At 42.0% G+C, this 40,458-nt stretch carries 36 protein-coding genes, 1 tRNA gene, 1 other RNA gene and 2 pseudogenes (1 of these 40 cut by a window edge); 35 read left to right on the forward strand and 5 right to left on the reverse strand.

Annotated features, from left to right (window positions below):
* The 4 genes from uvrA to whiA form a co-directional block, all read left to right on the forward strand.
* Nucleotides 1–1,252, forward strand: the final stretch of a protein-coding gene (uvrA, locus tag FD27_RS01705; RefSeq protein ID WP_057748569.1) for an excinuclease ABC subunit UvrA. Its footprint begins 1,604 nt before the window's first position; the window shows 1,252 of its 2,856 coding nt (coding positions 1,605–2,856); the start codon falls outside the window, past its left edge; the stop codon is at nt 1,250–1,252.
* A 123-nt stretch (nt 1,253–1,375) separates the two neighbouring features.
* A complete protein-coding gene (gene rapZ, locus FD27_RS01710; protein ID WP_057748572.1) occupies nt 1,376–2,245 on the forward strand; it encodes an RNase adapter RapZ in 870 nt (289 codons plus the stop codon).
* A 15-nt stretch (nt 2,246–2,260) separates the two neighbouring features.
* Entirely contained in the window at nt 2,261–3,247 is a 987-nt protein-coding gene (locus tag FD27_RS01715; RefSeq protein WP_057748575.1) for a gluconeogenesis factor YvcK family protein, read from the forward strand.
* 12 nt (nt 3,248–3,259) lie between these two features.
* Entirely contained in the window at nt 3,260–4,198 is a 939-nt protein-coding gene (gene whiA / locus FD27_RS01720) for a DNA-binding protein WhiA (protein WP_057748578.1), read from the forward strand.
* A gap of 54 nt (nt 4,199–4,252) precedes the next feature.
* Here the strand turns inward: whiA and clpP are convergent, their stop codons facing one another.
* Nucleotides 4,253–4,846: an ATP-dependent Clp endopeptidase proteolytic subunit ClpP gene (gene clpP / locus FD27_RS01725; RefSeq protein WP_057748581.1), complete on the reverse strand. Its 594-nt coding sequence runs from the start codon at nt 4,844–4,846 to the stop codon at nt 4,253–4,255.
* Nucleotides 4,847–5,418: 572 nt separating this feature from the next.
* On the opposite strand from clpP, the gene FD27_RS08985 reads away from it, so the two are divergent.
* Nucleotides 5,419–5,550, forward strand: a complete 132-nt coding sequence (locus FD27_RS08985; RefSeq protein WP_263851300.1) for a hypothetical protein — start codon at nt 5,419–5,421, stop codon at nt 5,548–5,550.
* Between the two features lie 101 nt (nt 5,551–5,651).
* Here FD27_RS08985 and FD27_RS01730 read toward each other — a convergent pair.
* Nucleotides 5,652–5,723 (reverse strand) — tRNA-Arg (locus FD27_RS01730).
* A 266-nt stretch (nt 5,724–5,989) separates the two neighbouring features.
* Between FD27_RS01730 and gap the strand changes: the two genes are divergently transcribed.
* From gap to smpB, 10 genes are all read left to right on the forward strand, one after another.
* Nucleotides 5,990–7,003 carry a type I glyceraldehyde-3-phosphate dehydrogenase gene (gene gap, locus FD27_RS01735; RefSeq protein WP_057748584.1) on the forward strand — a complete coding sequence of 338 codons (1,014 nt, stop codon included), beginning with the start codon at nt 5,990–5,992 and terminating at the stop codon, nt 7,001–7,003.
* 84 nt (nt 7,004–7,087) lie between these two features.
* Nucleotides 7,088–8,296, forward strand: coding sequence for a phosphoglycerate kinase (locus tag FD27_RS01740; protein ID WP_057748587.1), 1,209 nt, complete (start codon nt 7,088–7,090; stop codon nt 8,294–8,296).
* 98 nt (nt 8,297–8,394) lie between these two features.
* Nucleotides 8,395–9,144 (forward strand): triose-phosphate isomerase, encoded by a 750-nt coding sequence (tpiA, locus tag FD27_RS01745; protein ID WP_057748592.1) that lies wholly within the window; start codon nt 8,395–8,397, stop codon nt 9,142–9,144.
* Between the two features lie 83 nt (nt 9,145–9,227).
* Entirely contained in the window at nt 9,228–10,550 is a 1,323-nt protein-coding gene (eno, locus tag FD27_RS01750; RefSeq protein ID WP_057748595.1) for a phosphopyruvate hydratase, read from the forward strand.
* Nucleotides 10,551–10,799: 249 nt separating this feature from the next.
* The gene (locus FD27_RS01755; protein ID WP_057748672.1) at nt 10,800–12,155 is read left to right on the forward strand and encodes an amino acid permease; all 1,356 of its coding nucleotides are present in this window, start codon (nt 10,800–10,802) and stop codon (nt 12,153–12,155) included.
* A 105-nt stretch (nt 12,156–12,260) separates the two neighbouring features.
* A complete protein-coding gene (locus FD27_RS01760) occupies nt 12,261–13,802 on the forward strand; it encodes a ClC family H(+)/Cl(-) exchange transporter (protein ID WP_057748599.1) in 1,542 nt (513 codons plus the stop codon).
* A 65-nt stretch (nt 13,803–13,867) separates the two neighbouring features.
* Entirely contained in the window at nt 13,868–14,107 is a 240-nt protein-coding gene (gene secG / locus FD27_RS01765; RefSeq protein ID WP_057748602.1) for a preprotein translocase subunit SecG, read from the forward strand.
* 66 nt (nt 14,108–14,173) lie between these two features.
* A complete protein-coding gene (locus tag FD27_RS01770) occupies nt 14,174–14,926 on the forward strand; it encodes an alpha/beta hydrolase (RefSeq protein WP_057748606.1) in 753 nt (250 codons plus the stop codon).
* 3 nt (nt 14,927–14,929) lie between these two features.
* Nucleotides 14,930–17,290 carry a ribonuclease R gene (rnr, locus tag FD27_RS01775; RefSeq protein ID WP_057748609.1) on the forward strand — a complete coding sequence of 787 codons (2,361 nt, stop codon included), beginning with the start codon at nt 14,930–14,932 and terminating at the stop codon, nt 17,288–17,290.
* 14 nt (nt 17,291–17,304) lie between these two features.
* Nucleotides 17,305–17,778 carry an SsrA-binding protein SmpB gene (gene smpB, locus FD27_RS01780; protein WP_057748612.1) on the forward strand — a complete coding sequence of 158 codons (474 nt, stop codon included), beginning with the start codon at nt 17,305–17,307 and terminating at the stop codon, nt 17,776–17,778.
* 62 nt (nt 17,779–17,840) lie between these two features.
* On the opposite strand, the gene FD27_RS01785 is transcribed toward smpB, so the two are convergent.
* On the reverse strand, nt 17,841–18,392 hold the full coding sequence (locus FD27_RS01785; RefSeq protein ID WP_057748615.1) for an LURP-one-related/scramblase family protein: 552 nt from the start codon (nt 18,390–18,392) through the stop codon (nt 17,841–17,843).
* Nucleotides 18,393–18,538: 146 nt separating this feature from the next.
* On the opposite strand from FD27_RS01785, the gene FD27_RS01790 reads away from it, so the two are divergent.
* From FD27_RS01790 to FD27_RS01805, 4 genes are all read left to right on the forward strand, one after another.
* The gene (locus tag FD27_RS01790) at nt 18,539–19,228 is read left to right on the forward strand and encodes a uracil-DNA glycosylase (RefSeq protein WP_057748618.1); all 690 of its coding nucleotides are present in this window, start codon (nt 18,539–18,541) and stop codon (nt 19,226–19,228) included.
* A gap of 32 nt (nt 19,229–19,260) precedes the next feature.
* On the forward strand, nt 19,261–20,235 hold the full coding sequence (pta, locus tag FD27_RS01795; RefSeq protein ID WP_057748621.1) for a phosphate acetyltransferase: 975 nt from the start codon (nt 19,261–19,263) through the stop codon (nt 20,233–20,235).
* Between the two features lie 120 nt (nt 20,236–20,355).
* Nucleotides 20,356–20,817, forward strand: coding sequence for a tRNA (adenosine(37)-N6)-threonylcarbamoyltransferase complex ATPase subunit type 1 TsaE (tsaE, locus tag FD27_RS01800; RefSeq protein WP_185154733.1), 462 nt, complete (start codon nt 20,356–20,358; stop codon nt 20,815–20,817).
* Nucleotides 20,818–21,306: a GNAT family N-acetyltransferase gene (locus FD27_RS01805; RefSeq protein ID WP_057748628.1), complete on the forward strand. Its 489-nt coding sequence runs from the start codon at nt 20,818–20,820 to the stop codon at nt 21,304–21,306.
* 93 nt (nt 21,307–21,399) lie between these two features.
* Here the strand turns inward: FD27_RS01805 and FD27_RS01810 are convergent, their stop codons facing one another.
* Together FD27_RS01810 and FD27_RS01815 are read right to left on the reverse strand one after the other, a co-directional pair.
* Complete coding sequence (locus tag FD27_RS01810) at nt 21,400–21,819, reverse strand: PAS domain-containing protein (RefSeq protein WP_057748631.1); 420 nt, start codon at nt 21,817–21,819, stop codon at nt 21,400–21,402.
* 18 nt (nt 21,820–21,837) lie between these two features.
* Nucleotides 21,838–22,374, reverse strand: a complete 537-nt coding sequence (locus tag FD27_RS01815) for a 3'-5' exonuclease (RefSeq protein WP_057748635.1) — start codon at nt 22,372–22,374, stop codon at nt 21,838–21,840.
* A 148-nt stretch (nt 22,375–22,522) separates the two neighbouring features.
* Between FD27_RS01815 and murB the strand changes: the two genes are divergently transcribed.
* The 16 genes and pseudogenes from murB to pgi form a co-directional block, all read left to right on the forward strand.
* A complete protein-coding gene (murB, locus tag FD27_RS01820) occupies nt 22,523–23,416 on the forward strand; it encodes a UDP-N-acetylmuramate dehydrogenase (protein ID WP_057748638.1) in 894 nt (297 codons plus the stop codon).
* Nucleotides 23,417–23,540: 124 nt separating this feature from the next.
* Entirely contained in the window at nt 23,541–24,392 is an 852-nt protein-coding gene (cdaA, locus tag FD27_RS01825; protein ID WP_057748641.1) for a diadenylate cyclase CdaA, read from the forward strand.
* Complete coding sequence (locus FD27_RS01830) at nt 24,379–25,206, forward strand: CdaR family protein (RefSeq protein ID WP_057748644.1); 828 nt, start codon at nt 24,379–24,381, stop codon at nt 25,204–25,206. The genes cdaA and FD27_RS01830 overlap by 14 nt, the downstream gene beginning before the upstream one ends.
* Nucleotides 25,207–25,234: 28 nt before the next feature.
* On the forward strand, nt 25,235–26,590 hold the full coding sequence (glmM, locus tag FD27_RS01835) for a phosphoglucosamine mutase (protein ID WP_057748647.1): 1,356 nt from the start codon (nt 25,235–25,237) through the stop codon (nt 26,588–26,590).
* Between the two features lie 304 nt (nt 26,591–26,894).
* Nucleotides 26,895–28,715 carry a glutamine--fructose-6-phosphate transaminase (isomerizing) gene (gene glmS, locus FD27_RS01840; protein ID WP_057748650.1) on the forward strand — a complete coding sequence of 607 codons (1,821 nt, stop codon included), beginning with the start codon at nt 26,895–26,897 and terminating at the stop codon, nt 28,713–28,715.
* Between the two features lie 256 nt (nt 28,716–28,971).
* Nucleotides 28,972–29,283, forward strand: a complete 312-nt coding sequence (locus tag FD27_RS01845; protein ID WP_057748653.1) for a hypothetical protein — start codon at nt 28,972–28,974, stop codon at nt 29,281–29,283.
* Nucleotides 29,284–29,419: 136 nt separating this feature from the next.
* Nucleotides 29,420–31,279: pseudogene (locus FD27_RS01850) on the forward strand (acyltransferase family protein).
* A gap of 15 nt (nt 31,280–31,294) precedes the next feature.
* A complete protein-coding gene (locus tag FD27_RS01855) occupies nt 31,295–31,744 on the forward strand; it encodes a MarR family winged helix-turn-helix transcriptional regulator (protein WP_057748655.1) in 450 nt (149 codons plus the stop codon).
* 17 nt (nt 31,745–31,761) lie between these two features.
* A complete protein-coding gene (locus FD27_RS01860) occupies nt 31,762–32,568 on the forward strand; it encodes a Cof-type HAD-IIB family hydrolase (RefSeq protein WP_057748657.1) in 807 nt (268 codons plus the stop codon).
* A 306-nt stretch (nt 32,569–32,874) separates the two neighbouring features.
* Complete coding sequence (gene apf / locus FD27_RS01865; protein WP_057748659.1) at nt 32,875–33,441, forward strand: aggregation-promoting factor; 567 nt, start codon at nt 32,875–32,877, stop codon at nt 33,439–33,441.
* A 164-nt stretch (nt 33,442–33,605) separates the two neighbouring features.
* Nucleotides 33,606–33,980, forward strand: a transfer-messenger RNA (tmRNA) gene (ssrA, locus tag FD27_RS08565).
* 218 nt (nt 33,981–34,198) lie between these two features.
* Nucleotides 34,199–36,595, forward strand: coding sequence for an SEC10/PgrA surface exclusion domain-containing protein (locus FD27_RS01870; protein WP_057748661.1), 2,397 nt, complete (start codon nt 34,199–34,201; stop codon nt 36,593–36,595).
* 327 nt (nt 36,596–36,922) lie between these two features.
* Nucleotides 36,923–37,639 carry a response regulator transcription factor gene (locus tag FD27_RS01875; protein WP_057748663.1) on the forward strand — a complete coding sequence of 239 codons (717 nt, stop codon included), beginning with the start codon at nt 36,923–36,925 and terminating at the stop codon, nt 37,637–37,639.
* Nucleotides 37,636–39,099 (forward strand): sensor histidine kinase, encoded by a 1,464-nt coding sequence (locus FD27_RS09085; protein WP_057748665.1) that lies wholly within the window; start codon nt 37,636–37,638, stop codon nt 39,097–39,099. Before FD27_RS01875 ends, FD27_RS09085 begins: the two co-directional genes overlap by 4 nt.
* Before the next feature lie 168 nt (nt 39,100–39,267).
* A complete protein-coding gene (locus FD27_RS01885; RefSeq protein WP_057748667.1) occupies nt 39,268–40,128 on the forward strand; it encodes a GRP family sugar transporter in 861 nt (286 codons plus the stop codon).
* A gap of 151 nt (nt 40,129–40,279) precedes the next feature.
* Nucleotides 40,280–40,458: pseudogene (gene pgi, locus FD27_RS08680) on the forward strand (glucose-6-phosphate isomerase); the annotation flags it as partial.

Below are 40,458 nucleotides of genomic sequence, written 5' to 3' on the forward strand. Positions count from 1 at the left end.
GGACCTGGGCAATACGTTAATTGTGGTTGAGCATGACGAGGACACAATGCGTGCTGCGGATTACATTGTCGATATTGGTCCGGGTGCCGGTGAAAACGGTGGTCAGGTAATGGCCGCTGGAACGCCAAAGCAAATTATGCGGTCGCGGAAGTCGCTGACTGGTCAGTATCTTTCAGGCAAGAAAATGATTGAAGTGCCCGCCACCCGTCGTAAAGGAAATGGTAAGCACATTATCCTGAAGGGGGCTGCGGCAAATAATCTTAAGGACATTACCGTTGATTTTCCGTTAGGCAAGTTCATTTGTGTCACTGGTGTTTCGGGATCAGGTAAATCAACCCTGGTTAATCTGATTTTGAAACGCATTTTGGCGCAAAAGCTGAATCATAATTCAGCTAAACCAGGTAAGTATAAGTCGATTAGCGGGGTTCAAAATATCGAAAAGATCATTAATATTGATCAGTCGCCGATTGGCCGTACACCGCGGAGTAACCCCGCCACGTATACTGGCGTCTTTGATGACATTCGTGAGCTTTTTGCAAAGACCAATCAAGCTAAAATGCGTGGTTATAGTAAGGGCCGCTTTAGTTTCAATGTTAAGGGCGGTCGCTGTGAAGCTTGTCATGGTGACGGTATTATTAAAATTGAAATGAACTTTCTGCCAGATGTCTATGTTCCCTGTGAGGTTTGCCATGGTGCACGGTATAATTCGGAAACTTTGGAAGTTGAATATAAGGGCAAGAACATTGCGCAGGTACTTAATATGACCGTATCCGAGGCATTGAATTTCTTTTCCGCTATTCCAAAGATTCGTCGGAAGTTACAAACCATTGAAGATGTCGGCTTAGGCTATGTTCATCTCGGACAGCCGGCGACGACTTTATCTGGTGGTGAAGCACAACGGATGAAACTGGCTGCAGAATTGCACCGTCAGTCGCATGGGAAGAGCTTCTATATTCTTGATGAGCCGACGACAGGATTGCATATGGATGATATTAAACGCCTGTTAGCGGTACTTCAACGGTTAGTTGATGCCGGCAACACGGTGCTTGTCATTGAACATGACCTTGATGTTGTCAAATCAGCAGATTGGTTAATTGACCTTGGCCCTGAAGGGGGCGAAGCTGGTGGTTATGTTGTTGCAACCGGGACACCAGAAGAAGTAGCTCAAGTTAAGGAAAGTTACACTGGTCAATACCTGAAGAAAATGTTGGCTCGTGACCGGGAGTTACAACAAAAACATCAAAAGAAATGAGCAGAAAACCGGAGTGATGGTTTTTTCAAATATGGCCAGCTCCGGTTTTGTTTCATATCAAAAGACACACCCGGCATGATGTGCTACAATGGACAAGTATTTAAAAATGAAGAGGGGAAAAGAATGGCCCAAAAAATGGAAGTTGTAATCATTACGGGGATGAGCGGTGCCGGAAAAACAGTTGCTGTTCATAGCTTCGAAGATCTTGGTTACTTTGTGTTTGATAATATGTTGCCGAATCTTGCAGAACGGTTTGTGGATGTTATGTTGGACTCCGCTGAATTCGATAAAATTGCAATGGTAATGGATTCACGAGCACGAAGTTTCTATGATGAAGTGCTGCCTACCATTGATAAACTGCAGTCCCGCGACGATATTACCGTTCGTGTCTTATTCTTAGATGCAAGTGATGAAAAATTAATTTCACGGTATAAGGAAACACGGCGGTCGCACCCATTAGCGCCACATGGCCGATTACTGGATGGGGTCACGCTTGAACGGAAACTGCTTAGTAATCTGAAGAGCGAGGCCGATGTTAATATCGATACAACGACATTAACCCCCCGCAACTTAAAACTGCGGATTAATAAAATATTTGGTCACGGTGAAGGTAGTAACTTCTACGTCGAAGTAATGTCATTTGGCTTTAAATATGGTTTGCCATTGGATGCGGATATCGTGATGGATGTGCGTTTTTTGCCTAATCCATTCTATGTGCCGGAACTCAAGCATCAGACTGGTAATGACCAAGCAGTGCAAGACTATGTTATGAACAGCCCGTTGGCTCAGAAATTCTACAGCCATTTTAAGTCGCTCTTGGAAACCTCTTTACCTGGTTACATTAAAGAGGGTAAAAGCAGCTTAACGATTGCTGTCGGTTGTACCGGTGGTCAGCATCGTTCTGTCACGATTGCTAATAAGGTTGCTCAAGATTTAAAGATGGATGGTTATACGGTTAATGTTCATCATCGTGATGTTGAAAAAGCACAATAAATAAGGAGGAATAAGATGTTTCGAAAGCCAAAGATAGTCGTCATTGGTGGCGGAACTGGTCTTCCTGTCATTTTGCGCGGCTTACGAGACCAAAATGCAGACGTTACGGCAGTAGTTACTGTCGCTGATGATGGTGGTTCGTCAGGAATTTTGCGGAATTATATTAACGTAGTTCCTCCTGGTGATATCCGCAATGTCCTGGTTGCATTGTCTGAATTGCCAGACCTTTACCTGGATATTTTTCAGTATCGTTTCAAGACTAGTGATCAGTTCTTGGCCGGCCACGCCATTGGTAACCTTATCATCTCAGCCTTGTCTGAAATGAAGGGTGGAATTTTCGATGCCGTTCAAGAATTGGCAGAAATGATGCAAATTCGCGGCCATGTTTTCCCAGTTGCTAATGAACCATTAACACTTAATGCTGAGTTTATGGACGGCAGCCGGTTGAGTGGTGAATCAGAGATCACCAAGGCTCACAAGCAAATTAAGCGCGTGTGGGTTACCCCATCGAATGACGAAGATGGCCACGAAGCTAAACCAGTACCAGAAGTATTGGAAGCAATCAAGAATGCTGACCAGATTGTATTAGGTCCTGGTAGCTTGTTTACTAGTATTTTGCCTAACCTAATGATTCATGATGTTGCAAAGGCGGTTTGTGAAAGCAAGGCCGAAGTCATTTATATTTGTAACATTATGACGCAGAAGGGTGAAACTGATAATTTTACTGATGCGGACCATGTGCGGGTGTTAAATCAACACATTGGCCACCATTTCATCGATACCGTTCTGGTCAATATTCAACCGGTACCGGATAACTACATTGATTTTCAGGAATGGAATGAAATTTCCCAACCGGTCGGTCACGATTTTCAAGGGCTTCGTGCTCAGGGGTGTCGTGTTATTTCATCTAATTTCTTGCGTTTACGAGATAATGGTGCTTTTCACGATCGCGAGTTGGTTGTGTCGGAGTTAATGAACCGTTTGCACCAAGTTCACGACTAAGGAGGTCTTCCCATGTCATACGCCAGTGAAGTTAAAAAAGAATTGACGGGAATTAAAGTTCACCGTGATAATGCGAAAGCAGAGTTAATGGCACTGATTCGCATGAATGGGAGCCTCGGTTTAGCAAACCATTCTCTGCTACTAAATATTCAGACAGAAAATCCGGCGATTGCGCGGCGAATTTATTCGCTGCTCAAGGAGTTTTACCACGTTGAGAGTGAAATCGTCGTTCGTCGGAAAATGAAGCTTAAAAAGAATAATCAATATATTGTTCGTTTACGATACTCGGCACAACGAGTACTGGATGATTTAGGTATTCTTCAAGGCTTACAGATTAAGGAACGGGTTCCAATGACCCTGCTGAAGAATGAATGGATGGTCCGTTCTTATTTGCGGGGCGCATTCTTAGCTGGGGGGTCCGTTAATAACCCGGAGACGTCGCGTTATCATCTCGAAATATATTCTTTATATGAAGAGCATAATGAAATGATTGCACAGATGATGAACAAGTTTGGTCTTAATGCTCAAACGACGTCCCGGCGTAGTGGTTACATTGTGTACTTAAAAGAGGCAGAGAAGATTGCTAACTTTATGTCACTCATTGGTGCAACCAATTCCATGCTCCAGTTTGAGAATATCCGGATTGTGCGAGACATGCGTAATTCCGTCAATCGCCTGGTGAATTGTGAAAATGCCAATATGAATAAGATTGCCTCAGCATCGACTCGTCAAATTGAAAACATTAAATTAATTGAAGACCGGGTTGGCTTAGCCAGCTTGCCGAATAAATTGCGAGAAATCGCTGAAACGCGTTTAGCCCATCAAGAGGTGAGCTTAAAGGAGTTAGGTACATTGGTACCAGGTGGCCCGATTTCCAAGTCTGGCGTTAACCATCGTCTGCGTAAGTTAAATGCTTATGCTGATGAGCTTCGATCAAAGATGACAGAATAAAAAAGATCCCCATGCATTCATAATTGAATACATGGGGATTTAATTTAATCTTGGTTATTTAAGCTTGGAATTATTTTCCATCACACCGTCGAGCAGACCATAATCAACCGCTTCTTGAGCAGTGAAGTAGTGGTCACGTTCGGTGTCCGCTTGAATCTTCTCAATCGGTTGTCCTGAGTTCTTAGCAAGAATACCGTTTAGCATCTTCCGTGTCTTCAGGATTTCGGTAGCGGCAATTTCAATTTCTGTTTGTTGACCTTGAGCGCCACCAGATGGTTGGTGAATTAACACTTGTGAGTGTGGTAATCCAAACCGTTTGCCCTTAGTACCAGATGATACCAAGACACTCGCCATGGATGCAGCCATCCCGATAACGATGGTTTGAACATCAGACTTAATAAAGTTCATGGTGTCATAGATTGCCATCCCAGAGGTAACAACACCACCAGGTGAATTAATGTATAAGTAAATGTCTTTAGTTGAATCTTGTGCATCTAAGAATAATAGTTGCGCAACGATTGAGTTTGCCATATCGTCTTCGATTGGACCGGATAACATAATGATACGATCCTTCAGAAGCCGTGAGTAAATGTCATAAGCACGCTCACCACGTGATGACTGCTCAATGACAGTCGGAACTAAATTCATAGTTTTTAGCCTCCTTGTTATTAGCACTTGTTAACATTGATTGCTAACGTATGTGAATACTATACTCGATTGGTCAAAAAAGGTCAAATATTTTGTATAGAGAAATTAAAAGCCCAGCATGGTTTCAATAGTAGTAACCATGCTGGACATTACGCAGAACGATTTAGTTGTTTAATCCTTGACTGATTAAAGCTAATTCAGTTGCAGCGCTCTCCTTATCTAACTCATTCCAGTTAGTAGCGTAAATCTTAGCAAATGCATCTTTAATTGACATAGTAAAAACCTCTTATTTCTAAGTTGTTAGTAAAAAAACAACTAATTTATTTGTTGATTTAAGTTAACGGTTATATAGTAACTCCCATTGGTATGATTTTCAATGCTTTTTACTACGGCATTTTTATAAGAAACATTTAAATTGGTCTAGTTCAAACTTAAGGATGTAAAATGAGTAAACTAGTAAATTTTTAGTAAAAAATAAAGTCTCAGTTAGAGGGTACTTGCTTTTTAAACCTGTGACCGGTATAATTGGACCGTTAATGAATTTACGTTAAATATTAAGGAGGCATGTACCAATGCGTAAAGCACACCCATACGGCGTTCAAGGTCGTCGTCCAGTCGCTCCTAAGTACAAGCGGGCACTTAAAGAAAAGAAGATTGAAGCTATTCGTAAGTGGGCTAAGGAAAAGCCAGCTGATGAAAAGTAAATTGAAAAGGAACCATGCGTTTGCGCATGGTTCCTTTTTTAGTAGTTTACAAATGATTTAAAAAAGAAAGAGCCATCGTATGAAACGACGGCAATAAAAAATGCGCCCCCCGGGAGTCGAACCCGGATCTCGAGAACCGGAATCTCACGTGCGATCCATTACACTAAGGGCGCATCAACAATTATTATAATATCGTATGTCCCTTCAGAATGCAAGAGGCTAAAGTTAATTAATCACAATGATAACGTTTTCACAAGAAAATATGATTTTTTTAAGGCGATTGAATAGACAATTTGCGGAAAGATGAGTATGATAAAGAGCGTAAGGTTTGTATTTGATTACTAGGTCACATTATTTAACAACTTATAGTTCACTAAGTAAATGTGATTAAGTAAGCAAGTACGCTAATTATGTTTTTCCTAAAGGAGGAAATTGCAGTATGACTGTAAAGATTGGTATTAATGGTTTCGGCCGTATTGGTCGTTTAGCATTCCGTCGTATTCACGAACTCAACACTGATGACATCGAAGTTGTTGCTATCAACGACTTGACTTCACCAGAAATGTTGGCTTACTTACTGAAGTACGATTCTACTCAAGGTCGTTTTAACGGTGAAGTTTCCGCAACCGACAATGGTATCGTAGTTGATGGTAAGGAATACCCTGTATACGCAGAACGTGACGCTCGTAACATTCCTTGGGTAAAGAACGACGGTGTTGACTTTGTCCTTGAATGTACTGGTTTCTACACTTCTGCAGAAAAGTCACAAGCTCACTTGGACGCTGGTGCAAAGCGTGTCCTTGTTTCTGCACCTGCTGGTAACGTTCCTACTGTTGTTCCTGGTGTTAACCTTGACACTTTGAAGGCTGACGACAAGATTGTTTCCGCTGGTTCATGCACTACTAGTTGCCTTGCCCCAATGGCATACTGGTTAAACAAGAACTTCGGCATCAAGGTTGGTACTATGACTACTGTTCACGCTTACACTGGTAGTCAAGCTGTTCTTGACCAACCTCGTGGTAAGAAGTTCCGTAACAACCGTGCTGCAGCTGTTAACACTATTCCTCACTCAAGTGGTGCTGCTAAGGCTATCGGTCTTGTTATTCCAGAACTGAACGGTAAGCTTTCTGGTCACGCACAACGTGTTGCTGTTCCTACTGGCTCATTAACTGAACTTGTTACTATCTTGAACAAGAAGGTTTCAGTTGACGAAGTTAACGAAGCTATGAAGAAGGCTGCTCAAAACAACCCAGCTTACGGTTACACTGAAGACCCAATCGTTTCTAGTGATATTATCGGTTCTACTTTTGGTTCAGTATTTGACCCATCTCAAACCGAAATCATGGAAGGTGCAGATGGTACTCAATTAGTTAAGACTGTTGCTTGGTACGACAACGAAAACGGCTTCACTTGCAACATGATTCGGACTCTGCTTCACTTTGCAGAACTTTAATCTGAGTGTAAATAAGCTAAATGAAAGGTGGGAGGAGGAGACTCCGACCACCTTTTTCTTAACGAGAAGGAGGAAACATAATTCATGGCTAAATTAACTGTTGAAGATTTACCTCTTGAAGGTAAAAAGGTATTAATGCGGGTTGACTTTAATGTGCCAATCACTGACGATGGTAAGGTTGGCGATGACAACCGGATCGTTGCCGCATTACCAACTATTAAGTACGTAATTGAACACAATGGTAAGGCAATCTTATTCTCCCACTTGGGCCGGATTAAGAAGGAAGAAGACAAGCCAAGTAAGTCCCTCAAGCCAGTTGCTGAACGACTTTCTAACTTGTTAAACAAGCCGGTTATCTTTGTTCCAGTTACTGAAGGTAAGCAATTGGAAGATGCCATCAACAACATGAAGGATGGCGAAGTATTGCTGGTTCAAAACACTCGTTACGAAGATGTTAAGAATGGCGAATACGTCAAGCGTGAATCAGGTAATGATCCTGAATTAGGTAAGTACTGGGCTTCACTTGGTGATGTTTACGTTAATGATGCCTTCGGTACCGCTCACCGTAAGCATGCTTCTAACGTTGGTATTGCTACCAACATGCCTGGCAAGGCTGCTGCTGGTTTCTTAATGGAAAAGGAAATCAAGTTCTTGGGTGACGCTGTTGATAATCCACAACGTCCATTTGTGGCTATCCTTGGTGGTGCTAAGGTTTCTGACAAGATCGGTGTTATTGATCACCTCTTGGACAAGGCTGATAAAATCATCATCGGTGGTGGAATGGCTTATACATTCTACGCTGCTAAGGGCATCAAGACTGGTGACTCCCTTGTTGAAAAGGACAAGATTGATGTTGCTAAGCAAATCTTAGACAAGGCTGGCGACAAATTGGTATTGCCAATTGACAACGTGGTTGCTGACAAGTTTGATAACGATGCAAACACTAAGGTTGTCGAAGGCGATATTGATGATGGCTGGATGGCTCTTGACATTGGTCCAAAGACCATTGCTGAATTTGAAGACGTTTTGAAGGATGCTAAGACGGTTGTTTGGAATGGACCAATGGGTGTCTTTGAAAAGCCAAACTTTGCCAAGGGAACTCTTGCTATTGGTAAGTTCTTGGGTACTTTGGATAACGCAACCACGATCGTTGGTGGTGGTGACTCAACTGCTGCTGTTAAGCAATTAGGAGTTGCTGATCAACTGACCCACATTTCAACTGGTGGTGGTGCTTCACTGACCTACCTCGAAGGTAAGGTATTACCAGGAATTGCCGCTATTTCTGAAAAGTAATTTCAATTAAGATATAATGAAAGGGACTAGGAGCGTCATCTTAGGCCCTTTTGTTGTTTTTAAATATTAAGAGTGAAATGCTCATAGGAGGGATTACAGTGCGAGTACCAATCATCGCTGGTAATTGGAAAATGCATAAGACGGTGGCAGAATCTGTTGATTTTGTGAATCAAGTTAAAGACCAGCTTCCTCCGGCTAATGAATTAGAGACTGCACTAGCGGGACCAACATTGTCGTTAGTATCAATGCATAATGCAGCGATCGGCTCACCATTAAAGATTGCCGCAGAAAACTGCTATTATCAAAATGAGGGTGCATATACTGGGGAGACAAGCCCGTTAGCCTTGTATCAGGCAGGAATTCATCATGTCATCTTAGGCCATTCTGAACGACGTCGTTACTTTCATGAAACGGACGAAATCATTAATAAAAAGATTAAAGCTGCACTAGCTGCTGGATTATGTCCAATAGTATGTTGTGATGATACAATGGGGCGTCGTGTTGCCGGTAGTCAAGTGCACTGGGTTGTTAACCGCATTTTGCTTGATGCTCAGGGACTTTCAGCGGATGATATTTGCCGGGTGACCTTTGCTTATGAACCTAATTGGGCAATTGGAACTGGTCAGAGTGCCGACCCTTCGCAAGCGGCAGAAGGCTGTTACTTGATTCGACAAACGATTAGTTATATGTACAATCGTGATGTTGCGGACAATGTTCGGATACTATATGGTGGTAGTGTTACCACCGATAATATTCATCAGTTAATGAATAATCGTGATATCGATGGGGTTCTCGTTGGTGGGGCCAGTTTGGACCCGCAAACATTTTTACAATTAGTTAACCACTAAATGCTTGTTTTTAGTTGCACATAATAATACAATTAACAGTGGAATTTGCCTTCCAAATATATGACAGAGGAGAGATTCATCAAATGTCACTTATTACAGATATTTATGCACGCGAAGTTCTTGATTCACGTGGTAATCCTACAGTTGAAGCTGAAGTTTACACTGAAGCTGGTGGTTTTGGCCGCGGTATCGTTCCTTCAGGTGCTTCTACTGGTGAACACGAAGCCGTTGAATTACGTGACGGAGACAAGAACCGTTTTGGCGGTAAGGGAGTTTTAAAGGCTGTTTCTAATGTTAACAACATCATTGCTAAGGAAATCGTTGGTATGGAAGTTACCGACCAAATTGCAATTGACAAGGCAATGATCAAGTTAGACGGTACGCCAAACAAGGGTAAGTTAGGTGCTAACGCTATTTTGTCAGTTTCCTTAGCTGCTGCTCGTGCTGCTGCTGACGAATTACAAGTACCTCTTTACAACTACCTTGGTGGATTCAACGCTCACGTATTGCCAACACCAATGATGAACGTTATTAATGGTGGTGCTCACTCCGACAACAAGGTTGACTTCCAAGAATTCATGATTATGCCAGTTGGTGCACCAACTGTTCGTGAAGCTATTCGTTGGGGTTCAGAAACTTTCCACGCATTGAAGAAGGAATTGGAAGATGCTGGTAAGGTAACTTCTGTTGGTGACGAAGGTGGATTTGCTCCAGACTTTGCTAACAACGAAGAACCATTCGAATACTTGATTAAGGCTATCAAGGATGCTGGTTACAAGCCAGGTAAGGACATTGCTATTGCCTTTGACGTAGCTGCTTCTGAACTTTGGAACGACGAAGACAAGAAGTACAAGCTTCGTTGGTCAACTGGTGAAGAATTCACTACTGATGAATTCATCGACTACCTGTCAGGCATCATTGAAAAGTACCCAGTAGTATCTGTGGAAGACCCAATTGATGAAAATAACTGGGATGACTGGGTAACCATTACCAAGAAGCTTGGTAAGAAGGTTCAATTAGTTGGTGACGACTTCTTCGTAACTAACACTGATTACCTGAAGAAGGGTATCAAGATGGGTGCTGCCAACTCAATCTTGATCAAGCTTAACCAAATTGGTACTTTAACTGAAACTGTTGAAGCTATTGAAATGGCTAAGGAAGCTGGCTACACTGCCATCGTTTCACACCGTTCTGGTGAAACTGAAGACACAACCATCGCTGACTTAGTTGTTGCTACTAACGCTGGACAAATCAAGACTGGTTCTATGAGCCGGACTGATCGTCTTGCTAAGTACAACCAATTAATGCGGATTGAAGATCAACTTGGTGACGTTGCTCAATACAAGGGTATCCACTCCTTCTACAACTTGAGTGAACAAGCTCGTCAAGACATCGAAAATCGTTAATCTGGTTGATTAACTAATAAATAAAGGCTAGGAGTTATTCCTAGCCTTTTTTGTATAAGTAAAAGGGCTACTTTGGTTAAAATAATAAAGTTTTGGCTAATCAAACAAACGAAAATTAAGCAGATCCATTAAAAACTAATGAGAATCGTCTTTATTTTTAATATATTTTATAATATAATGCCTTTCAGAAATTGAATTGGAAGGGAATTGAACAACGTGAAGAATTCAGCACCAAAACTTAGACGTTCAATGACAGCCGGTCAAATGGAAATGATTTCCCTTGGCGGTGCCATTGGGGTTGGTTTATTCATGGGGTCAACTTCCACTATTAAGTGGACTGGACCTTCTGTACTGCTGGCCTATGCTTTTGTTGGTTTGATTTTATATATTGTCATGCGTGCGCTGGGGGAGATGATTTATGTTAACCCTGGGACTGGTTCATTTGCTGACTATGCGACTGAATACGTTCACCCGTTAGCGGGATACCTGGCAAAGTGGGCCAACGTGTTTGAATATATTGTTGTTGGGATGTCTGAAGTGGTTGCGGCAACCGAATATCTAAAATTTTGGTGGCCCCATATGCATACCTGGATTGCAGGAGTTGTGATCATCGTTTTCCTGGTTCTTGCTAACCTTGCTAGTGCCAAGGCCTATGGGTCATTGGAATTCTGGTTTGCGATGATTAAGGTAGTGACCATTATCTTCATGATCTTCCTAGGCTTTATGGTAATCTTGTTTGGATTCGGTAACGGTGGGCACCCGACTGGCTTTAGTAACCTGTGGGCTCATGGTGGTTTCTTTACTGGTGGTGTTTCTGGTTTCTTCTTCTCAATGTCGATTATTGTTGGTTCTTATGAAGGAATTGAACTTCTGGGAATCTCAGCAGGGGAAGTTGCTAACCCGCAAGAAGCCATCATTAAGTCTGTTAAATCAGTCTTGTTCCGGATCTTAATCTTTTACGTTGGGGCGATTTTTGTTATTGTGACGATCTACCCTTGGGACAAGCTAAGTTCGGTTGGTTCACCATTTGTTTCAACCTTTGCTAAGGTTGGGATTACGGCTGCAGCATCAATTATTAACTTTGTTGTTTTGACGGCGGCATTATCCGGTGCTAACTCCGGAATTTACAGTTCCAGTCGGATGCTTTTCAAATTATCACACGAAGGTGATGCCCCCAAGATTTTTGGTCGTCTGTCTAAACGGATTGTTCCTGATGCAGCAATCTTAGGTATTTCTGGTGGGATCATGATTGGGTTCATTATTGATATGATTTCCTCTGTATACAGTCATTCTACTTCTGACATGTTTGTGGTTGTTTTCTCATCCTCCGTTTTGCCAGGGATGATTCCATGGTTTGTTATTCTTCTAGCGGAATTGCGTTTCAGAAAGAATAACCCAGATTTGATGGCCAACCACCCATTTAAGTTGCCTCTTTACCCATTCTCTAATTACTTTGCCTTCGTTATGTTAATCGTGATTGTTATCTTTATGTTTATCAATCCTGATACCCGGGTATCAGTAATTGTTGGGGCAGCGGTTCTAATCATTGCCACAATTGTGTACATGGTTCGTTACCGTCATGACTTAAAAAAAGAATATAATTAATCATGATTTTGCGTGCTTGAAACCTGCTTTGGTCTCTGGCACGCTTTTCGTTTGTGGTACAATAAGCTGTACTTGTTTGTAAAGAGAGGAGTTATCACAATTAAAATGGGAAAAGATGTCCTTGTTAAACGAAATCGCCGTAGTACAGAATTATTTCGCGCCATTTTAATTGGGCTATCAACTGGATTGGTTGTTTCAACTTTCCGTTTGATTATTCAGCATCTATTACAGGTGGTAACGTTCTCTTTTCATTACTTTCATTCACATCCCCTGGGCCTCATTTGGTGGGTGCTAGGGACCATTGTTATTGCACTATTGTTAGGGATCCTAGCGCAACGTTACCCCAACATAAAGGGGTCAGGAATCCCCCAAGTTGAAGGACAACTAAAGTCAGAATTTGAAGAAGAGTGGTGGCCTGTCTTGTGGCGGAAATACCTGGGCGGGGTTATTGCCATCGGTTCAGGCCTTTTTCTTGGTCGTGAGGGCCCATCCATTCAGTTAGGTGCGACTGTCGGCCAGGGGATTAGTGAAGCAACAAAAGCGGATGCCTTAAATCGGCGGATTGGGATTGCTTCCGGAGCGGCCGCAGGGTTAGCAGCTGCTTTTAACGCCCCCATTGCTAGTACGATTTTTATTTTGGAAGAGGTTTACCATAATTTCTCTCCATTGATTTGGTTAGCCACTTTTATTAGTTCCCTTTGTTCGAATTTAGTATCGATGGAGTTCTTTGGCTTACGACCAGTTCTCTATGTTCCTTATTCTCATGATTTGCCAACAAGTTTGTACTGGCACTTAATCGTGATGGGGTTGATGCTTGGCTTGTTGGGGCGGCTTTACCAGATTGTAATTTTGCGCTTGGACCAGTGGACGGGGAAACTGAAGTGGCTCAATCCTGTTGGTTATCCAGTGATTCCAATGTTGCTGGTGATGCCCATTGCCTGGTATTTTCCCATTACCTTAGGTGGGGGAAATGGTTTAATTACTAAGCTGCAGTTTTTGCCGTTCTCGCTAAGCTTGTTTGTTCTGCTATTTGTGCTACGATTCGTGTTCTCGATGATGTCCTATGGGACGCAATTGCCTGGGGGTATCTTTTTGCCAATCCTGACGCTGGGGGCTGTCTTGGGAGCTGTCTATTGTGCCGCTATGGTTCGGCTTGGTATTCTCCCGGCACGTTACCTTCCGAACTTTATCATTTATGCGATGGCAGGCTACTTTGCATGTATTAGCAAGGCCCCGTTTACAGCTATTTTATTAATTACTGAAATGGTGGGTTCACTTGATCACTTAATGCCATTAGCACTAGTTGCAACTACTGCATACCTAGTTGTTGATGCTTTGCATGGTCAGCCAGTTTACAGTGCGATGTTTGATAATTTTATTGGCAAGAAACATCAGCAATCAGGACACCAAGACACGCTGACCGTTACTATTTATGCTGGTTCAACTTTAGATGGAATCAAAGTAGCAGACTTTAAATGGCCAGCTAATAGTATTGTGACGCTCGTTTACCGTGGTGAACAACAGATTGTGCCAAACGGCCGAACACTTTTACAAGCTGGGGATACACTAGTGATTTCTGCCCATTGTGATGCCCAGCGGAAGTTACAACAGTACCTTACCCGGGCTGCCCACGACGGGAAAGCCTAGCATTATCACTGATCTTATGTTATCCTAGTTAAGATATAGTGGGCAATTAGTAGGAGGATAAGTCCTTGTATAATACATTAATGACTTTGTTTTTAATTGATTGCGTGGTTTTAATTGCATGTGTAATGATGCAACCCGCTAAAAATGATAATGATGCAATGTCCGCCTTAACTGGTGGGGCCGGCGATCTCTTTTCCCGGCGGAAAGCCCGTGGATTTGAAGCCGTAATGCAAGTTGTTACGACGATTTGTGGTGTGATTTTCTTCGGCTTGGCATTAGCATTAGTTTACGTTTCATCACATTAGCTAAATTTGCCTCCTGTAGCACAATTACTCAGGGGGCCTTTTTATATTATCTGAGGAGGAACACGGATGGAAGTTGTTTCAGGTCAACCATTTATCTTTAACGGTGGTCCCCAAGCGGTCATCCTTCTTCATTCATATACGAGTTCCAGTGCGGACGTCCGCTTGCTGGGTCGAGATCTTCAACGAGCCGGTTATACGGTTTATGCGCCAGTGTTTGCTGGTCATGGCAAGGATCCGCTAACGGTTTTGCAAGATGGTAATCCAGATAAATGGTGGGCTGATACCCAGGCGGCAATTCAACGAATGCGGGACCAAGGAATGACACAGATTGCTATTTTTGGACTTTCACTAGGTGGCTTGCTGGCAACCAAAGCATTGGAAAATACCCATTCGTTATCTGGCGGTGGTGTCTTTGCATCGCCAGTGACCACATGGGGACAGTCGAATGTGCCCCAGTTTTTCCCTCAATTAGCAGCGGATTATTATCGACGAGCCGGATTACCCGCTGACGAGATTCAAGCTAAATTATCAGTAATTAAAGCGCAACTACCTATTCAGTTAGGTGCTATTCAAGCGATGACTAAAGAGATTGATCAGCATTTAGACGCTATTCGTGGATCATTCTTTATTGCCCAGGGTGGCCGTGATCAGATGATCGATCCTCATTCAGGAGCACAGCTACAAGAACGCTTGACGGCTAATGGTGTTCATGTTGACTACCATTTTTACCCAGAAGCTGATCATGTCCTGACGGTTAATAATGCTCGTCGCCAACTGAGCACAGACGTTTTACAATATTTAAAGCAAGTTTTGAGGTAAGAAATGATATCAAATAACAAGTTAAAAGAGAAAATTAATTCCTATTTGACAGAAAATGCTGGAGTTAGCTTTTCGGCGGAGAAGGTAGCCCGAATACTGGGGATGGATTCAGCTGACCAATTTACGCCGATCGTTCAGACCCTAGCAGAATTAGAACGAGAGAAAAAAGTTCAAGTAAACGAACGCGGTGAATTCGAAGCAGTGATAAAGCCAACTGAGATTATCGGAACTTTTCACGGTAACGATAAGGGCTTTGGCTTTGTTGACTATGATCCTGATCTGCCAGACATTTACATTAATCCAGATCATACGAAGCATGCCCTTAACGGGGATCAAGTTGCTGTTAAAATTTTGCGGGCTGCCAAGCCTGGCAGTGACCAGGGACCAGAAGGCCAAGTGACCCGAATTGCTGAACACAATTATGACAAGATCGTTGGTGAATTTAAACAAGAGACTGTCGGCGATTACATTGGAGAGATTTTATTAAAGGATAAGAAGCTTTCTAACTACCGGTTCTTTGTTAATAATTTGGGATTGAAACCAATGGATGGTCAAGTGGTTACAGCTACGGTAGCAACGTACCCAGATGATGAATCGCCGCAGGTACTGACTGGCGCAGTTAATGAGGTCATTGGTAACCGCGATGAACCTGGTATCGACATTCTATCGGTAATTTACGCGCATGATGTGCCGCACCAATTTCCTAAAGAAGTTATGGATGAGGCTAACAAGATTCCTTTGCATGTTTTGCCTGAGGAACGCAAAGGACGAAAAGATATTACTGATCAACCATTGGTAACGATTGATGCGATCGAATCCAAAGATTTGGACGATGCTGTCGTCGCGTGGAAGATGGATAATGGCCATTATCATTTAGGGGTGCATATCGCTGACGTCAGTCATTACGTTAAGCCCGGGAGTGCGCTGGATGAGGAAGCATTCAAACGCGGTACATCTGTTTACCTGACGGATCGTGTTGTTCCAATGCTGCCTAAACGGTTGTCGAACGGCATTTGTTCGTTAAATCCAGGTGAAGACCGTCTATCAATGAGCTGTGAAATGGAAATTGATGAACAGGGACGGGTCGTCAAGCACGCTATCTTCCCAAGTGTAATGCGTTCGCACGCACGGATGACTTACAAAGCTGTCAACGCAATTTTGGAAGCTCATGATCAGAAAACTATTGATCGCTACCATGATTTGGTCCCAATGTTTGAGACAATGAAAGAAATTCATAAGATTCTGCTTAAGAAGCGGAAGCGTCGCGGTGCCATTGATTTTGAAGCTCCTGAAGCAAAGATTATTGTGGATGAAAAAGGGCACCCAACTGATATTCAATTGCGGGAGCGGGGATTATCAGAGCGGATGATTGAATCCTTCATGTTAGCGGCCAACGAAACGGTTGCTGAACATTATTATAAGGAACACGTCCCATTCTTGTACCGGATCCATGAACAGCCGGATAATGAAAAGATCAAGTCCTTTTTTGAGTTCTTATCTGTTTTTGGCATTAATGCTCATGGTGATATTAACAATGTTAAGCCGAAAATGCTGCAAAATGTTTTGAAGGATGTAGCAGGTAAGCCGGAAGAACAAATGGTTCAGGTTATGATGCTGCGCAGTATGCAGCAAGCCAAGTACTCTGATGAAGAACTTGGTCACTTTGGCTTAGGAGCCGACTACTATACGCACTTCACGTCACCAATTCGGCGTTATCCGGATGATACTGTTCACCGCCTTATTAAGTGGTACAGCAAGCACGGTAAAGGTGAAGATGCCAAGGCGGCCTGGCGAGACCGGCTACCTGAGATTGCCGAGCATACCTCATTCACTGAACGCCGGGGAATTGATACAGAACGTGATGTTGACAGCATGAAAAAGGCTGAATACATGGAGGACCATGTGGGCGAAACTTTCGAAGCGGTGGTCTCTTCTGTTATGAAGTTCGGTCTATTTGTAGAGTTGCCAAATACGGTAGAAGGATTAATTCATATTAGTGTGATGAATGATGACTACTATGAGTATTCTGAAAAGCACCTGGCTTTGATTGGTCGTACACATCACCGAATCTTCCAAATCGGCCAACCCATTCATGTTAAATTGTTGCGGGTTGATAAGGACTTGCGGGAAATTGACTTTGAATTGGTTCACCCAGAGGAAGCCCCAACAACAAAGATTAGGGTCCCTCACAATGATCGTCGTGGTGGTCGTCAACGCGGGCGAAACAACCGTAATGGTCATCGTCGTCATAACCAGCAACGTGATCATGAAAACGGCTCGCGGAATAATCGTCAAATCAATCGCGGCCAAACACGTCATCACAATAACTCTAAGGACCATCAACCACGTCGTCGTCGCCATTAATGGAGGTGTGAATCATGGCTAAAAAGGGTCGCCAACAAAAGAATGACAATTTAATTGCCCAAAACAAAAAAGCCCGCCATGATTACTTTGTTACCGACACTTATGAGGCAGGAATTGTTCTAACGGGAACGGAAATTAAGTCAGTTCGTGCCCACCGCGTCAGCTTAAAAGATGGCTTTGCTCAAATTCGTAACGGTGAGGCATGGTTGATGAACGTTCATATCAGTGAATATGATAATGGGACCTACTTTAACCAAGATCCCTTGCGCAACCGAAAATTATTGCTTCATAAAAAAGAAATTCATAAACTTACTGGTGCCTTACAAGATAAGGGAGTTACCTTAGTACCACTTAAAATGTACATTAAACACGGGTATGCAAAGGTCCTCTTAGGACTTGCCAAGGGGAAGCATGAGTACGATAAACGTGAATCGATTAAGCGTCGGGAAACTAATCGTGAAATTGCGCGGGTTATGAAACACTATTAAAAAAGAAGCCCGTCAGGTTGACAATTAAATGCCAACTTGACGGGCTTTAAAGAATTTAAACGCTAGTTGTGATTGCGAAAGCTCATACTAAATCCATCATCAATATCAGCGCGACGGCCCCAGCGAACCTTCAGGGGACTTCCTTGTTTCCGCCGGGCCCAATGTTGTAAAACAGAGGCTACTAGTATTGCCAGGGGTTCGTCGGCTTCTTGGTTTACTTTCAGCTCATGGTAGTAGTCACCGGTGAATGCAACCGGTCGAATGGAAAAGACCTTTCGTTGCGCTTGAAAGACCCGGTATTTATCAGAAAATGGTGAACCCACCACGACCCAGTTCAAGCCACGAATGTAAATGACTTCGCGAAGAAAACCAAGCGATTTACTGACGGTACCAACTTGATGTCGATTCAGGTAAAGGGCAAAACGAGGTAGGATACCGAAGCTTTGCTGTTTGACTTCCGCTAAGAGTTCGCCAGAAATCGAGTATAGCGAGAGAACATCATGCAGCATTCCCCATTTTCCCACTAGTAAGTAGCAGGACCGCCCTTGATAATCACGAATCACTGTAGTGCCGTGTAAGTCTGTGTCGTGGTCACGTAGGTATAGTAAACGCATGGGTTCACCTCCTTAGGAGTTATTGCCTTAATTGTACCAGTTTAATTCCTAAAATCCTAATCGAAGGCAGTAAAATAAAACCGCTTTCATTTTCTATGTTGTTAGTGTTAACTTATGCTAAAATAATAGACGAGGTGCTAAGAATCGTGAAACAACTTATTCATAATGATTGGTGGCCAATTCTCCAACCCCAATTTGAAAGTACATATTATGCACAACTGCATGATTTCCTAAAGGAAGAATATAGTCACCGGACAATTTATCCGGAAATGCATCATATTTTCCAAGCGTTTGAATGGACGCCATTTAGTAAGGTCAAGGTCGTTATTCTGGGCCAGGACCCTTACCATGGCCCTCACCAAGCGCATGGATGCAGCTTTTCAGTTTTGCCAGGGGTTCCAGTTCCACCATCGCTCCAAAATATTTACAAGGAGTTACAGCGTGATGTTGGTTGTCATCCGGTTCAGCATGGTTACTTAAAAAAGTGGGCTGATCAGGGTGTATTGCTATTGAACTCAGTTTTAACCGTTCGGGCTGGTCAAGCTTTCTCGCATAAGGGACATGGCTGGGAACGATTGACTGACGCAGCAATTCATGCTTTATCAGAGCGCCCACAACCTGTTGTCTTCATTTTGTGGGGTCGTGCTGCGCGGGACAAGAAGAAGCTGATTAACCTCAAGACAAATATTGTCTTAGAATCAGCTCATCCTAGTCCTTTGTCAGCTAATCGTGGTTTCTTTGGCTCAAAGCCATTTTCTAAAACGAACGAAGCACTTCGGGCGATGGGTGAAAAGCCGATCGATTGGCAATTGCCTGATCAGCCAACCGCTGAGTAATTGTTTAGAACTATCGAAGGAGGTTCTTATTGATGAGTTTATTTAATGAGATTGCTGCTAAGGTAAAGGGAACTGATAAGACAATTGTGTTCCCAGAAGGGGCGGATAAGCGTGTCCTGGGCGCTGCTGTTCGTCTGAAGAAGGACGACATTGTGGAACCAATCCTGTTAGGAAAGCAGGCAGACATTGATAAGACTGCTGCTGATAATAACTTTGATTTAACTGGATTACAAATTATCGATCCTGAAAACTACCCAGCAGAAGATAAGAAGGCAATGTTTGACGCATTGTTGGAGCGTCGGAAGGGTAAGAATACTCCTGAACAAGTAACCGAGATGCTGAAGGATGTTTCCTACTTCGGTACCATGTTGGTTTACATGGGTAAGGCTGATGGAATGGTTTCTGGTGCCGTTCACTCCACTGGTTCTACTGTTCGTCCAGCATTACAAATCGTTAAGACTAAGCCAGGTGTTCACCGGATTAGCGGGGCCTTCTTAATGCAGAAGGGTGACCAACGGTACATTTTTGCTGATTGTGCTATCAATATTGAACTTGACGCCCCAACGATGGCTGAAGTGGCTGTTCAAAGTGCTGCTACTGCCAAGCTATTTGGAATTGATCCAAAGGTTGCCTTGTTAAGCTTCTCTACTAAGGGCTCTGCTAAGGGTGATATGGTTACGAAGGTTGCCGATGCGACCGCCAAGGTTCATGAAATGGAACCAGATTTGCCAGCAGATGGTGAATTACAATTCGATGCGGCCTTTGTTCCTGAAGTTGGTGCTTTAAAGGCACCTGGTTCCAAGGTTGCAGGTCACGCTAATGTCTTCATCTTCCCTAGCTTGGAAGCCGGTAACATTGGTTACAAGATTGCCCAACGGTTTGGTGGATTTACCGCTGTTGGTCCAATCCTTCAAGGATTGAATGCCCCAATTGCCGACTTGTCACGGGGATGCAATGAGGATGATGTTTACAAGGTTGCCATGATTACTGCTGCGCAAGCACTATAGGTCAACTAATAATTTAAATATAATAAGAGTCTCTCTGAATGGAGAGGCTCTTTTAATATTATTGTGTAAAATTAGGGTATGCTATCATTAATAATAAACAGAAGTCACCAAGGAGGGAGAATGGTGAAAAAAGTATTGATGAATAGCCGTGAGGAAACAATTAATCTCGGTACTAAAATCGGTCGTAAGTTGCAGGCTGGCGATGTGCTGGTCTTGGATGGTGATTTGGGAGCCGGGAAGACGACTTTTACTAAAGGCTTAGCACTAGGACTCAAAATACCGGACTTAATTAAGAGCCCTACCTTCACGATTATTCGAGAGTATCATGACGGACGGTTGCCACTGTACCACATGGACGCTTATCGTCTTGAAAATGGTGGTGCTGAAGATTTAGGACTGGAAGAATATTTTGATAGTGATGGAGTTAGTGTTGTTGAATGGGCGCAGTTTGTCGAAGATGAATTGCCAGCTGAGTTTTTGGCTATTCATTTCCGCCGTACGGATGATGAAAATAAACGGGTATTAATTTTTGAACCTCATGGCCATCACTTTGAACAATTGGTAAAGGAACAGGTGAACTAAGTGTCATCAACGGTTGAACTAAAATTAGCAGAGCACGAGGATGCTGCTAACATCCTTGCCTTTCTTCAGCAGGCAAAGACGGAGACGGACGCTATTACTATCCCCCACCTTGAGCGGGTTACTGCTCAAGAAGAATCACGGAACATCGATGAAATTAATCAATCCGATGACTGTGTCATTATGCTTGCAATGTTAGATGATCACCTCGTTGGTATGGTGACAGTGATGAAGACTAGTGCTAAAACTAAAACCGGGGAGCTGGGGGTTGTTGTAGCTAAAAAATATTGGCATAACGGAATTGGTCAAATGTTGGTCGATGAAGCTGAGTACTGGTTTACGCATTACAGTAGTTTGCAGCATATGAACCTAACTGTTTATGAAGATAATGTGCCAGCAATTAATTTGTACCGGAAGATGAATTTTGTTGTCACGAAGCATGTACACATTAATGGACAGGCGTCATTGCAAATGGATTATCAACCTAGTTAAAAATGAAGCCAGAAAATAACCTGCTGTTAATTGAGAATCTGTAAAAAATTAGAGGCTGGGAAGCGACTAAAGTAGCTCCTCAACCTCTTTTTCTTAATGCTTAAAGATTTGTTTGACGTTCCGCCAGAATGCACCACGTTCTTGATGTCCACTAACATCTTGTGTCACTTCGACACATCCAATGTATTTGCCATCGTCATTATGAAGGGCGTAGAAGGCAATATTAACAGGCCGATCATGATAATGAATCATGATACTAATTTGACCACGTTTACCGTCGTGCATTTCCTTCAATACTTGCTTGACTCGTCCTTGACTATGGCCCGGATGAACTTCCAGAACATGTTTGCCTAAGTCATCGTCAGTTCGGGCGAACAGACGATGACGATTGGCGGATGACCACCGGACAATATCGTTTTCATCAATGAGGTCAAACTCTTCAGGGATCGTTTTGAAAATGGCATTCAATTGATCCAGCGACATGCTTCCACCTTGCAAAGTGATTTTATCCATTCTTTATCCTCCTTTTAATTAACCGAACATTTTGATGAAAGGCTTGATTTGCTGACTACCAAATTGGGTGTCTTGGTAGATCAGAATATTTGCACATGCCTGAGCGTCATCAAGGGCGTTGTGATGGTGGTGCAGGTCGATTTGCAAGGCATCACATACCGTATTCAGCTTATAATTACTTAATCCTGGAATAAGCTTGCGAGAAGTTTTCACCGTATCTAATGTTTGGTAAACCGGTGGTTCAATCTCATAATGCTCAAGGGTCCGTTTAAGCACGCTATTATCAAAGCTATTATTATGAGCGATTACCAACTGGTCGGGTGTATAAAATGATTTGATATGCTGCCAAACTTTCGGGAAAGTTGGTGCATCTGCAACGTCCTCTTCGTGAATACCGTGGATTTGAATATTGCGCCAATTAAAATCAGTCTGCGGATTAATTAAAGAGTAAAATTCGTCCACAATCTTACTATTGCGGACAATTGTTAGGGCTAATGAACAAGCACTAAACCGTTTTCCGTTTGCGGTTTCGAAATCCATTGCAATAAAATTCACCGCGGTCAGCCTCCCATAAAATAATTGTAACTACCTTATTTTACCGGGAAAGAAGCATTAGTGCAATTTTCGTGATTGCGTGAAGCAAGCTAATATCAGGTAAAAATGATACAATATGAACAGCTTAAATAATAAAGGACGATAAGTAATGATCAATTTAACTGATAAATTTCCAGATATTAAAATCTTGCAGGATGAACCACTGTCGAAATATACGTTTACCCATACTGGCGGCAACGCTGACTGGTTGGCGTTCCCAACAGAAGTAAACCAAGTGAAACGACTGGTTGAATTTGCAAACAAAAATTCATTAGCGGTAACTGTATTGGGCAATGCTAGTAATCTAATTGTTAAGGATGGTGGGATTGCCGACCTGACCATCATTTTGACGGGGATGAATAAAATTACCGTTAACGGCAATGATGTTACGGCACAAGCTGGTGCAGCGTACATTGAGACTACGAAGGTTGCCCGGGATCATAGCCTGACGGGGATTGAATTTGCCGCTGGTATCCCAGGCAGCATTGGTGGAGCGATCTTTATGAACGCTGGTGCCTATGGTGGTGAAACGGAAAACGTGGTGTCCAAGGCGACAATCATGTTGCCTGATGGCACGATTACGAGTTTAAATCACGATCGGTTAGACTTCGGTTACCGTCACTGCAGCGTGCAAGATAACCATGGGATCGTACTGGATGCCACTTTTGCCCTTAAGCCGGGTGATAAAGAGGCCATTACTGCTCAAATGGATGATCTTAATGCACGCCGGGCGGCTAAGCAACCACTGGACTTGCCATCCTGTGGTAGTGTTTTCAAGCGACCAAAGGGTTACTTTGCCGGTAAGCTGATTCATGATGCCGGTTTGCAAGGCTACACATCTGGTGGTGCTCAAGTTTCTACAAAGCATGCAGGATTCATTGTTAATATCAATAATGGGACCGCAACGGATTATTTGAATGTTATTCATCACGTGCAAAAGACCGTCAAAGACAAGTTTGGCGTTAGTTTAGAAACGGAAGTCCGTATCATCGGGCGGGACTAGCGAAGATCGGTTCTACTATCATGGCGATAGTAGAACCATTTTGTTTTAAATCATCATGGTTGGGGATGGTCGTTCTGGTATAAAATGATATAATGTTATCGTGATTTAGAGGATGGTGAAAAATATGTCAGCTATTGCGGCGCTGTTTACGTGGCAAAATTTCATTCACTTAATTGATATCCTCGTAATTTGGTTCTTAATTTACGAACTACTGTTGCTGATTCGGGGGACACGAGCTGTTCAGTTATTCCGGGGAATTATTATCATCATTTTGGTAAAAGTTGTTTCCTGGTATATTGGCTTGAGCACCGTCTCCTGGATAATGGATCAGATTATTAACTGGGGTGTCATTGCAATCGTGGTGATTTTTCAGCCAGAAATTCGGCGGGGCCTTGAGCATTTAGGCCGGGGATCACTCTTTGCACGTAATCAAACTGCTAATGAGACTGAAGAGGAAACGATTAAGCAACTCGATCAGGCTATTCAATACATGTCAAAACGACGGATTGGTGCCCTGATTAGTATTGAAATGAAGACTGGACTGGAGGAGTATATTGAAACTGGGATTCCGTTAGATGCGGATATTTCGGGAGCACTACTCATCAATACTTTTATTCCGAATACGCCACTTCATGATGGCGCGGTCATTATTAAAAATAATCGAATTGCCGTTGCTGCTGCTTATTTGCCATTGTCTGACAGTAAGCTAATTCCAAAAGAGTTAGGGACCCGGCACCGGGCCGCTGTCGGCATTAGTGAAGTAACTGATGCTTTGACGATTGTTATTTCAGAAGAAACTGGCGAGGTTTCTATTACAAAAGATAATGAATTGATCCGTAACATGTCGCAAAATGATTATCTGAAGTTCTTACGTGCTCAGTTATATAACCATGATGCTGACAGTAACAACAGCGTTCTAACACATCTGGTGTCATTCTTTAGTCGTGGAGGAGGTGGCCGTCATGGGCAAAAATAGTGGTGGCTTCTTCAATAATAAGTGGTTTCTGCGTCTAACGTCATTAGCACTCGCTTTGTTCCTATTTTTCTACGTTAATAATAGTGGTAATGGTTTTTTACGTCAGAATACCAGGAACCATGACCAAAGTAGTGCATTGATGTCTGATAAGACTGCAACAATCAAAATGCCTTTAGACATTACTAGTAATGATAATTATGTAGTGACTGGCTATCCTAAGACGGTTAAGGTTAAAGTTACTGGGCCGTCAGCATTGGTAACAACGACAGTTAATACCCAGAATTTCAAAGCTTACATTGATCTAAGTAAGGTTAGCGTCGGTAAGCACCGGGTGCCAGTAAAAACAGCGGGACTGAATTCGGAACTAAATGCTGAAGTTAGTCCCAAATACGTGACCGTAAATGTTCAGCCAAGACGGACGATTACAATGAAAGTTAGTGTTCGGTTAAGTAGCCACGACTTAAAGAATGGGTACACAGTGGGTGATCCACGAACAGACATTGGCACCGTTCAGATTACCGGTTCACGTAGTCAAGTTGATCGGGTGGCCCGCGTGGTTGCATTCGTTGCTATGCCAGATAAAGCAACCAGTGATATTCACCGTCAAGTTACCCTTCAAGCATTGGATAAAAATGGTCAAACTTTAAATGTGGTCATTGAACCGGCAACCACGAATGTCACTATTCCAATTAATGGAAGTGCTGATAACAATAATTCTTCCATTTCATCATCAAGCAGTAAACACGCAAGTAGTGATGAATCGGTTGCCACAATGAGTTCAAGCAGTGCGAGTTCAAGCACTGATAATCAATAGTAAAGTGATTAAAGGAGTTTAAAATAACATGAAATTAAAATATTTTGGTACAGATGGAGTACGGGGAGTTGCAAATGAGGATCTCAGTCCGGAACTGGCTTTTCGCGTTGGTCGTGCTGGTGGCTACGTTTTAACTCGGCATTCTGAAAGGAAGCAGCCACAGGTGTTGGTTTCGCGTGATACCCGTATTTCCGGACAAATGCTAGAGAATGCATTAGTTGCTGGTTTGTTATCCGTTGGTATTGAGGTTTTACGCTTAGGTGTCGTTACTACGCCTGGTGTTGCTTACTTGGTACGAGCTCAAGAAGCAGATGCTGGGGTAATGATCACGGCGTCTCATAATCCAATTAAGTATAACGGTATCAAATATTTTGGTGGTGATGGTTTTAAACTATCTGACGACCTAGAATATGAGATTGAACAATTGCTAGATGCTGACGAGGATAAGTTGCCACGTCCTTCGGATAAGGGATTAGGGACGGTTGCTGACTACCACGAAGGGGCATTGAAGTACACTTCGTTCTTGGAACAGACCGTTGCTAGTGACTTATCTGGATTAAAAGTGGTTGTCGATGCTGCTAATGGTGCCACGAGTGGGTTTGTCTCCAATCTTTTTGCTGATATGAATGTTGATTTTGTACCAATTCATGCTCAGCCAAATGGCCTTAACACTAACTTGCACTGTGGGTCAACTCATCCAGAAAGCTTACAAAAAGCAGTTGTTGATAATCAAGCCGACCTTGGTTTGGCGTTTGACGGTGATGGTGACCGGTGTATTGCTGTTGATAATGAAGGTCACTTAGTCGATGGTGATAAAATTATGTACATTTGTGGTCATCACATGGATGAGCAGGGACTCCTTAAAAAGGATACGGTTGTGACAACCGTAATGAGTAACCTGGGAATGTACAAAGCTTTGGAAGCACACGGGATGAAGAGTGTAAAGACCAAAGTTGGTGATCGGTATGTTGTTGAAGAAATGCTTAAGAATGGTTATAACCTTGGTGGCGAGCAATCAGGGCATATCATTTTCCTTGACTACAACACTACCGGTGATGGAATGTTGACTGCTTTACAATTACTGTCAGTGATCAAAGAAACTGGCAAGTCTTTAAAGGAATTGGCTGCTGATGTAACGACCTACCCACAGGAACTGGTTAATATTAAGGTTGCTGACAAGGAAGCTGCCATGGCTAACCAAGATCTGCAGCAAGTGATTGCCAAAGTTGAGGGTAAGATGAATGGTGATGGTCGTGTGTTAGTTCGACCAAGTGGAACAGAACCGCTGCTACGGATTATGGCAGAAGCGGCTACTCCTGAGTTAGTACATCAGTATGTTGAAGAAATTGCTGATGTTGCTCGGCGTGAATTAGAAGTGAAATAATCAAAATTCGCGATGAGATAGAATGAGATTATTAGTTTAAAACTCTCGTAAGTGTAAATAGGTCTCTAGCATTCGACGATGTGTCGAGCGCTGGGGACCTATTTTAGTACTGCGGTATTTTTTATAAAAAAGAGGCCCAGTAATTTCCAGTCCGTTGGGCCACTATTAATACCTAGACCAATTGAGTGAAGATCATTGACATCCAATTTAAAGAACGGTACTATACTTTATAGTCGCAAAGAATTGGAATGAAATTAAGTTATCTATACCAATTTTTAATATTAATGAATAAGGGATGAATAATATGTGTGGAATTGTTGGTGTGACTGGGACTAAAAATAGTCTGTCAATCTTAATCAATGGATTAAAACGACTGGAATATCGTGGGTATGATTCAGCTGGGGTTTATGTGAATGATAATAATGGACATGATTATTTGGTCAAGCGTCCGGGACGGATTAGTAACCTTGAAGCAGCATTGACTGATGATGTTCATGGAGTGTCTGGAATCGGCCATACCCGTTGGGCAACTCATGGTGAACCAAGTGAAGCTAATGCTCATCCTCAATATTCATCAGACAAGCGCTTCTATCTTGTTCACAATGGTGTGATTGAAAACTATGCACAGTTAAAAACCAATTACCTTTCAGGTGTTCACTTTGCTAGTCAAACGGATACGGAAGTAATTGTCCAATTAGTAGATAAATTTGTGGTTGATGGCCACTTGACTACTAAGGAAGCCTTATTAAAGGTTCTCAAGTTGATCAGCCCTGATTCTTCATACGCCTTTGTTTTAATGGATAAGGAACAACCTGATACTTTGTTTGTTGCCAAAAACAAGAGTCCATTATTGGTTGGTGTTGCTGACGGGTATAACATGGTTGGTTCAGATGCCACTTCTATGCTGAAACAAACGAACGAATTCTTGGAATTGGATGACCATGAATTAGTCATTGTTAAGCCTGACTCAATTGAGATTGAAGACTTTGATGGTAACCAAAAGCACCGGGATACCTTCACCGTTGATATGGATCCCAATGCTGCCGATAAGGGTGCATATCCATACTACATGTTGAAAGAAATCGATGAACAACCAGCTGTTATGCGGAAGATTGTTCAAAAATACTTTGATGAAAACGGTCAGCCAAAGATCGATGAAGACCTGTTGAAGTCAATGGCCGCTGCTGATCACCTGTACATTGTCGGTGCCGGAACTAGTTACCATGCTGGTTTAATTGGTGCACGAATTTTTGAAAAGTTAGTCGGTGTACCAACTTCTGTTCATATTTCATCAGAATTTGCTTACGAACAACCATTACTATCCAAAAAGCCATTCTTTATCTTCTTGAGTCAGAGTGGTGAAACGGCCGATAGTCGTGAAGTATTGGTTCACGTAAATGAAAACAAGTGGCCAAGTTTGACCATTACTAATGTTGACAAGTCGACGCTATCTCGTGAAGCGACATTTACTGAATTACTTTATGCGGGTCCTGAAATTGCGGTAGCCTCAACCAAGGCTTACACTGCTCAAATTGCGGTCGAAGCTGTTTTAGCTAAAGCCCTTGGGGAATACATGGACAAACCGGCTGCTCGTGAATTTGATGTTAAGCACCAATTAGGTTTGGTCGCTAATGGTATGCAGTCATTAACTGACAGCAAAGGGATCATGAAAGACTTGTCTGATAAGTACCTTTCTAAGACACGGAATGCCTTTTACATTGGTCGGGGAATTGACTGGTCCGTTTCACTAGAGGCAGCACTAAAGCTGAAGGAAATCTCGTATGTCCAAGCTGAAGGATTTGCTTCTGGGGAATTGAAACACGGTACGATTGCCTTAATTGAAAAGGGTACTCCAGTGATCGGCATTATCACGCAAGATCGGACTGCTGGATTAACACGGAGTAACTTGGAAGAAACTCAAGCTCGTGGATCCAACGCCCTGACGATTGTTTCACGGCATTTGGCTCAAGATGGTGATAACATCCTGTTACCAGATGTTGATGAACTGTTAACCCCATTGCTGAGTGTTGTACCAGCTCAATTATTGGCTTACTACACTAGTTTAGGGAAGGGACTGGATGTTGATAAACCACGGAACTTGGCTAAGTCAGTTACAGTTCAATAATCAGATTAGAGAAGTGCTGATAGACACTTCTCTTTTTTTAGTAATTTTTGTGAGCAAAAACTTGCAATATTAATGAAATTGATTGGTAAATTATCGTAAAAACTCTTGACACCGGTATATGAAACCGCTATCATAATGTTTGTAAGGTATTTAAGTATTTACCTTCTAATCAATTCTCTTTCTCTCTTATGCCAATCATCGCCAACCTGGCGGTGATTTTTTTGTTAAAATATATAACGGAAAGGGAGCGGATAGATTGGAAGAACAACACGAAGTTTTAACATTAATTGAGGAAATTACTCGTAATGATGGTAGTAAATATTACGAAATTGGTAATATGGTTCAAAATGGGCGAGCAGAACTAGCTGCTGAACGAGGTTATATTAAGGAAGTTCGTATTCTCCAACTTAATATTCCGCATTCACGAAATGTTATTAAATATGAGCATTTTATCAACACTCATTATAAGATGCAGGATGAATCAATGGACCACTGGGAAGAATGGAAGCGAACCCCTGAAGCTGATGCCGTTGTCAAAGAAATTTTAAAAGAAAATCATATTGGATAATCAACCAAAACAGGAATGAGGAAGTGGTCATTAATCCTCATTCCTGTTATTTGTTTAAAAAATAGAATTAACCTAGACACTAAGCGTTTAAGTACCTAAAATAGGATGAGTAAACTTACTATTGGGGGATGCCGGGATGAAAAATGAAATTGACTTCAGCACACATCACCGAACAAAACACGTGACGGGGATTGACGGCCTACGAACAATTGCTGTAATTGCCGTAATTATTTACCACCTAGTTCCAAATCAGCTCGCAGGTGGTTATTTAGGTGTTCCCTTATTTCTGTTAATTTCTGGTTATTTTATTAGTTATCAGTTTAGTCGGCGGTTAAAATATCGACTACCAGTTCATTTAATGGCTTTTTATCAGCGTCGTTTTAAACGCCTTTATCCAGTCCTTATTGCGATGTTGTTAATGACGACCGCATATATGACTCTTTTTGCTAGGGAACTTTTGCATCAGATTCGCGTAATTGTGGTGACCAACCTTCTCTGGGTTTATAACTGGTGGGAAATCGGTCATGGTCAATCGTACTTTGATCAATTTGGTGGTCAGTCACCGTTTACCCATTTATGGACGTTGGGTGTAGAAGCTCAATTTTATTTGATTTTCCCATTGTTATTAATTGCCTTGTTTAAAGTCTTTAAACGTCAGGTAATCGTACGGCGGATCATTATGGGGTTGGCAATTTTGTCAGCAGTTGAGATGGCATTGTTGTACCAGCCTGATAATATCAACCGGATTTATTACGGAACTGATACCCGAGCCTTTTCTTTGTTACTAGGAGCTTGGTTAGGGTTGGCCTGGCCGTTAGATAACCTGAATGCGCATGCTCCACGACAAACTCAACAATTACTTGATGGGGTAGGCATTGTCGCCTTAATAGTAACGATCATTAGCTTCTTTGTTGCTAATGGTCAAGCTAGTTCGACTTATCATGGTGCAATGTTTGCCTATAGTTTTGTGGGGATGATTTGGTTAGCGACGATCCTTCATCCGGCTGGGCATATGAACCAGTGGTTGACTAATCCAGTTTTCACTTGGTTTGGTCAACGCTCATATGGCATTTATGTTTATCAGCTGCCCGTAATGATTTTTTACGAACGTGCAATCAAGGTCGGCTACCATCCTGTTATCTCGGCAATTGAAGAAGTAGCGCTGATTTTAATAATTTCCGAGTTATCATACCAGTTGATTGAGCGGCCAATTGCCCGTATCCACTGGAATGATTGGTTAGTAGTTGTCAAGAATCGGCTGAGGGTTCCACCTTTCCATTGGTTGGCATGGCTAACGACTGTCCTGACGATTGCGGTTACTGCTACAGCAATCACTGGCTTGTGTTTGCCTGATCGGGCACCGAAGCCTACGGCCGTCCAAAAGAAGATTGAACATAATGCGGATAAAACGAAGGACCACAATCAACAGCTTGCTAAGGGGAAAGACGTCAAAACAGCAGATGTCAGCACTATTCAAAAGCAGTTTACCTTGACCAAACGTGAAGCTCGCCAAGCGCGTACGTTAGAAGTGACAGCGGTTGGTGATTCGGTGATGGAAGATGCTGCTGATAGTATTTAAAAGATCATTCCGCATGCATATGTGGACGCACAAGTTGGTCGACAAGGGAGTGCTACTCCGGCGGTTTTAAAGAAATTAAAGAGTAGTGGTAACCTTCATAAAATTGTCATATTAAACCTGGGTAATAATGGGCCCATGACTAAGCAGACTAGCGATCAGATTCTTGATGCTATTGGGAGCGGCCATCAGATTTATTGGGTAACGGCTCACGTCCCAACTAAGACCTGGCAACAGCAAGTCAATCGCCAAATAAGGGACTTAGCTAAACACCACACGAACGTTCATGTTGTTGACTGGTATACTGCTAGCCAAGGACACGATGATTGGTTTGCTAAAGATCATGTTCATATGGATCAAGAGGGAAATGTTCACTATGCTCGACTGATTGTCAAAACTATTTTGAAAGATCAGCATTAGGGGGGCACAGTTGTGATGAAAACTGATGAAGAACTTCTGGATCAAGCAATCGACCTTTACCTGTCAGCACTGAAGGGATTAGGAAGTTTTGTGTCGCAGCCTTCTGCTGAGTATCATTTGTCATTTGAACAGTATTTAATCCTGCGAACTATTGTTAATCATCCAAAAGTGAAATTGATGGATATTGCCCACGAGCGACATGTAACCAGGAGTGCGGTGTCGCGCCAACTCAAAATTCTCTTAAAGAATGGTTATGTAAAGCAAACTGCTGATCCAGCAGACCACCGGAAAATGTTTTTAACGAGTACGGAAAAGGGAACCACCGTTGAAAAGAAGGTTCGTCGATTGGTGGTGCGGCGCTTTTCATCATGGCTAAATACCTTTGGTCAAGAGCGGGGAGCACAATTATTAGCCTTGCTAGCCGATTTTGATCAACAGATTGTTCAAGCCAACAATAATGACTGAAGGGAGTTATTAGAATAATGATTAAGATGATCGCTTTAGATTTAGACAATACCTTATTGAACAGCAACAAAGAGATCAGCTCACGTAATGAACAAGTTCTTAAAAAATTACATTCCCAGGGGATTCATGTGGTGTTATGTACTGGCCGACCAATTAATGCGATCTGGCCATTAATTGAACAACTTGGACTGACCCAGCCGAATGACTATACGATTACCTTTAATGGGGGTCTGGTAATTAATAATGTAACGAAGGAACACCTATTTGAACTAGGAATGAGTCGCCAGGATCTTCAGCCATTATTTGATTATGTCCATCGTCACCAGATCCCATTAGACGCATTGGACTTTGAACGGGTATATGAATTGACTGATCAGCCGCGGTCCATTTATAAGACAGTTTTGAAAAATATTGAATTTACGGACTCGACCACTGCTGACTTACCAAACCATACTTTCAGTAAAGCGGTAATGGCTATTCCAGCTGACCAGCTTAGTACCATTATTAAGCACCTACCAGAAAAACTATTGCGTCATTACCATGCGGTGCAATCACAGCCAATGATTATGGAATTTCTTCCAAAAAAGGTGAATAAAGCAGTTGGGCTAAAGGCCCTCCTGAATCACTTTAACCTGACCTTTGATAACTTGATGACCTTTGGGGATGCCGACAATGATCTTGAAATGATTGAGGCTGCCGCCCAGGGAATTGTGATGGCGAATGGGTTGCCGGAAGTCAAAAAAGCAGCCACAGCGATTACCGATTCCAATGATCAGGATGGAGTAGCCACGTATTGTGAGCATTTCTTTGCAACATTATTGTAATAAAAGTACGGTTTAAGTATTAAAAAAGCACTAAATTAAGGTGGATAACAACTTAATTTAGTGCTTTTTGACGTTCATTAACCGGCTAAAAGATTGTTTTTAGGCTTTGTTAAAATCGATTCAATGTTGATAGAACGGGGAATCATTATTGATTGTTCAGCTAAGCACAAAACATGTTTCGACAAATTTACAATCATTTACCAATTTGCCCAGAATCGCAAGGTTGTTGTCATCTGCTTGTAATATGGACCGTGTACTATAAGCACTGTTGAATATGAAGAACGAAACAAAGGATGGTTTATATTTATGATTTCTAAGAAGAACTTTGCTAAAGTGTCAGCCGCTGTGCTTGGTGCTGTTGCATTGGGAACAGCTGCCAATGTTGTTTCTGCTAATGCGGACACTGTCTACACGGTTAAGAGTGGCGACACACTTTCAAGTATTTCTTTCAAGTTTAATAAAGATAACAGCCTCGTAAATAAGATCGCTCAAAAGAATAACATTAGCGACATCAACAAAATTTATGTTGGAGAAAAATTGCTAATTAAGAGTGATGGTGAGATCCAACCGGTTTCAGACCAAAATAGTAATAATGGTAGCAAAACCAATAGTAACAATAATAGTCAAGCGGCAAGTACTAATTTGAGCAGTCAAGAACAAGCTGCAAAGGATTGGATTGCTTACCATGAATCTCGTGGCCAATACAATGTTACCAATGGTCAATACATTGGGAAGTATCAACTCTCTGCTTCTTACTTAAATGGTGATTACTCCCCTGCTAACCAAGAACGGGTAGCAGATCAATACGTTGCTAGTCGTTACGGTTCTTGGGTAAATGCCCAACAACACTGGATGGCTAACGGTTGGTACTAGGATTAATATGATCAGAAGATAGAAAATGCAATAAGGGATCGTTAGTGTCCACGAATAGTACACTAGCGGTCTTTTTTGTATTTACTGCTTAGGGAAATTATCATCATTGATGCGTTTTAGTGGTAACTAGGAGCTAGTATGATACAATAATACTGTTCCGTTTTGGGGATGTTTTTTGGATTCGACAGGTATAGGTCGAGTTTCAATTGCGTTTCGAAGGTTGCGACTTCGTAAAAACGCTCAGTTTTAAATTATAACTGCAAACAATAATTCAAACGCTTACGCATACGCTGCCTAACAAGTAGCGCGCGTAGATCCAAGTCGGGTTCGTCCATGATGCGACTTTGGGTTTCATATTTAGTGGACTACGCTTCTTGTTCCCGTTTGAAATAGGAAGAAGAGATTCATCAAGCTAGCTAATCATGGTTGCCTTGCTCAACGGCGTTTTGGTTAGTGAACTTCAAATAGCTGAGCTACGAACGTAGAGATTGAAATGGCGATATGCTTGGACACGGGTTCGACTCCCGTCATCTCCATATTGTTTAAGTTGTCTTTATACCTTAATGTATTGGTATAAAGACAACTTTTTTATTACGATAAATTAAATCGTATTATATAACGGTAAAGAAAAGCAACTCGTGAATTTTATAATATAGATAATGTGAATAGCATCAATTATTGTTAGTAGTGCTATAATGCAGCTGTATGGCTATAAGTTAATTTTAACTAGTCTGGGAAATCAAGGGAGGATTTATTAATGAAAGAACATAAGAAGCTTTATAAAGCTGGTAAGAAATGGTTAGTAGCAACTATTGCTGTGACATCATTTGGTATTGTTGCTGCGCAAGGAAATGTGCATGCAGCTACAGGAAATCAAACTTCTTTAACTGCTATCGCAAATAATGGTGACCTTCAGGCTGCACAGCAAGCGGTTAAAACGCAAGAGAATAACGTTAATAATGCACAAAATAATGTTGATCATGCTCAAAAGGCAGTACTTCAGGCGCAGAATGCTAATAGCGAGGCACAGGTTGCCGTAAAAACTGCTCAAAATAAGTTAAATGTTGCTACGCAAGCGCAGAAGGCAGGACACACGCAAGCTGATATTGATCAGTTAAAGCAAACAGTTCAAAGCAATCAACATAAGCAACAAGTTGCTCAACAAAATCTTGATTCAGCAAATGCTGATGTTAAGGCAAAGGTTAGTGCACAAAGTACAGCTCAGCAATCTGTTAATGCCCTTCAAAAACAGGTTGATCAGTCTGGCGAAACACTACCAGAGTTTAACTTCACTGAGGATCAAAAGAGTACAACTCAAGCATTTGTGAAAGCAGTGAACCGTATTTTAGCAACTGGCTCCTGGAGGTCTTCAGAATTTCAAAATCTTTCAGAATTTCAAAACTGGGAGAATGCCATGTCAACACAACAAAAGGTCAATTGGCAAGATTCATCAGCAACTGATCAGAATGCAAAAGTAGACTTACGTGCAATGACAACTGCGCAAGTTAAAGAATTATCGCAATTTGCTGCAGCAGTGATGAATAATTTACGGAATGAATTAGGAATCAGTAATCTCACTGGAAAAGCTGTTGTAACTGAAGGATTAATTGGCGAAGCTAAAGAAGTTAGTGACATTTATAATAAAGATCAGCCTAATAGAATTGGTCACTATATTTATGCCTTGAAGAAAGCAGCATTTGATTATGGTTTGACTGCTAATGATGCAACTAACGCTGACAAGTATTCTGCACCTGTCAACGAATATGGGGAAAGCCTGAATGAAGGTTGGGACTCAAATTATACTAATATTGTGTCCATGGCAGATGCTAAAAAGATGGTGGTTGATGCAATTGCCGGGATGCTATTTAACGATAGCAATAGTCAAATGGGACATGCTGAAGCGATGATTGGCCTATATAATAACGGTGGAAACGATTATGTAGGGACTAGCCTGTCTTTTGATAATACTCGCGGTATTCCTGGTCATGTTACTCATTTTATGCAGTTCTCCTCTGCAGATTTTGCTAACGCTCACTCGTCTGCTGAAAAAGCAAAGCAAGCAGCAAAAGGGATTAAAACTGTAATTGATAACCCATATGAAAGCTCGGCACAAGATGCTAAAAAAGCAGAAGAGGCAAGAAACAAATTATCTGTAGCTAAAAAACAGTTAGCTAAAATTACAGATGAATTAACTCAAAGTCGGAATAAAGTTCAGACCGCTCAGCAGAATTTGCTGACTGCTAAGCAGCAATTAAATAAAGATCAGACAAAGTTACAAAAGATGCAGGATGAAAAAACGCCGGATCAATTACAAAAGGATGTTGACGTTGCTAAGGCAAATCTTAATAGCGCCAATAATAAAGCTGCAGAAGCAGCAGTTGCTTTGAAAAAGGCGCAAAATAAGCTTAATGCCGAGCAAGCAAAGCTTGTTACAGCTAAGCAGCACTTAAAAGCAGCCCAAGACCAACTAGCCAAAGTTGAGGCTGCTCATCAGCCGTCATCCAGTGCGGCGTCAACCGCAACGAAGCCAAGTTCTAGTGCGGCAACCAGTGCGGCGTCAACCGCAACGAAGCCAAGTTCCAGTGCAGCTACGAGTGCGACATCATCTGCAACGAAGCCAAGTTCCAGTGCAGCTACAAGTGCGGCATCATCCGCAACGAAGCCAAGTTCCAGTGCAGCTACGAGTGCAGCATCATCCGCAACAGAGCCAAGTTCCAGTGCAGCTACAAGTGCGGCATCATCCGCAACGAAGCCAAGTTCCAGTGCAGCTACGAGTGCAGCATCATCCGCAACGAAGCCAAGTTCCAGTGCAGCTACAAGTGCGGCATCATCCGCAACGAAGCCAAGTTCTAGTGCGGCAACCAGTGCGGCGTCATCCGCAACGAAGCCAAGTTCCAGTGCAGCTACGAGTGCAGCATCATCCGCAATAAAGCTAAGCTCCTGTGCAGCCACTAGTGCCACTGATAGTTCAGTTTTGGACAGTGTAAAGAATGCTAACCAAACAGTGCTAGCTACAATAACTAAAGTGGATAAGAATGACAATAATATTCAATTACCACAGACTGGTGATCAATATGCAGTTGGTGCTATTATATTTGGTGCCATGATGGCAATGTTTGGTTTAACTGTTGCTGGTATGAAGCGCAAGGATTAATCACGTAATACCTCATTAAGGGTGGCCGGGAAATTTCTCGGCCATTTTTTATGCGCTGCATTAGTTGGCTTTGTATTATTAAATTTTGAAACACACTTTGTTTCATTAAATTGCAGACTCTTATGGTAGTGATTTTATTAGGAAGATTAAAAGAGCAATTAATTAATTCGATACTAGACTGCTTTTACTAACTTTATATAACATTTTGAAAAAGTGTAATTTAGTAAAATGATATGATTACTTCTTACAACAATTATGGGTGTTAGACAGAGATGAATGTTACACTAAGGGAAAATAACTGAGAAATAAAATAAAGGAAGTATGTTTATGAACATTCTAATGGTTGAAGATAACCATTCCGTTTGTGAAATGATGGAAATGTTTTTTAAAAAAGAACAGTGGCAGGTTACCTTCGCATATGATGGACTACAAGCGGAAGACAAGTTTAAAAATGACTCCCAAAAATGGGATATCATTTTGCTTGACCTAAACTTACCTAAGAAGGACGGAATGCAAGTTGCTGCCGATATCCGTCGAATTTCACCAACTGTGCCATTGATCATGTTGACGGCACGGGATACGGAAAGTGATCAGGTACTCGGCCTAGAGATTGGGGCAGACGACTACGTCACTAAACCATTTAGCCCAATTACCTTAATTGCCCGAATTAAGGCCCTTTATCGACGGAGTGCTTTAAGCGCCCATGATGATGTAAACAAGCAATCATCATCTTTCGATGTGGAAACAAAGCATTTTAAAATGAATACAAAGACTCGTGAAGTATATTTATATGACCAGCCAATTACTGACTTAACACCCAAGGAGTTTGACTTATTAAAGACTCTTGCCTCTAAGCCTCGACAGGTATTTACCCGATCTCAGCTTCTTCAATTAGTATGGGATTATGAATACTATGGTGATGAGCGGACAGTTGATGCACATATCAAAAAGCTTCGTCAAAAATTAGAGAAAGTGGGCCCACAAGTTATTCAAACGGTTTGGGGTGTTGGCTATAAGTTTGATGATGAAGGACAAGCACAATGAAACTAATTTATCGACTAATGTTATCCTTCACGATCGCCATAACTGCTTTAATGATCGTATTGGCATCAGCCTTTATTCATGCCACCAACCGAACACTCTATCAAAACACCTGGCAACAATTGCAAAATTATTCAGATAGTTTGGTGGAAGATGCAATTCGCTATGATGTGAATGACCATTCGTTTGAAGGATTCGCTAATGAATCGCTTGCTGCTAACGCGGCACTCCTTTCCGATCAAAAGATCCATTTTGCGATCTTTGATATGTCGAAGAAACAAATCTTTATTAATAGCGGTTATACGCCTTCTATATCAAAAGGTGAATGGCAGCGTCTGAAAAAGGGTAAAACAATTTACCTGAAGACGGCTAATCCACGTATTAAGGCGAATTCCAAGAATGGGACAGGAATGACTGAGGTGCTGCGTCCGTATTTCTACCACCACAAGCTGATTGCTGTTGTGTCGATTGGAACCTTTTTGTCAGTTATTCAGGAGAACCTGCATCAGACGAAAATTAACCTATTGCTTTCACTAATAATTGGATGTGTTGTTACCATTATCCTTTCGTATTTCTTGGCTCATGCGATTACTAGTCGAATTGAACGTTTACGGAAAGCTACCAAACAAGTTACCAAGGGAAATTACGATGTTCATGTTCCTGTTCGCAGTAACGATGAAATCGATGATCTTTCACGGAGCTTCAATCAGATGACGGTTTCGCTCCGAGAATCAGAAAAAGAAATTCGCCGGCAGGAGGAACGACGACGTCAATTTATGGCAGATGCTGCCCATGAAATGCGAACACCATTAACGACAATTAATGGGATCCTGGAAGGGTTGCAGTATGATGCTATTCCAGAAGAAGATAAGCAACACAGTATTGAATTAATGCGCAATGATACACAACGGCTTATCCGGTTAGTCAACGATAATCTTGACTATGAAAAAATTCGCACTAACCAGATCTCAATGGAACGAAAGGTCTTTGACGCCTCTGCGGCCCTGCATAATCTCATTGATCAACTACAGAAGAAGGCCCATGAACAGAATGACCAATTAAAACTAACCGTTCCTCAAGCATTACGTGTTTATGCAGACTATGATCGTTTCGTACAAATTATGTTTAATTTAATTCAGAATGCCATTCAGTTTACAAGCCACGGCACTATTCACATTAGTGGCCGCCACCTGGAGAAGGGGAGTCAGTTTGTCGTTACTGATGATGGCCTGGGGATGACTAAAGACCAAGTGGCTAATATTTGGGACCGCTTTTATAAGGCGGACCCATCTCGATCGACAACCAAAGGTGAATCTGGTTTAGGGTTAGCAATTGTGCATCAGCTTGTTCAATTACATGGTGGATCAATTAAGGTAAAATCCACCTTACATGAAGGAACGACTTTTACTGTTTACTTTCCTGATCGTGAGTATGCCCCTCATTTAAAAGCGCAAAATAAGTGATTTCACAACTATACCAATATTTTATATAGCGCTTTCTGTTCTTGAATATTAGTAAAAACAGCTATTTTACCAGTAAAAAAATTAGTGAAAAGTCTTGTGTAAACGTTTGCAATCCCCTATAATATTCATTCGTAATCTGAATTGATATTCGATTGGAGAGAAATTATTATGGTTTATTTACTTGCTTTAATTCCAGCATTAGGTTGGGGGCTGATGCCACTGATTACCGGTAAAGTTGGTGGCTCCGCTGTTAACCAAATGTTTGGAATTGGTGCTGGGGCAACTATTATTGGTTTAATTGCCTACATTGTTACCCAGCCAAGTGTTTCAACAACTGCATTCTGGTTCTCAGTATTATGTGGTGCGTTATGGACGATTGGTCAGATTGGTCAATTCGTTTCCTTTAAGCGGATGGGTGTTTCAAATACCATGCCTCTTTCAACTGTGTTGCAGTTGGTTGGTAACTCGTTAATTGGGGTAATTATTTTTGGTGAATGGCACAGTGCCCGCGCTTTGACGATTGGGTTTATTGCATTGGCAATCGTTGTGATCGGGGCATTGATGACTTCAGTTTCTGATGGAACTTCTGATAAGAAGGTTACGACGAGTAACTTTATCTTCCTATTGGTAACGACGATTGGTTACTGGGTCTACTCTGCATTCCCCAAGATCCCTGTAGTTGCTAACGAAAGTGCTCAAGGAATTTTTCTGCCAGAAATGTTAGGAATCCTGTTAGGCTCTGTTCTGTATGCTGTGTTCTCCGGCAATGCTGGTTCATTTAAGCAAAAAGAACAATACCTGAATATCCTTGGGGGCTTATCATGGGGAATTGCGGCATTTGCCTACATCTTTTCAGCTAAAGCCTTGGGAGTTACTCAAGCATTTATCTTTACCCAGTTAAACGTGATTATCGCTACATTCGGCGGTGTTTGGGTACTACATGAGCAAAAGAGTCACCGTGAAATGACCTACACTGTTTGGGGCATTGTCTTGATTGTTATTGGTAGTATTGCTACTACCTTTGCTTAAAAAGTTCGCACTAGACACAAATTGTATCTAGTGCGTTTTTTTATTCATTATTTGGGCAAATTATCGGTAAGTGTTGAATTTTAATTGAAAACGGATTCATATTAGGATATGATCAAAATGTATCATTTATTAAAGAAAGAAGCTGTTAATAGTGAATCACATTAGTTTTGATAAAACCGGCTTAAAGAAATTTGTTAATAAAAATGAATTAGGCGAAATGCAGGTCATGGTTACTGCAGCAGATGATGAATTACGTAACGGGACTGGTGCTGGCGCTGACTTCCGTGACTGGCTCCACTTGCCATCTGATTATGATAAGGAAGAATTTGC

Source organism: Limosilactobacillus frumenti DSM 13145 (assembly GCF_001436045.1).
In the GTDB taxonomy this organism is placed as follows: Bacteria; Bacillota; Bacilli; order Lactobacillales; family Lactobacillaceae; genus Limosilactobacillus; species Limosilactobacillus frumenti.

Excerpts from the sequence above, each read along its gene's own strand:
- rapZ (WP_057748572.1), top strand. The coding sequence starts at position 1,376 with ATGGCCCAAAAAATGGAAGTTGTAATCATTACGGGGATGAGCGGTGCC.
- FD27_RS01715 (WP_057748575.1), top strand. The coding sequence starts at position 2,261 with ATGTTTCGAAAGCCAAAGATAGTCGTCATTGGTGGCGGAACTGGTCTT.
- whiA (WP_057748578.1), top strand. The coding sequence starts at position 3,260 with ATGTCATACGCCAGTGAAGTTAAAAAAGAATTGACGGGAATTAAAGTT.
- clpP (WP_057748581.1), bottom strand. The coding sequence starts at position 4,846 with ATGAATTTAGTTCCGACTGTCATTGAGCAGTCATCACGTGGTGAGCGT.
- FD27_RS08985 (WP_263851300.1), top strand. The coding sequence starts at position 5,419 with ATGCGTAAAGCACACCCATACGGCGTTCAAGGTCGTCGTCCAGTCGCT.
- gap (WP_057748584.1), top strand. The coding sequence starts at position 5,990 with ATGACTGTAAAGATTGGTATTAATGGTTTCGGCCGTATTGGTCGTTTA.
- FD27_RS01740 (WP_057748587.1), top strand. The coding sequence starts at position 7,088 with ATGGCTAAATTAACTGTTGAAGATTTACCTCTTGAAGGTAAAAAGGTA.
- eno (WP_057748595.1), top strand. The coding sequence starts at position 9,228 with ATGTCACTTATTACAGATATTTATGCACGCGAAGTTCTTGATTCACGT.
- FD27_RS01755 (WP_057748672.1), top strand. The coding sequence starts at position 10,800 with ATGACAGCCGGTCAAATGGAAATGATTTCCCTTGGCGGTGCCATTGGG.
- FD27_RS01760 (WP_057748599.1), top strand. The coding sequence starts at position 12,261 with ATGGGAAAAGATGTCCTTGTTAAACGAAATCGCCGTAGTACAGAATTA.
- FD27_RS01770 (WP_057748606.1), top strand. The coding sequence starts at position 14,174 with ATGGAAGTTGTTTCAGGTCAACCATTTATCTTTAACGGTGGTCCCCAA.
- rnr (WP_057748609.1), top strand. The coding sequence starts at position 14,930 with ATGATATCAAATAACAAGTTAAAAGAGAAAATTAATTCCTATTTGACA.
- smpB (WP_057748612.1), top strand. The coding sequence starts at position 17,305 with ATGGCTAAAAAGGGTCGCCAACAAAAGAATGACAATTTAATTGCCCAA.
- FD27_RS01785 (WP_057748615.1), bottom strand. The coding sequence starts at position 18,392 with ATGCGTTTACTATACCTACGTGACCACGACACAGACTTACACGGCACT.
- pta (WP_057748621.1), top strand. The coding sequence starts at position 19,261 with ATGAGTTTATTTAATGAGATTGCTGCTAAGGTAAAGGGAACTGATAAG.
- tsaE (WP_185154733.1), top strand. The coding sequence starts at position 20,356 with ATGGTGAAAAAAGTATTGATGAATAGCCGTGAGGAAACAATTAATCTC.
- FD27_RS01810 (WP_057748631.1), bottom strand. The coding sequence starts at position 21,819 with ATGGATAAAATCACTTTGCAAGGTGGAAGCATGTCGCTGGATCAATTG.
- murB (WP_057748638.1), top strand. The coding sequence starts at position 22,523 with ATGATCAATTTAACTGATAAATTTCCAGATATTAAAATCTTGCAGGAT.
- cdaA (WP_057748641.1), top strand. The coding sequence starts at position 23,541 with ATGTCAGCTATTGCGGCGCTGTTTACGTGGCAAAATTTCATTCACTTA.
- FD27_RS01830 (WP_057748644.1), top strand. The coding sequence starts at position 24,379 with ATGGGCAAAAATAGTGGTGGCTTCTTCAATAATAAGTGGTTTCTGCGT.
- glmM (WP_057748647.1), top strand. The coding sequence starts at position 25,235 with ATGAAATTAAAATATTTTGGTACAGATGGAGTACGGGGAGTTGCAAAT.
- glmS (WP_057748650.1), top strand. The coding sequence starts at position 26,895 with ATGTGTGGAATTGTTGGTGTGACTGGGACTAAAAATAGTCTGTCAATC.
- FD27_RS01855 (WP_057748655.1), top strand. The coding sequence starts at position 31,295 with ATGAAAACTGATGAAGAACTTCTGGATCAAGCAATCGACCTTTACCTG.
- FD27_RS01860 (WP_057748657.1), top strand. The coding sequence starts at position 31,762 with ATGATTAAGATGATCGCTTTAGATTTAGACAATACCTTATTGAACAGC.
- apf (WP_057748659.1), top strand. The coding sequence starts at position 32,875 with ATGATTTCTAAGAAGAACTTTGCTAAAGTGTCAGCCGCTGTGCTTGGT.
- FD27_RS01870 (WP_057748661.1), top strand. The coding sequence starts at position 34,199 with ATGAAAGAACATAAGAAGCTTTATAAAGCTGGTAAGAAATGGTTAGTA.
- FD27_RS01875 (WP_057748663.1), top strand. The coding sequence starts at position 36,923 with ATGAACATTCTAATGGTTGAAGATAACCATTCCGTTTGTGAAATGATG.
- FD27_RS09085 (WP_057748665.1), top strand. The coding sequence starts at position 37,636 with ATGAAACTAATTTATCGACTAATGTTATCCTTCACGATCGCCATAACT.
- FD27_RS01885 (WP_057748667.1), top strand. The coding sequence starts at position 39,268 with ATGGTTTATTTACTTGCTTTAATTCCAGCATTAGGTTGGGGGCTGATG.